58 protein-coding genes and 1 pseudogene (1 of these 59 running past the window's edge) are annotated in these 53825 nt (G+C 65.1%); 31 read left to right on the top strand and 28 right to left on the bottom strand.

Annotated features, from left to right (window positions below; translation table 11 throughout):
- The first annotated feature begins 20 nt into the window (after window positions 1-20).
- Complete coding sequence (locus ABWY06_RS16025; protein WP_353926552.1) at window positions 21-1220, top strand: peptidylprolyl isomerase; 1200 nt, start codon at window positions 21-23, stop codon at window positions 1218-1220.
- Window positions 1217-1807 (top strand): flagellar biosynthesis protein FlhF, encoded by a 591-nt coding sequence (locus ABWY06_RS16020; RefSeq protein WP_353926551.1) that lies wholly within the window; start codon window positions 1217-1219, stop codon window positions 1805-1807. The genes ABWY06_RS16025 and ABWY06_RS16020 overlap by 4 nt, the downstream gene beginning before the upstream one ends.
- 122 nt (window positions 1808-1929) lie before the next feature.
- Here ABWY06_RS16020 and gloA2 read toward each other — a convergent pair whose 3' ends face one another.
- The 3 genes from gloA2 to ABWY06_RS16005 form a co-directional block, all read right to left on the bottom strand.
- Entirely contained in the window at window positions 1930-2316 is a 387-nt protein-coding gene (gloA2, locus tag ABWY06_RS16015; RefSeq protein ID WP_353926550.1) for an SMU1112c/YaeR family gloxylase I-like metalloprotein, read from the bottom strand.
- A gap of 80 nt (window positions 2317-2396) precedes the next feature.
- Window positions 2397-3836 (bottom strand): flavin monoamine oxidase family protein, encoded by a 1440-nt coding sequence (locus ABWY06_RS16010; protein ID WP_353926549.1) that lies wholly within the window; start codon window positions 3834-3836, stop codon window positions 2397-2399.
- A 72-nt stretch (window positions 3837-3908) separates the two neighbouring features.
- On the bottom strand, window positions 3909-4637 hold the full coding sequence (locus tag ABWY06_RS16005) for a FadR/GntR family transcriptional regulator (protein WP_353926548.1): 729 nt from the start codon (window positions 4635-4637) through the stop codon (window positions 3909-3911).
- Window positions 4638-4841: 204 nt separating this feature from the next.
- Here ABWY06_RS16005 and pbpG point away from each other — a divergent pair, with 204 nt between their 5' ends.
- Entirely contained in the window at window positions 4842-5750 is a 909-nt protein-coding gene (gene pbpG, locus ABWY06_RS16000; RefSeq protein ID WP_353926547.1) for a D-alanyl-D-alanine endopeptidase, read from the top strand.
- 73 nt (window positions 5751-5823) lie between these two features.
- Here pbpG and trpA read toward each other — a convergent pair whose 3' ends face one another.
- Both trpA and trpB read right to left on the bottom strand, forming a co-directional pair.
- On the bottom strand, window positions 5824-6633 hold the full coding sequence (gene trpA / locus ABWY06_RS15995) for a tryptophan synthase subunit alpha (protein ID WP_353926546.1): 810 nt from the start codon (window positions 6631-6633) through the stop codon (window positions 5824-5826).
- On the bottom strand, window positions 6633-7859 hold the full coding sequence (gene trpB / locus ABWY06_RS15990; RefSeq protein WP_353926545.1) for a tryptophan synthase subunit beta: 1227 nt from the start codon (window positions 7857-7859) through the stop codon (window positions 6633-6635). Before trpB ends, trpA begins: the two co-directional genes overlap by 1 nt.
- 120 nt (window positions 7860-7979) lie before the next feature.
- Between trpB and ABWY06_RS15985 the strand changes: the two genes are divergently transcribed.
- The 3 genes from ABWY06_RS15985 to ABWY06_RS15975 all read left to right on the top strand — a co-directional run bounded on the left by ABWY06_RS15985 (window position 7980) and on the right by ABWY06_RS15975 (window position 9641).
- Window positions 7980-8867, top strand: coding sequence for a LysR family transcriptional regulator (locus ABWY06_RS15985; protein WP_353926544.1), 888 nt, complete (start codon window positions 7980-7982; stop codon window positions 8865-8867).
- Window positions 8868-8953: 86 nt separating this feature from the next.
- On the top strand, window positions 8954-9169 hold the full coding sequence (locus ABWY06_RS15980; protein WP_353926543.1) for a dodecin: 216 nt from the start codon (window positions 8954-8956) through the stop codon (window positions 9167-9169).
- Between the two features lie 247 nt (window positions 9170-9416).
- On the top strand, window positions 9417-9641 hold the full coding sequence (locus ABWY06_RS15975; protein WP_502948211.1) for a DUF1161 domain-containing protein: 225 nt from the start codon (window positions 9417-9419) through the stop codon (window positions 9639-9641).
- 77 nt (window positions 9642-9718) lie between these two features.
- On the opposite strand, the gene ABWY06_RS15970 is transcribed toward ABWY06_RS15975, so the two are convergent.
- Entirely contained in the window at window positions 9719-10639 is a 921-nt protein-coding gene (locus ABWY06_RS15970; protein ID WP_353926541.1) for a LysR family transcriptional regulator, read from the bottom strand.
- 105 nt (window positions 10640-10744) lie between these two features.
- Between ABWY06_RS15970 and ABWY06_RS15965 the strand changes: the two genes are divergently transcribed.
- From ABWY06_RS15965 to ABWY06_RS15955, 3 genes are all read left to right on the top strand, one after another.
- Window positions 10745-11635, top strand: coding sequence for an MBL fold metallo-hydrolase (locus ABWY06_RS15965; protein WP_353926540.1), 891 nt, complete (start codon window positions 10745-10747; stop codon window positions 11633-11635).
- Between the two features lie 203 nt (window positions 11636-11838).
- Window positions 11839-12837: an LLM class flavin-dependent oxidoreductase gene (locus ABWY06_RS15960; RefSeq protein WP_353926539.1), complete on the top strand. Its 999-nt coding sequence runs from the start codon at window positions 11839-11841 to the stop codon at window positions 12835-12837.
- Window positions 12838-13098: 261 nt separating this feature from the next.
- Window positions 13099-14973 carry an ATP-binding protein gene (locus ABWY06_RS15955; protein ID WP_353926538.1) on the top strand — a complete coding sequence of 625 codons (1875 nt, stop codon included), beginning with the start codon at window positions 13099-13101 and terminating at the stop codon, window positions 14971-14973.
- 15 nt (window positions 14974-14988) lie between these two features.
- On the opposite strand, the gene ABWY06_RS15950 is transcribed toward ABWY06_RS15955, so the two are convergent.
- Window positions 14989-15690, bottom strand: coding sequence for a cyclase family protein (locus tag ABWY06_RS15950; protein ID WP_353926537.1), 702 nt, complete (start codon window positions 15688-15690; stop codon window positions 14989-14991).
- Between the two features lie 361 nt (window positions 15691-16051).
- On the opposite strand from ABWY06_RS15950, the gene ABWY06_RS15945 reads away from it, so the two are divergent.
- Window positions 16052-16477 (top strand): OsmC family protein, encoded by a 426-nt coding sequence (locus ABWY06_RS15945; protein ID WP_353926536.1) that lies wholly within the window; start codon window positions 16052-16054, stop codon window positions 16475-16477.
- Here ABWY06_RS15945 and ABWY06_RS15940 read toward each other — a convergent pair whose 3' ends face one another.
- Window positions 16478-17827, bottom strand: a complete 1350-nt coding sequence (locus ABWY06_RS15940; protein ID WP_353926535.1) for a cation:proton antiporter — start codon at window positions 17825-17827, stop codon at window positions 16478-16480.
- A 148-nt stretch (window positions 17828-17975) separates the two neighbouring features.
- On the bottom strand, window positions 17976-18395 hold the full coding sequence (locus ABWY06_RS15935) for a PA0061/PA0062 family lipoprotein (RefSeq protein WP_353926534.1): 420 nt from the start codon (window positions 18393-18395) through the stop codon (window positions 17976-17978).
- 89 nt (window positions 18396-18484) lie between these two features.
- Between ABWY06_RS15935 and ABWY06_RS15930 the strand changes: the two genes are divergently transcribed.
- Window positions 18485-19573, top strand: coding sequence for an aminopeptidase (locus ABWY06_RS15930; RefSeq protein WP_353926533.1), 1089 nt, complete (start codon window positions 18485-18487; stop codon window positions 19571-19573).
- Between the two features lie 84 nt (window positions 19574-19657).
- Window positions 19658-19888 carry a DUF1161 domain-containing protein gene (locus ABWY06_RS15925; protein ID WP_353926532.1) on the top strand — a complete coding sequence of 77 codons (231 nt, stop codon included), beginning with the start codon at window positions 19658-19660 and terminating at the stop codon, window positions 19886-19888.
- A 54-nt stretch (window positions 19889-19942) separates the two neighbouring features.
- Here the strand turns inward: ABWY06_RS15925 and ABWY06_RS15920 are convergent, their stop codons facing one another.
- The 3 genes from ABWY06_RS15920 to ABWY06_RS15910 form a co-directional block, all read right to left on the bottom strand.
- Window positions 19943-20425 (bottom strand): hypothetical protein, encoded by a 483-nt coding sequence (locus ABWY06_RS15920; protein WP_353926531.1) that lies wholly within the window; start codon window positions 20423-20425, stop codon window positions 19943-19945.
- Window positions 20426-20437: 12 nt separating this feature from the next.
- Entirely contained in the window at window positions 20438-21082 is a 645-nt protein-coding gene (locus ABWY06_RS15915) for an HAD family hydrolase (RefSeq protein WP_353926530.1), read from the bottom strand.
- Between the two features lie 76 nt (window positions 21083-21158).
- On the bottom strand, window positions 21159-21701 hold the full coding sequence (locus ABWY06_RS15910; RefSeq protein WP_353926529.1) for a gamma carbonic anhydrase family protein: 543 nt from the start codon (window positions 21699-21701) through the stop codon (window positions 21159-21161).
- A 178-nt stretch (window positions 21702-21879) separates the two neighbouring features.
- Here ABWY06_RS15910 and prlC point away from each other — a divergent pair, with 178 nt between their 5' ends.
- Together prlC and ABWY06_RS15900 are read left to right on the top strand one after the other, a co-directional pair.
- Window positions 21880-23922: an oligopeptidase A gene (gene prlC, locus ABWY06_RS15905; protein WP_353926528.1), complete on the top strand. Its 2043-nt coding sequence runs from the start codon at window positions 21880-21882 to the stop codon at window positions 23920-23922.
- Window positions 23919-24200: a YheV family putative zinc ribbon protein gene (locus ABWY06_RS15900; RefSeq protein ID WP_353926527.1), complete on the top strand. Its 282-nt coding sequence runs from the start codon at window positions 23919-23921 to the stop codon at window positions 24198-24200. The genes prlC and ABWY06_RS15900 overlap by 4 nt, the downstream gene beginning before the upstream one ends.
- Window positions 24201-24236: 36 nt before the next feature.
- Here the strand turns inward: ABWY06_RS15900 and ABWY06_RS25945 are convergent, their stop codons facing one another.
- The 3 genes and pseudogenes from ABWY06_RS25945 to ABWY06_RS15890 form a co-directional block, all read right to left on the bottom strand.
- On the bottom strand, window positions 24237-25013 hold the full coding sequence (locus tag ABWY06_RS25945; RefSeq protein ID WP_502948215.1) for a methyl-accepting chemotaxis protein: 777 nt from the start codon (window positions 25011-25013) through the stop codon (window positions 24237-24239).
- 81 nt (window positions 25014-25094) lie between these two features.
- Window positions 25095-25364: pseudogene (locus ABWY06_RS25940) on the bottom strand (HAMP domain-containing protein); the annotation flags it as partial.
- A 527-nt stretch (window positions 25365-25891) separates the two neighbouring features.
- Window positions 25892-26644: a Tll0287-like domain-containing protein gene (locus tag ABWY06_RS15890; RefSeq protein ID WP_353926525.1), complete on the bottom strand. Its 753-nt coding sequence runs from the start codon at window positions 26642-26644 to the stop codon at window positions 25892-25894.
- A gap of 408 nt (window positions 26645-27052) precedes the next feature.
- Between ABWY06_RS15890 and ABWY06_RS15885 the strand changes: the two genes are divergently transcribed.
- A complete protein-coding gene (locus ABWY06_RS15885) occupies window positions 27053-27697 on the top strand; it encodes a CatB-related O-acetyltransferase (RefSeq protein WP_353926524.1) in 645 nt (214 codons plus the stop codon).
- 65 nt (window positions 27698-27762) lie between these two features.
- Window positions 27763-28824, top strand: coding sequence for a PA0069 family radical SAM protein (locus tag ABWY06_RS15880; RefSeq protein WP_353926523.1), 1062 nt, complete (start codon window positions 27763-27765; stop codon window positions 28822-28824).
- 266 nt (window positions 28825-29090) lie between these two features.
- Here the strand turns inward: ABWY06_RS15880 and ABWY06_RS15875 are convergent, their stop codons facing one another.
- On the bottom strand, window positions 29091-29882 hold the full coding sequence (locus tag ABWY06_RS15875; protein ID WP_353926522.1) for a substrate-binding periplasmic protein: 792 nt from the start codon (window positions 29880-29882) through the stop codon (window positions 29091-29093).
- 303 nt (window positions 29883-30185) lie between these two features.
- Here ABWY06_RS15875 and ABWY06_RS15870 point away from each other — a divergent pair, with 303 nt between their 5' ends.
- Together ABWY06_RS15870 and ABWY06_RS15865 are read left to right on the top strand one after the other, a co-directional pair.
- Complete coding sequence (locus tag ABWY06_RS15870; protein WP_353926521.1) at window positions 30186-30899, top strand: carbonic anhydrase; 714 nt, start codon at window positions 30186-30188, stop codon at window positions 30897-30899.
- Between the two features lie 378 nt (window positions 30900-31277).
- Window positions 31278-31490, top strand: a complete 213-nt coding sequence (locus tag ABWY06_RS15865) for a hypothetical protein (protein ID WP_502948214.1) — start codon at window positions 31278-31280, stop codon at window positions 31488-31490.
- Window positions 31491-31494: 4 nt separating this feature from the next.
- Here the strand turns inward: ABWY06_RS15865 and ABWY06_RS15860 are convergent, their stop codons facing one another.
- A complete protein-coding gene (locus ABWY06_RS15860; protein WP_353926519.1) occupies window positions 31495-32151 on the bottom strand; it encodes a hypothetical protein in 657 nt (218 codons plus the stop codon).
- A gap of 374 nt (window positions 32152-32525) precedes the next feature.
- On the opposite strand from ABWY06_RS15860, the gene coxB reads away from it, so the two are divergent.
- The 4 genes from coxB to ABWY06_RS15840 are packed head-to-tail and all read left to right on the top strand — an operon-like array spanning window position 32526 to window position 36717.
- A complete protein-coding gene (coxB, locus tag ABWY06_RS15855; protein WP_353926518.1) occupies window positions 32526-33650 on the top strand; it encodes a cytochrome c oxidase subunit II in 1125 nt (374 codons plus the stop codon).
- A gap of 4 nt (window positions 33651-33654) precedes the next feature.
- Window positions 33655-35259 (top strand): cytochrome c oxidase subunit I, encoded by a 1605-nt coding sequence (ctaD, locus tag ABWY06_RS15850; protein WP_353926517.1) that lies wholly within the window; start codon window positions 33655-33657, stop codon window positions 35257-35259.
- Window positions 35260-35266: 7 nt separating this feature from the next.
- Window positions 35267-35818 carry a cytochrome c oxidase assembly protein gene (locus tag ABWY06_RS15845; RefSeq protein ID WP_353926516.1) on the top strand — a complete coding sequence of 184 codons (552 nt, stop codon included), beginning with the start codon at window positions 35267-35269 and terminating at the stop codon, window positions 35816-35818.
- A gap of 11 nt (window positions 35819-35829) precedes the next feature.
- Complete coding sequence (locus ABWY06_RS15840; RefSeq protein WP_353926515.1) at window positions 35830-36717, top strand: cytochrome c oxidase subunit 3; 888 nt, start codon at window positions 35830-35832, stop codon at window positions 36715-36717.
- 5 nt (window positions 36718-36722) lie between these two features.
- On the opposite strand, the gene ABWY06_RS15835 is transcribed toward ABWY06_RS15840, so the two are convergent.
- Window positions 36723-36926 (bottom strand): twin transmembrane helix small protein, encoded by a 204-nt coding sequence (locus tag ABWY06_RS15835; protein ID WP_353926514.1) that lies wholly within the window; start codon window positions 36924-36926, stop codon window positions 36723-36725.
- A 71-nt stretch (window positions 36927-36997) separates the two neighbouring features.
- Here ABWY06_RS15835 and ABWY06_RS15830 point away from each other — a divergent pair, with 71 nt between their 5' ends.
- The 5 genes from ABWY06_RS15830 (at window position 36998) to ABWY06_RS15810 (ending at window position 40980) form a co-directional block, all read left to right on the top strand.
- On the top strand, window positions 36998-37732 hold the full coding sequence (locus ABWY06_RS15830) for an SURF1 family protein (RefSeq protein ID WP_353926513.1): 735 nt from the start codon (window positions 36998-37000) through the stop codon (window positions 37730-37732).
- On the top strand, window positions 37729-38310 hold the full coding sequence (locus ABWY06_RS15825; protein ID WP_353926512.1) for a PA_0111/PP_0108 family redox-active disulfide protein: 582 nt from the start codon (window positions 37729-37731) through the stop codon (window positions 38308-38310). Before ABWY06_RS15830 ends, ABWY06_RS15825 begins: the two co-directional genes overlap by 4 nt.
- Before the next feature lie 9 nt (window positions 38311-38319).
- Entirely contained in the window at window positions 38320-39363 is a 1044-nt protein-coding gene (locus tag ABWY06_RS15820; RefSeq protein ID WP_353926511.1) for a COX15/CtaA family protein, read from the top strand.
- 69 nt (window positions 39364-39432) lie between these two features.
- Window positions 39433-40332 (top strand): heme o synthase, encoded by a 900-nt coding sequence (gene cyoE, locus ABWY06_RS15815; RefSeq protein WP_353926510.1) that lies wholly within the window; start codon window positions 39433-39435, stop codon window positions 40330-40332.
- Window positions 40333-40344: 12 nt separating this feature from the next.
- Window positions 40345-40980 carry an SCO family protein gene (locus tag ABWY06_RS15810; RefSeq protein ID WP_353926509.1) on the top strand — a complete coding sequence of 212 codons (636 nt, stop codon included), beginning with the start codon at window positions 40345-40347 and terminating at the stop codon, window positions 40978-40980.
- A gap of 56 nt (window positions 40981-41036) precedes the next feature.
- Here ABWY06_RS15810 and ABWY06_RS15805 read toward each other — a convergent pair whose 3' ends face one another.
- The gene (locus ABWY06_RS15805; protein WP_353926508.1) at window positions 41037-41462 is read right to left on the bottom strand and encodes a VOC family protein; all 426 of its coding nucleotides are present in this window, start codon (window positions 41460-41462) and stop codon (window positions 41037-41039) included.
- A 108-nt stretch (window positions 41463-41570) separates the two neighbouring features.
- On the opposite strand from ABWY06_RS15805, the gene ABWY06_RS15800 reads away from it, so the two are divergent.
- Complete coding sequence (locus ABWY06_RS15800; protein WP_353926615.1) at window positions 41571-42440, top strand: LysR family transcriptional regulator; 870 nt, start codon at window positions 41571-41573, stop codon at window positions 42438-42440.
- Between the two features lie 42 nt (window positions 42441-42482).
- Here ABWY06_RS15800 and ABWY06_RS15795 read toward each other — a convergent pair whose 3' ends face one another.
- From ABWY06_RS15795 to ABWY06_RS15785, 3 genes are all read right to left on the bottom strand, one after another.
- On the bottom strand, window positions 42483-43274 hold the full coding sequence (locus ABWY06_RS15795; RefSeq protein WP_353926507.1) for a MetQ/NlpA family ABC transporter substrate-binding protein: 792 nt from the start codon (window positions 43272-43274) through the stop codon (window positions 42483-42485).
- A 62-nt stretch (window positions 43275-43336) separates the two neighbouring features.
- Window positions 43337-44011 (bottom strand): methionine ABC transporter permease, encoded by a 675-nt coding sequence (locus ABWY06_RS15790; protein ID WP_353926614.1) that lies wholly within the window; start codon window positions 44009-44011, stop codon window positions 43337-43339.
- Window positions 44011-45018: a methionine ABC transporter ATP-binding protein gene (locus tag ABWY06_RS15785; protein WP_353926506.1), complete on the bottom strand. Its 1008-nt coding sequence runs from the start codon at window positions 45016-45018 to the stop codon at window positions 44011-44013. The genes ABWY06_RS15790 and ABWY06_RS15785 overlap by 1 nt, the downstream gene beginning before the upstream one ends.
- 296 nt (window positions 45019-45314) lie before the next feature.
- Here ABWY06_RS15785 and katE point away from each other — a divergent pair, with 296 nt between their 5' ends.
- Window positions 45315-47462: a catalase HPII gene (gene katE / locus ABWY06_RS15780; protein WP_353926505.1), complete on the top strand. Its 2148-nt coding sequence runs from the start codon at window positions 45315-45317 to the stop codon at window positions 47460-47462.
- A gap of 47 nt (window positions 47463-47509) precedes the next feature.
- Here katE and ABWY06_RS15775 read toward each other — a convergent pair whose 3' ends face one another.
- From ABWY06_RS15775 to zur, 4 genes are all read right to left on the bottom strand, one after another.
- On the bottom strand, window positions 47510-48214 hold the full coding sequence (locus ABWY06_RS15775) for a hypothetical protein (protein ID WP_353926504.1): 705 nt from the start codon (window positions 48212-48214) through the stop codon (window positions 47510-47512).
- A 110-nt stretch (window positions 48215-48324) separates the two neighbouring features.
- Window positions 48325-49113: a zinc ABC transporter permease subunit ZnuB gene (gene znuB / locus ABWY06_RS15770; RefSeq protein ID WP_353926503.1), complete on the bottom strand. Its 789-nt coding sequence runs from the start codon at window positions 49111-49113 to the stop codon at window positions 48325-48327.
- Window positions 49106-49915, bottom strand: a complete 810-nt coding sequence (gene znuC, locus ABWY06_RS15765) for a zinc ABC transporter ATP-binding protein ZnuC (RefSeq protein ID WP_353926502.1) — start codon at window positions 49913-49915, stop codon at window positions 49106-49108. The genes znuB and znuC overlap by 8 nt, the downstream gene beginning before the upstream one ends.
- Window positions 49912-50397 (bottom strand): zinc uptake transcriptional repressor Zur, encoded by a 486-nt coding sequence (zur, locus tag ABWY06_RS15760; protein WP_353926613.1) that lies wholly within the window; start codon window positions 50395-50397, stop codon window positions 49912-49914. Before zur ends, znuC begins: the two co-directional genes overlap by 4 nt.
- An 81-nt stretch (window positions 50398-50478) precedes the next feature.
- On the opposite strand from zur, the gene ABWY06_RS15755 reads away from it, so the two are divergent.
- A complete protein-coding gene (locus tag ABWY06_RS15755) occupies window positions 50479-51474 on the top strand; it encodes a zinc ABC transporter substrate-binding protein (RefSeq protein WP_502948210.1) in 996 nt (331 codons plus the stop codon).
- A 22-nt stretch (window positions 51475-51496) separates the two neighbouring features.
- On the opposite strand, the gene ABWY06_RS15750 is transcribed toward ABWY06_RS15755, so the two are convergent.
- Both ABWY06_RS15750 and ABWY06_RS15745 read right to left on the bottom strand, forming a co-directional pair.
- A complete protein-coding gene (locus tag ABWY06_RS15750) occupies window positions 51497-52447 on the bottom strand; it encodes a homoserine kinase (protein ID WP_353926501.1) in 951 nt (316 codons plus the stop codon).
- A gap of 15 nt (window positions 52448-52462) precedes the next feature.
- On the bottom strand, window positions 52463-52747 hold the full coding sequence (locus tag ABWY06_RS15745; RefSeq protein WP_353926500.1) for a DUF2782 domain-containing protein: 285 nt from the start codon (window positions 52745-52747) through the stop codon (window positions 52463-52465).
- 74 nt (window positions 52748-52821) lie between these two features.
- Between ABWY06_RS15745 and polA the strand changes: the two genes are divergently transcribed.
- Window positions 52822-53825, top strand: partial view of a DNA polymerase I gene (polA, locus tag ABWY06_RS15740; protein ID WP_353926499.1) — the start only. 1816 nt of this gene lie beyond the right edge of the window; the window shows 1004 of its 2820 coding nt (coding positions 1-1004); the start codon lies at window positions 52822-52824; its stop codon lies off the right edge, out of view.

The raw sequence follows: 53825 nt of genomic DNA, 5'->3' as shown, positions 1-53825 counted from the left end.
TCCTGGGACCTTGCCTGGCCATGGCGACCACTAGCCCGGTGCGCGACATCCAGGTCGACGGCGAGCGCCTGCCGGGCAAAAGCATCGAGCTGCTGCAGCAGGCCTTGACCCGAGTGAAGTTCAACACCGACAGCCGTCAGCTGCGTCGGGGCCTGGTGGAGAATCGCCTGCTGGCACGGGCGGTCGAGGGCGAGTTGAACGACGCCAGCCGCCAGGGCCTGGATGCCTTGATCGACGAGGAGGCCGCCAGCCTGGTGGAGCGGGTCTACGGCCAGCGCTTGCAACGCGATATCGCGCCGTTCCTGCGCGAGCCGCAGCCCCTGGACAGCGCCACCTTGCGCCAGGTGCTGGCCCCCCGCAGCCAGGGCCTGGTGATCAACAGCCTCGCGCTCAGCGCGGTTCAGCAGCAGGCGGCGCAGCGCACCGCCCTGTTGGCCTGGCAGTTCCCCGGCCAGCCCAGCCGCCAGCTCAACCTGCTGGAGCTGTACCAGGGCGTCTCGGTGCAGGGCCAGGTGGAGCTGCAACAGGGCAATCTGCGGTACCTGGCGCAGCAGGTCCAGGCGTTGGTGCAGCGCGACTACGCTTGGTATCAGCTCGGTCAGCAGGGGTTCAGCCCGGATGAGCAGGCCGGCGTTCGGCAGTTGGTGCGCGACAAGCTGATCCGCCATCGTTACCTGCACCAGATCGGCCTGTACAACGATTTTCACCATGAAACCGAGGCGCTGCGCGCGCTGGCGCGGCGGGTCAGCGACGCCGATGCAGCCGCCTATTACCAGGCCCATCAGGCCGACTACCGCAATGTCGCCCAGGTGCGTGCCGCGCATATCCGCCTGGCGGATCAGGCGCACGCGGACCGGGTGTATGCCGAGCTGCAGCAGGGCCTGGCGTTCGATCAGGCGGTGTTGCGTTATTCCCTGGCCGAGGACAAAGGGCGCACGCCACCGGGCGACCTGGGCCTGATCCGCCACGACGACGGGCAACTGGACTTTCTGCGCAAGGCCGCGTTGATCCAGAAGGCCGACAGCCTGTCGCAGCCGATGCTGATCGACGGGGCGTTCGAAATCATCCAGGTGCGCGAACGGCAAGACCGACAGCTGCCGCTGAGCGACCCGAGTGTGCGCTTTGAAATCAACCAGGCGGTGGCACGCCAGCAGCTGGCCGCGCAGTTCGAGGCGCGCGTGCAGGCGCTGTTGGCCGTGGCCAAGGTGGAGGGCGCATGAAGGCCTGGCTGGCGATGGCGCTCTCGGCGGTGCTGAGCCTGGTGGCCGGGGCGGCCTGGTACGGTTCGCCGGTGCCTGCCCCCGCACCCGTGGTGGGGCCAACCGCGGCCGCGTCCAGTCGGCCGCCGCTGCCCGCCCAGGCCCCGGCGCCGCGGGTGGCGCGGCCCGCTGCCGGGACGCAGGCCGAGGCCGAACGGCCCGTGGCGCAGCAGGTCGTGCCCGAGGACGGCGCCCCCATGACTGCCGAACAGGCCCAAGGCCTGATGGCGCTGATGGCCACCGAAGGCGACCCGCGCAGCCCGGCCCTGCAGCCCAGCCGTCCGCGGGTACGGGCCTCGGCGGCCGAGCTGGCTGATCCGGCGCTCTATGCGCAGTTCGAGGACCGTCAGGCTCGCGAGGAAATCCTGGCCTATACCGCCGGGGTGCAGCAGATCCCCTTGATCCGCGAGCGCATCGAGCAGGCCGCGCAAAGCGGCGAGCGCAGTGCCCAGGAACTGGACGAGGCGCGCGCGGCGCTGCAGCAGCTCGAGCAGCTGCAGACCCAGTTGCAGCGCGAAGCGCCGCAGCTGCTACCCGGCGTGCCTTAGCCGCGCGGGCGGACGAACCGCAGGGCGGTCTCGGCGCGCCGTACAGCGACAGCCCGCCGCGAGTGAACGCCTGCCTTTGGCCAGGGCATAGCTTGCTGCACGCGGTGCCACAGGGCTTCTTACTAAGCCTCGTAAAGCTCCAGCGGCAGCCCATCAGGGTCGGCGAAAAAGGTGAACCGCTTGCCGGTCAGCTCATCGGTGCGGATCGTCTCGACAGCCACGCCCTGGCCCTGCAGGTGCTCCACCGCCGCGGCCAGGTCGCTGACCGCGAAGGCCAGGTGGCGCAACCCCTGGGCTTCCGGTCGCGAAGGGCGCGGCGGTGCGCCGGGGAAGGAAAACAGCTCCAGTTGCGTGCCGTCCCCCAAGACCAGATCGAGCTTCCAGGAGTCACGCTCGGCCCGGTAGGTCTCGGCCACCACGCGCAATCCCAGTACCTGGGTGTAGAAGTGCCGCGCGCGGGGGTAGTCCGAGCAGATCAGGGCGATATGGTGCAGGCGGTGCAAGTCCATGGGTCGGTGTTCAGCTCAAAGCCTTACCCTAAAGCGCTTGTGCGCTCGGGTAAAGCTGGTCCGCCGCGGAGTCCCGAGGTTCAGCCCAGGCTCAACGCCACCTCGTCCGCCGCCCGTTGCCCCGCGCGCACCGCGCCCTCCAGGTAGCCGCACCAGACCCCGGAGGTCTCGGTACCGGCCCAGTGCAGTGCGCCGACCGGCTCACGCAGCGCCTGGCCATAACGGCTCAGCACCCGGGGTGGCAGCGGCGAGACGCAGCCGGCGGTCCAGGCCTCCGCGGACCAGTCCTGCTCGACATAACCCAGCGGGGCGCGTGCGGCTTCGCCGAACAGCTGCGCCAGCTCCTCGAGCACCCGTGCGCGCCGGCGCTGGGGGTTGGCGCGCTCGAGCTCTGGGTCGAGAAAGGCCAGCAGGATGCCGGCACCCGATGGCGGGCTGCTGTCGAAGGTGAACTGCACCAAACCCTGGTTGATCAAACCGGCACCCGAGAGGGCCTCCTGGCGCCAAAAGGGCGTTGCGTAAACCACATGCACCTTCATGCCGCTGCTGGCACCCCAACGTTTCTGCAGGTCGCGACGGGCCCTGGGCAGGGCCGGGGAAAAGCCGATGCGCGCGGCATCGGTCGGCATCATCGCCACTATTACCCGCCGCGCGCCGATTATCCCGGCATCGGTGTACAGGCGCACCTGTGGACTGTGCAGGCCGACGATGCGGCGCACCGGCGCGCCGAGCAGCAGGCTGGGTTTGAGCTGGGCGGCCAGGCGCAGCGAGAGCGCCTGAGCCCCACCCTGCAGGCGGTACTGCTGGGCATCGCTGTCCAGCGCGGCAAAACCACCGGCCGAGTGCAGGTAGAACAACAACCACAGCAGCGAAACATCCTGTGGGCGGGCATTCAAGGTGCTGGCCAGGGTGCCGGAGACGGTATCCACCGCCGCGTTGCTGGCCCCTTGGGCATTTAACCAGCACTGCACGCTAAGGGCGTCCTGGCTGGCCGCGTCGGGGCCGGACCAGGGGGCGTCCAAGGGCACCTGGGCGGCCAGCCGCTCGAGTTCGCCGCAGATCCGCAGGCTGTCGGCGTCAGGCGTCGAATGGGGGTCGAGGACCAGGCGCTGTTGGTCGTAGACCAGTACGAACCGGCCCTCGGCATACTGCGGGAGCATGGGTACCCCCAGTTCTTCGGCCAGCGCCATGACCGCCGTCTGATTGCCGCCGACCCATTGCGCGCCGCCATCCAGGCTATGACCGGCGACCGTCTGGTTGAGGGTGCGGCCACCGACGCGCGGGCGCGCCTCCAGCACTATGACCCGCCGTCCGGCGTCCACCAATTGGCGCGCGGCCACCAGACCGGAAAGCCCGGCGCCAACTATGGCCACGTCGAAGTCGCCGAACGCCGCCTCCTGCGCCTGTTGCTGGCCGCCCGCGTGGACCGCGCGGGCCAACCCGGCCAGCAGGCCGATGCCCCCCAGGCGCAACAGCTCGCGGCGAGCCAGTTTCGAAAAATCCATTAATCGATAGCGCATACAGGTGATCTCTTGGTAACCAAGTTGGGTGAGGCCAGAAAAAGGCCCGCTAAGGGCCTGGGGTGACAGCAGTCAGTTGCCGCGAACGGTGGCCAGGTAGAACGGCAACGGATCCTTGCCGGTCGCCAGCTGTTTGGCCAGGGCGTGATAGAACCAGCGCAGCTCGGCAGGGGACGCGCCCAGTGGGGTGTCATCCGCCGGATCGCCGGCCGCCGGATCGCCAATCGCGGGATCCTCGGCCGCTTCGTGGCTGCGTTGCCAGCGGCGCCAGAGCGCCATTTCCATCTGCAGGATGCGGTTCTTGCCCATGCGGGTGATGTGGCGCCAGAAGGCGTCATCCAGCGTCCGGGCGCGCACCTCGTCGGGATCGGCCGGGCAGGCTTGCACCAGTTGCAGCAGGGCCTGGCGTTCGGCCTGGGTCGCGCGGCGCGCGGCGGCTTCGAGCAAGCCAATGGCATACAGTGCCTGGTACTCCTGCAGCTCTTGCTGCAGCTGCGCCGCGCCATCGCGCAACTGCGCGCCATAACGCAGCAGCAGCTCCAGTACCCGGGCGTCAGCCAGGGCCGGATCCAGTACGCGACTGGCCCCGCCCTGGCGCACTTCCACCAGGCCGACGTCCTTGAGCTTGTGTACCGCCTGCCGAACGATGATCCGCGAGACGCCGTAGCGTTCGGCCAGCACCCGCTCGGGTGGCAGGCTGTCGCCGGGCGCCAGGCTGCCGTTGAAGATCTCGATAAACAGGCCCTGCAGGGCCGCGTCGGCGGCATGGGGGCGGGGTGGAGTGCGGGTCGATTCGGTCATGCCCGTAGATTGGCTTGGTAACCAAGTTTGGTCAAGGCACAGATACACTTATTTGTGGCCGTTGAAGCCGCTAGCACCAGCCTGAGCTTTTGTACGCCGCCGACTCGCGGTACCCTGGCGCCCTCGCCGGCAGACTACGCTGGTCGCCGGTTTACTACCGCCCGTCATGGGTTTTTTCAGCCTGTTGGTGAAGTGAGTGGCCTTTTGAAGATTCGTTTGTCGTTGGCCGGTGTGCTGCTTGCATGCAGCAGCCTGTTTATGCCGCCGCTGTCCGCCGCGGAAAAGAGCGTGGTCAAGGCGACCCAGGAACTGGCGGCGGGCAGTGCCCTGCTGGTCGACCTGAAAACCAATGAAGTGCTGTATTCCAGCAACCCCAACCTGGTCCTGCCGATCGCCTCGGTAACCAAGCTGATGACCGCCATGGTCACCCTGGATGCCAAGCTGCCGCTGGACGAAGTCCTGCCGGTACATATCAGCGAGACGCCCGAAATGAAGGGGGTGTTTTCCCGGGTTCGGGTGGGCAGCGAACTGACCCGCCGCGACATGCTGCTGCTGGCCCTGATGTCTTCGGAAAACCGCGCGGCGGCGAGTCTGGCGCACCACTACCCGGGCGGGCGGCCGGCGTTCGTGCGGGCCATGAATGCCAAGGCCAAGGCGCTGGGCATGGCGCAGACCCGTTATGTCGAGTCGACCGGGCTGTCGGAGCGGAACGTGTCCACCGCCCACGATTTGTTGCTGCTGCTCAAGGCCAGCCAGCAGTACCCACTGCTCGGTCAGTTCAGCACCACTCGTGAGCAGACCGTGGCCTTTGCCAAACCCAATTACAGCCTGGGTTTTCGCAATACCAACCATCTGGTGCACAAGACCGACTGGAGCATCCAGCTGACCAAGACCGGCTACACCGACGAAGCGGGTCATTGCCTGGTGATGCGCACCGTAATGGCCAACCGGCCCGTGGCCTTTGTGGTGCTGGACGCCTTTGGCAAATTCACCCATATGGCCGATGCCAGCCGCCTGCGCCGCTGGCTGGAAACCGGCAAGATCACCCCGGTGCCACCCGCCGCGGTGCATTACCGCCAACTGAAAACCGCCCAGCGCCAGGCCGCGGGATAACCACCGCTTCGGCGCTGACGAGCAGGCAACAAAAAGCCGCTGCGGGGCAGCGGCTTGGGTGTGGCGGCGGGGCTTAGCGACGGGCGCCGCGCACGCCTTCGGCCAGGGCCGCGCACAGGCTGAGCACGCCGTCCACCGCGTGCGCCGGTGAGCTGGCCTTCTCGATCTGGTCGATCAGCGCCGAACCCACCACCACCCCATCGGCCAGGCGGGCGATGGTCGCCGCGTGTTCCGGCGTGCGGATCCCGAAACCGATGCACAGCGGCAGGTCGGTGTGTCGGCGCAGGCGGGCCACCGCCTGTTCGACGTGCTCCAGGGTGGCCGAACCGGCGCCGGTGACCCCGGCCACCGACACGTAGTAGACGAAGCCGGAGCTGCCGTTGAGCACCTTGGGCAGACGCTGGTCGTCGGTGGTGGGCGTGGTCAGGCGGATAAAGTCCAGGCCAGCAGCCTGGGCCGGGTCGCACAGGTCGACATTATGTTCCGGCGGCAGGTCGACCACGATCAGGCCATCGACGCCAGCCTCCTTGGCTTCGGCGATAAAGCGCGGCACGCCGTATTTGTGGATCGGGTTGAAATAGCCCATCAGCACCAGCGGCGTGTGCTGATTCTCGGCGCGAAACTCGCGGACCATCTGCAGCGTCTTGCGCAGGTCCTGCTTGGCGTTCAAGGCGCGGATATTGGCCAACTGGATGGCGGGGCCGTCGGCCATCGGGTCGGTAAAGGGCATGCCCAGTTCGATCACGTCGGCGCCGGCCTTGGGCAGGCCCTTGAGAATGGCCAGGGCGCTGGCGTAGTCCGGGTCCCCGGCGGTGACGAAGGTCACCAGGGCGGCGCGGTTTTCTTGCTTGAGGGCAGCGAAACAGCGTTGCAGGCGGCTCATCAGTGTGTCTCCTGCGCGTCGAGGTCCATATGGTGCATCACGGTTTGCATGTCCTTGTCGCCACGGCCGGACAGGTTGATCACCATCAGGTGATCCTTGGGCAGGCCGGGGGCGCGTTTGAACACTTCGGCCAGGGCATGGGCGCTTTCCAGGGCCGGGATGATGCCTTCCAGACGGCAGCAGCGGTGGAAGGCATCGAGGGCTTCGTCGTCGGTGACCGAGGTGTATTCGACGCGGCCGATCTCGTGCAACCAGGCGTGTTCCGGGCCTATGCCGGGGTAGTCCAGGCCGGCTGAAATGGAGTGGGCGTCGATGATCTGGCCATCCTCGTCCTGCAGCAGGAAAGTGCGGTTGCCGTGCAGCACGCCCGGTACACCGCCGTTGAGGCTGGCGGCGTGCTTGCCGGTCTCGATGCCATGGCCGGCCGCTTCGACGCCGATGATCTTGACGCTGGCGTCATCCAGGAACGGGTGAAACAGGCCCATGGCGTTAGAGCCACCACCGATGCAGGCGATCAGGCTGTCGGGCAGCCGACCTTCCTTCTCGAACAGCTGCTCGCGGGTTTCCTTGCCGATCACCGACTGGAAGTCACGGACCATGGCCGGGTACGGGTGCGGACCGGCCACGGTACCGATCATGTAGAAGGTGTTGTCGACGTTGGTGACCCAGTCGCGCAGGGCTTCGTTCATCGCATCCTTCAGGGTGCCGGTGCCGGCCACCACCGGGATCACGGTGGCGCCCAGCAGTTTCATGCGAAACACGTTGGCCTGCTGGCGGTCGATGTCGGTGGTGCCCATAAAGATCACGCAGTCCATGCCAAAACGCGCGGCCACGGTGGCGGTGGCCACGCCGTGCATGCCGGCGCCGGTCTCGGCGATGATGCGTTTTTTACCCATGCGCCGCGCCAGCAGGACCTGGCCGATGCAGTTATTGATCTTGTGCGCGCCGGTATGGTTGAGCTCTTCGCGCTTGAAGTAGATCTTCGCTCCGCCGCAGTACTCGGTCAGGCGTTCGGCGAAATACAGCGGGTTGGGCCGGCCGACGTAGTCGCGCTGAAAATAGGCCAGTTCCTCGAGGAAAGCCGGATCGCACTTGGCCGCTTCGTACTCGCGGGCCAGGTCATGGATCAATGGCATCAGGGTCTCGGCCACGTACTGACCGCCGAACGCGCCGAACAGGCCGTTGCTGTCCGGTCCCGCACGGTAATGGGTTTGAGTCTGGGTCATACGGGGCTCCCGCTGGAAAGGTCGATGGCGCCTACTCTAGGCGCGACAGGCTGCCGAATAAAGCGATAAGATCGCCACGATCTGTTAGGAAAACTCACATGTTTCCCGAGGCCCTCCCCCATGAGCCGTGACCTGCCGCCCCTCAACGCGCTTCGCGCTTTCGACCTGGTGGCTCGGCTGCAAAGCGTCAGCCTGGCGGCGGCGCAGTTGCACGTGACCCATGGGGCGGTCAGCCGGCAGCTGCGGGTGCTCGAAGAGGCGCTGGGTTGCGCCCTGTTCAGCAAGGAGGGGCGCGGCCTAAAACTCACGGCTGCCGGTGTGCGCCTGGCCGCGGTGGCCGCCGACAGCCTGGAGCGCCTGCGCCTGGTCTGCGCCGAGCTGCGCCAGGGCGGCGAGGACGCACCGTTTCTGCTGGGTTGCTCGGGCAGCCTGCTGGCGCGCTGGTTTATTCCGCGTCTGGACCGGCTTAACCGCGAGTTGCCGGAACTGCGTCTGCACCTGTCCGCCAGCGAGGCGGAACCCGATCCACGGCGGCCCGGGGTGCAGGCCACCTTGCTCTTCGCCGAGCCGCCCTGGCCGGCGGATCTGCGGGTCTTCGAGCTGGCCGAGGAGCGTATCGGCCCGGTCCTCAGCCCGCGTTATGCCGGCCATGCGGCGCTGCTCGGCGCAGCGCCTGCGGCCTTGCTCGGCGAGTCGTTGCTGCACACCACCTCGCGGCCCCAGGCCTGGCCCAACTGGGCCCGGCATAACCGCCTGGACCCTCAGGCGTTGCGCCTGGGCCAAGGCTTCGAGCACCTCTACTACTTGCTCGAAGCGGCCGCGGCCGGGCTTGGGGTGGCGATCGCACCGCAGCAGCTGGTGGCCGACGACCTGGCCAGTGGCCGTTTGGTCGCGCCCTGGGGGTTCGTCGAAACCGCCGCGCGCCTGGTGCTGTGGATGCCCGAGCGCCAGGCGGATCGCCGTGGCGAAGCGCTGGCGGCCTGGCTGCGGCGGGAACTGGCCGGGTGATCTAGGCTGCGCTGAGGCGCGTTTAATCTGAACTCTGGGGCGCCGTTGCGCTTCTGATGGGAAAGCGCCCAGCACAGGAGAAACACATGTCCGATCATCACACCTACAAGAAAATCGAAGTCGTCGGTACCTCCAAAGTTAGTATCGAGGATGCGATCAACAATGCCTTGAGCGAGTGCGCGAAGTCGGTGCGCAATATGGACTGGTTCGAAGTCACCGAGACCCGCGGCCATATTCTCGAGGGCAAGGTGGCTCACTATCAGGTCACGCTCAAGGTGGGCTTTCGCATTGGCGATAGTTAAGCGGTCGTTGAACAACCCAGGCGAGGCGGCCGCGACGCCGTAGCGGCAACGCCGGTGATTTTTCCATGGCCTGTTAGCCGTCGAGCCGACCTTTCGCTACGCTGGGTCAGGCAGGACACACGTGCAGTGGCAGTGGGCCAAACCAGACCTCGCGCGTCGTGCATGGCTTGTAGTCATGCATTGAGGGCGCCTGCCCTCCGCAGTCCGCTCGCTGGAGCGTCAATATTCATCCTGAGGGAGCGTCGTGATGTTGAAGAGAGCAATGGTTGCAGTGGGCCTGATGGCCCTGGCCGGTTCGGCGTTCGCCGCCAAACCCTGTGAAGAACTGAAAGCGGAAATCGACGCCAAACTGCAGGCCAAGGGCGTCAGCGCCTACAGCCTGGAAATCGTCGACAAGGGCAGCGTCACCGACAAGACGGTGGTGGGCAGCTGTGAAGCGGGAAGCAAGGAAATCGTCTACAAGCGCGGTTGACCCTGAGTCAGCGCCACCGTCATCCCGTCAGGGGTGACGGTTTTTTTTGCCTTTTGGCCGGCAGGTGCAGACGGTCTTCAGCCCGAGCCCGAGGCGTTTTCGCTCTCCCAGTCAGGCTCGGCGGCCAGGCGCTCGACCAAAAAATCCAGCAGGGCGCGCAAGGCTGGCGATTGCTGGCGGCGTGAGCCATAGAGCGCGTAAATCCCCAGGACCTGGGGTTGCCAGTCCCGCAGCAGTGCTTTCAATTGGCCACTGCGCAGCAAGGGCGCCACCGAATACAGGGGCTGCAGACTGATACCGGCCCCGGCCAGGGTAGCTTCTACCAGGACGGTCGATTCATTGGCGCTCAGCGTGCCGCCCACCGGCACTGCCAGCGGCTCACCCGCCCGTTCGAACTGCCAGAGGCTGCGGCCAAAATAGGAGTAGGTCAGGCAGTTGTGCCGGCTCAGCTCCTGCGGCCGCAGGGGCTCGCCCCGCTCGGCCAGATAGGCCGGGGCCGCGCAGACCACCGACCGGCAGCTGGCCAGCGGGCGGGCGATCAGGTTGGGGTCCAGCTGGTTGGTGATGCGCACCGCCAGGTCGATCCGCTCTTGCACCAGATTGACCGCCTGACCACCGATCTGCAGGTCGATGGCCGTGCCGGGGTAACGCCGCAGGTAGGCGCTTACCGTGCGCGCCAGCCAGGCCTGGGCAAACGACTGGCTGCAGGCGATGCGCAGGGTACCGCGTGGGGTGGTATCGCCCCGGCTACCGGTGGCTTGCAGGCTGTCGGCCAGGCTCAACAGCTCGCGGCACTGTGGCAACAGTTCTTCGCCGGCATGGGTCAGGCTTAATTTGCGGGTACTGCGGTGCAGCAGGCGGGCCCCGACCCACTCCTCCAATTGCGCCAGGTAACGCGACACCATGGCCCGTGACAGGCCCATGGCGTCCGCCGCGGCCGTCTGGCTGCCGCGTTCGAGCACTTCTACAAACACCCGGGTGGCGGTGAGACGGTCCATGATTAGCCCCTTTTGTGCAACAAATCTGCCCAAATTATGGGGCTTTTTGTACGGTTTGATGCAACTACCATGGCGCCTTTCCTCGTTGCCTCTATGGAGGCCGCAATGTTCGGTCAACGTTTGTTTCGCTCGCTGGTGGTGATGACCGCCGTGCTCGGTCTGTTCAGTGGGCGCCTGTGGGCGGCCGCCCCGCCCTTGCAACTGGAGGTGTACAACCCCGCTGAAAAGGCAATTTTCCCGGTGTCCTCTGTCCTGGTCAGCGGTGAGAAGGACCTGCTGCTGATCGACGCGCAGTTCGCCCGGGGCGATGCCGAGCGACTGGTGCAGCGCATCAGGGCCAGCGGCAAGCGCTTGGTGACCATCTATATCAGCCATGGCGATCCCGACTTCTATTTCGGCCTGGATGTGCTGCAGGACGCCTTTCCCGGGGTGAAGATTCTGGCCAGTGCTCCGACCATCGCCCATATCGAGGCCACCCGCCAGGCCAAGCTGGCCTACTGGGGACCGATCCTCAAGGACGACGCGCCCAGCCGGGTGGTGGTTCCGCAGCCGCTGCAAGGCGACCGCCTGCAACTCGAAGGCCAGACGCTGCAGGTGCTGGGTCTCGAGGGTGCCGCGCCGGACCGTAGCCTGGTTTGGATTCCGGGCCTCAAGGCCCTGGTGGGTGGCGTGTTGTTCGAGACCAACCTGCATGTCTGGATGGCCGATACCCAGAGCGAGGAAAGCCGTCGTGCCTGGCGTGAAGCCTTGGAGCAGCTGGCCGCCTTGCAGCCGCAGCGAGTGATCCCCGGGCATTTCCTCGGCGAACAGCCGTCGGCCCAGCAGGCCCTGCAGTTCACCCGCGATTACCTGCTGGCGCTGGAGGCCGAGCTGCCAAAGGCCAAGGATTCCGCCGCCTTGATCAAGGCCATGCAGGACCGTTACCCGACCCTGGAGGGCGTCGACTCCCTGGTGCTGAGTGCCAAGGTGCTCAAGGGGGAAATGCAATGGCCCTGAGCGGCTAGCCCTGGCTGCCAAGGGCGGCCGTTGTGCCCTCGGCCTCGCGCTGGCCTTGGCCGGCGCGCACCGCCTGGAGTAACCTAGCGTTTTACTCGGATAAGCACGGCTCGCCCTTGGATCCGCTCCAAGGGCTTCCAGGCCGTTGCTGGCGCGGCGCAGGGGTGCCCGTCGGCAATCCACCCATCGCACAGGGAGCGCCCATGACCCGCTTGGCAGCGATCAAGATTTCCACCCTCGACCTGGCCCCGATTCGCGACGATGACCGCGGTCCCGGTCAAGCCTTGCACAACTCGCTGGCGCTGGCCCGGCACGTGGAGAAACTCGGTTACACCCGTTTCTGGGTGGCCGAGCACCATAACATGGACGGTATCGCCAGCTCCGCCACTGCGGTGCTGATCGGTCACCTGGCGGCCGGCACCTCGACCCTGCGGGTCGGGGCGGGCGGCGTGATGTTGCCCAACCATGCGCCCTTGGTGATCGCCGAGCAGTTCGGCACGCTGGCCACGCTCTATCCGGGGCGTATCGACCTGGGCCTGGGGCGGGCGCCCGGGGCCGATGGCTACACGGCACAGGCGCTGCGCCGGGAGCGCTCCGGCAGCGCCGACGATTTCCCTCAGGATCTGGAGGAGCTGCAGGCCTACCTGGGGCCGCGCACCCCCGGCCAGCGGGTGATCGCCATGCCCGGCAGCGGCACCGAAGTGCCTATCTGGCTCCTTGGCTCCAGCCTGTTCAGCGCGCAGTTGGCCGGCCTCAAGGGCTTGCCCTATGCCTTCGCCTCGCACTTCGCGCCGCGTCTGATGCACGAGGCGATCCGCGTCTACCGCAACCATTTCAAGCCCTCGGCGGTGCTCGACAGGCCCTATGTGATGTTGGGGGTGCCACTGGTGGCCGCCGACAGCGATGAGCGCGCAGCCTATCTGGCGACGTCGGCCTATCAACGTATCCTGGCCCTGATCCGTGGCCATAGCCTGGTGCAACGGCCGCCGGTGGAAAGCATGGAGGGCCTGTGGTTGCCTCACGAAAGAGAGGCGGTGGGCAGCTTCTTCGGCATGGCGGTGGTTGGGGGCGCGGAAAAAGTCAGGGCCCGCCTGGAGGTGTTGCTGGAGCAGACCGAGGCCGACGAGTTGATTTTCACCGGTGACCTGTATGACTTCGCCGACCGCTTGCGCTCGTTCGAAATCCTCGCCCAGCTGCGCTGACCGGCCCTGGCTGCCGGCCGCCAGCCGTGGTGGGCAGCGGCAAGCCAGCGCCTCGACGTCCGAAAAGGGGCATGCCGCGCGCCTACCGGTCGTCCTTAAAGTCAATCAGCGGGCGTGACAAAGTGCACAATATCGTAATGATATCGCGTGGGTTTCCGGGTACTCAAGCAAGATAGCGGGTGAACGCCAATGGCCGGCGGTCCCTGCATATCCCGTTCGGTCTGGTGCAGGAAAGGTCAGTTTTTTCAGGGAGCGGCAGACATGTTCCAACTTGGACGGAAACCCTGGGTCTTGTTGTTTCTGTATGTGGTCGGTGTCAGCGGCTACATTTACTACCTGTACGGCGAGACCCAAAGCCTGATCAACGAGAGCATAAACAGCCGGCTGCTGCAGGCGGCGCTGGCGACCTCGGCGATTCTGGGCGACCGCTACCACGACAATCTGCTCGATAAGAGTTCCAAGTCCGAGGCCGAGGACCTGGATGCCATCCTGCGCCTGAGCAAATACAACCAGTCCATCGGCCTGGCTTTTGTCTATACCGTGGTCAAACGCCAGGGCGCCCTGTACCTGTCCAGTTCCAGTGCCTCCAGTGAAGAGATCCAGGGTGGGGATTTTGTCCGCTTCTTCGATCCCTACCCCGATGCCAGCCCCGAACTGGCGAAGAGTTTCGAGCGCAGCGATCCGACCTGGGTCGACTACTCGGATCATTGGGGCGACTTCCGCGCGGTCTTCGTACCGCTGCGTTCCCAGGACGGCAGCCTGTATGTCGCGGGGGCCGAAATGCCGCTCGCCGATTACCACCAACTGCTGCGCCAGGACTCGCTGCACCATATCGGCCTGGCCCTGCTGGTCTTTCTCGCCTTCGGCCTGTGGTTCGCCATCGACCTGTGGCGGGTGCGCCTGCACCTGCAGCAGCTGCAGCTCAACGAACAACGCCTGAAGCAGGCCAAGGATGCCGCCGAGGCCGCCGACCGCAGCAAAACCAAGTTCCTGGCGACCATGAGCCATGAAATCCGGACCCCGCTGTACGGGGTGATCGGCTCCAGTGAGTTGCTGATAGGCACCCCGCTGAATGCCGAGCAGAACGACTGGCTCAATACCATCCACTGCAGCGGTCAGGCCTTGCTCGCGTTGATCGACGATGTGCTCGATCTGGCCAAGATCGAAGCCGGCAAACTGGAATTGCGGCCGCGGGTGTTCGCTGTGCGCGAGTTGCTCGATGACAGCGCGCAGATGGTCCGCCAGCACTTGCTGGATAAGCCGGTGACGCTGCAGGTTCAGGTGGCGGGTGACGTCCCGGTGCTGATCAAGGCCGACGCCGAACGCCTGCGCCAGGTGCTGCTCAACCTGTTGGGCAATGCGGCGAAGTTCACCGAGGCGGGGGAGATCGTGCTGGCGCTGACGGTCCAGCAGGCAGGCCCGCGCACCCGCCTGACCTTTGCCGTGCGTGACACCGGCATCGGCATCGGTGCCGATCAACAGGACGGCCTGTTCAGTGCCTTTACCCAGCTTGAAGAAGGCAGCGGCCCGCGCCATCGGGGTTCGGGCCTGGGGCTGTCGATCTGCAAGAGCCTGGTGGAAGCCCTGGGCGGGGCACTGGCGTTCAGCAGCCAGAAGGGCGTCGGTTCGGTATTCTCTTTCTGCATCGCCGTGGAGCCTTTCCACCCGGTGGAAATACCGGTCGAGGACCGCCAGGATCAGGTCGAATTCACCCCGTCGTTCGCCCAGCGTTTTCCGCTGCGGATATTGCTGGCCGAGGACAACCCGGTCAACCAGCGTATCGCCGTGGCCATGCTGCAGAAACTGGGTTATCAGCCGGCGGTGGTGGCCGATGGCATGCAGGCCTTGGAGCGCTGCCAACGCGAATGCGCGGACGTCATTCTGATGGACATCAACATGCCCACCTTGGACGGGTTGCAAGCCACGCGTGGCATTCGCCTGCTGGACCGAGGCGAGGCCTGCTACATCGTGGCGTTTACCGCGAGCGCCTTTGCCAACGAGATCGAGCGTTGCCTGAGCGCCGGGGCCAGTGATTACCTGACCAAGCCGGTGACCCTGCAGAGCCTGGCGCGAGTGCTGCAACGGGCGGCGCGACACCGGCAGCGGTTACCGTCCGCCGCCGCTACCGGCACCTGAGTCAGCCTGTCGTGGTCAAGGCGCGAAGGCCATGACCGAGACCGGCGAGCCGGAACCGTCCTTGAGGCGCAGTACGCCGATCACCAGCGTGGTGCCCTTGGCCGGCAGCTGGTCGAGGTTGGTCAGGTTCTCCAGGATGATGCCGTTCTTGGCCAGCACCTGCATATTGGTACCAAAGGCTTCGTCCATGCCCGGGTCAGCCCCGTGGGTATCGATGCCAATACCGACGGCCTGGCGTTTTTCCAGCAGATACGCCGTGGTGTCGGCACCCACGCCGGGGAAATGCAGGCCCTTGTCGTCCTTGTTGAAGAAGCGTTCGGGATCCTTCCAGAAGGCTTGCCAGCCGGTGTAGAACACCACGATGCTGTCCGCGGCGATGCGCCCATTGGCACGTTCCCAAGCCTCGATATCGGCGATGGCCACCACATAGTCCGGGTTCTTTTTCGCCTGTTCGCGGACGTCGATCACCACCGCCGGACGGACCAGGGATTCGGGGCTGTAGGCGTCGATGCCGATGCCGTCGGGATGAAAACTGTTCGGTGCGTTCATATGGGTACCGCTGTGCTCGCCCATGCTGAAACGGCGCAGGAAATAGCCCTCCTTCGCCTGGGTGGCCACGGTCTCGAACTCGACCGGCGGGTCTCCTGGCCATAGCGGTATCGTCGGGCTGATCGGCTGGCTCAGGTCGATCACCTTGCGAAACTGGATGTTCTGCATTCCCTTGTCTCCTGCACTAACGGTTGCCGTGCCCGCTACCAGCAGGATGCTCAGCATCAGGCGGGAGGCACGTTGGATGACCCTGTTGTACTGCGGCGAGACAGCCGTGACCATTGGCGGATCCTTTCGATGGTGGAGGGACGAAGGCTCGCCCCTGGGCTCCCCGGTGACCCCGACCAGGTCATCCGGACTCAAGCGTGACGCGAGCGAACTGTACCGGTGGGCACCGTTGGTTGGAACCCGTGTGCAGCGATGCGAGGCCAGGTCTGGGGCGACAGTCCGGTAAATGGGTTCGAACTTGTGGCGCCGGGCTGCCTCTGAACTGAGGCAAGCCTTCCGATCCCCACTTTTGGAGTTTCCCATGAAAAAGACCGCATCGGCGCATTGGCAAGGTGGCATCAAGGACGGCAAGGGCCGCATCTCCACCCAGAGCGGCGCCCTGTCGAACAGCCCCTATGGATTCAATACCCGCTTCGAAGACCAACCCGGCACCAACCCGGAGGAACTGATCGGCGCAGCCCACGCGGGCTGTTTTTCCATGGCCCTGTCCAAGGAATTGGGTGACGCGGGGATGACCGCCGAAAGCATCGAGACCCAGGCCGAGGTGACCCTCGACAAGGTCGGCGGGGGATTCGCCATCACCGCGATCCACCTGTCGCTGCGGGCCAGGATTCCCGGTGCGGACCGCGCGGCCTTCGAAAAGGCGGTTGAAACCGCCAAGACCGGCTGCCCGGTGTCCAAGGTGCTGAACGCCGCAATCACCCTGGAAGCGGTGCTCGACGCCTGATCAGTTGGAGCACCTGGCCTGCTGGCGTTCATAGCGATCGAGCAGCGGCTGGGTACTCAAGCCGTGCAACAGGATACTCAGCGCCACCACCGACAGCGTCAGGCTGATGGTCGGATCGGCGTCCTCGGCCGACAGCCCGTGGTTCAACGCGTAGCCCAGGTAGTAGAGGCTGCCGATGCCACGGATGCCGAACCAGCCGAGCAGGCGTCGTTGGCGCGCCGTGACGTGAGGCCCACGCACCAACAGCCAGACCCCCAGCGGGCGAATCACGCAGAACAGCGCCAACCCCAGGGGAACCGCGCGCCAGTCCCAATGCAAGGCCAGCACGGCGCCGAGCAGGGTCACCAGCAGCACCTCCATGATGCGTTCGAGGATATGGCCGAACGACAGGATATCGCCGATCAATACGCCAGCGGCGACCTGGGGGTGCGCCTCCTGCTCCTCGAGCAGCTCGTGGGCCTTGTCCTCGACGCCCTCGCCGACCTTGGGCAGGGCCGGCACCACTTCCTCGGCCGGGATGGCCGATTGCCCCGAGGAGGCGATCTCCGCATGGCGCAGTCCCACGCCCGCGGCGAAGGTCGCCAGAAAGCCCCAGGCCCCGAGACTTTCGGCGAAAAAATAGGCCAGGGCGATCAGTGCCAGGGCCAGGAAATCATTGGGTGAATGGGCCGCGTCGGCATGCCGGGCGCGCAGGTAGATGGCCAGGCGCCCCACGGTCCGGCCGAGAAAAAAGCCGATCAACAGGCCCGCCGGCACCGCCCATAACAGCCGGTGGACCGCCCACTCGCCGACCCAGCCCTGCCAGCTGCCGCCGTGCTCGATCAGCAGCAGGGCAAAGATCACAAAGGGAAACGCCACGCCGTCATTGAAGCCGGCCTCGCCGGAGAGGCCATAACGCACCCGGTCGAAGTCGCGCGCGTGATTGACTTGCACCAGGCTGGCCAGCACCGGATCGGTAGGCGCCAGCAGTGCGCCGATCAACAAGGCCACGCCGAGGTTCAGGCCCAGGCCGTAGTGGCCGACCAGGGCGACCCCGACAATGCTCACCAGCATCACCGGACCGGCCAGCAGGTAGGCGCTGCGCCAGGCCGGGTGACGAAAGGGCAAGCGCAGTTTCATCCCGCCGATAAACAGCGAGACCAGCACCGCTACCTCCGTCAGGTGCTCCATCCAGCCGGCGATCTGGTGAAAATCCAGCTGCCACAGGTTCAGCCCCAGGGGGCCGATGCCCAGACCAAAGGCCAGGTAGAAGATTGAAGTGGTCACCGGCAGCCAGCGCAGGTAAGCCGAGGCCAGCGTCAGGATCAACAGCAAGGTGCCGAGTACGGCCGTCCAGTGCAGAAAACTCATCAATTCCACCCGGCCTGGAGACATGCGGAGCCGCCACGAACGGCGGGGTATGGTTTCGAGGCGGAGGTCGCCCTTAGGTTCAGTCGGCGTGGCCGCCGGCATTCGGGTCGTTAGGGGTAACGGGGGGTGGCATGACCCGGCGTAATACTTACCAGGGGCCGCAGCGCAGCACCTGCGCGCGGGCCAGCACCTGTCGCTGTTCATCCAGCAGCCAGGCCCGCGCCTTGAACAGCAGGGGACGTGCCTCCAGCCGATAACGGCGGCCGGCGGCGAACTCGGCGTAACGCAGCTGGAGCTCGCAGGTGATTTGCATGGGCTCTGACAGGCCGTCCTGACCGCCACCGCCATTGACCTCGAATTGAAAGCGGGCCTGCAGCTCGTGGTCCCCGGGGGGGACCTGGAAAAACCGCCCATCGCTCAGGCGTTTTCCATCCAGGCGCTGGGCCATCAGCAGGTGGCCGGGGCTGGCGCTGGGCTCGACCCAGGCCAGCGCCGGATCGGCCGGTGGCAGTGGCGAGGCGCAGGCACCGAGCAGGGCCAGGCCGCCGAGGGCAAGAAGACGCTGCATGGGAGCTGCTCCGTGGGTGGATGGCGGAAAAATCAGCCTACGCCGATCTGCCGCTGGAGGCATCCCTGGCAATGGGTTAGCGTGCAGGGATGAATTCCCATGCCCTGAAATCCACTTCGTCTGCCGCGCGCCGCGTCATGCTGGCCGTGTTGGCGCTGGTAGCACTCGGGGGTTGCACGACATTGGACTATTACGGCCAGCTGGCCCGCGGACAACTGCAGCTGCTGCAGGCCCGTGAGCCGGTCGGCCGCCTGCTGGCCGACCCCGGTCGCGACCCAGGGTTGCGTCGACGCCTGGGGCTGGCGCAGCAGGCCCGCGACTTTGCCAGTGCCCGGCTGCGGCTGCCGGATAACCGCAGTTACCGTCTGTATGCCGACCTGAAGCGTCCCTATGTGATCTGGAACCTGTTCGCCACCGCGGAGTTCTCCTTGGCCCCGCAGACCCAGTGTTTTCCAATTGCGGGGTGCGTGGCCTACCGCGGTTTTTATCAGCCGGGGCGGGCTCGCGGCGCGGCGGCCTTGCTTGCCGCCCAGGGCCTGGACACCTATATCGGCGGTGTCGAGGCCTATTCGACCCTGGGCTGGTTCGCCGACCCTATCCTCGACACCATGTTGCGCTGGGACGACGAACGCCTGGCGGCGGTAATCTTTCACGAGCTGGCGCACCAGCAGCTGTACATCGCCGACGACACGGCGTTCAACGAGTCGTTCGCCACCTTCGTCGAACGCGAAGGGTTGGGCCAGTGGCTGGAAAGCCGTGGCTTGCCGCCCAGCGATCCCACTGCGTTGCGCCAGCGCGAGCAGTTCGTGGCGCTGGTGCTGGCCAGTCGCGCACGTCTCGACCGCCTGTACCGCAGTGGTCGGCCCGAACCCGAGCTGCGCCGCGGCAAGGCGGCGGAATTCGAACGCCTGCGGGGTGAATACCGGCGGCTGCGCCAGGAGCAATGGCAAGGGACCGGCCGCTACGATGGCTGGATCGAGGGCCCGCTGAACAACGCCAAACTGCTGCCGTTCGGCCTCTACGACCAGTGGGAACCCGCCTTTGCCGCCCTGTTTGCGCAGCAGCAACGAGACTGGCCGCGCTTTTATGCGCGGGTGCGTGAGCTTGGCGAACTGCCCAGGGCCGAGCGCGACCGGCACTTGCAGACCCTGCTCGGTGCGCAAGGTGCCTTGCCCTAGGTGAGCGGCGTCTGATCACTGTGGTTGGCGGTGCCGGAATCGCTCCGGCACAGAGGGCCAAACCCGGTCATTCAGGATGTCATCATGAAGAAGTTGGGATGGGTGGTTGTACTCGGTCTGTGCGCTTCGTCGGCCTGGGCCGCGCCCAAGCCGTGCGAAGAGCTCAAGCAGGAAATCGAAGTGAAGATCCAGGCCGCCGGCGTGACGTCCTACACCCTGGAAATCGTGCCCGCCGCCGAAGCGACCGACCCGAGCATGGTGGTCGGCAGCTGTGAGTTCGGCAGCAAGAAGATCGTTTATCAAAAGAACGGCTGACGCGCCCGGGCTGATCGGGCAGCGCATCGGAGGCTGGCCGTGCCGAAGGCAGGGTCAGGCATCGATCAAACCGTTTTTCTTCAGATCGCTCAGGCAGCTCTCGGCGAACTCCCGGCACGCCGGTGTCGCCTGGGTGCCGGCGATGACTTGCTCAAGCGCCTGGGCGAACTGCGCCGGGCTTACCGGGTTGGTGCCCAGGCCATTCTGAAAATTCTCGACCCCCATGGTCCGGTCCAGCCAGCCCAGGGTCTGGATGCTCGGCTGTCGGTGAATGGAGGCCAGCAGGGCGGGCGTGTACTCGCTCAGCCGATGCTCTTCGATGTACGTGCCAAAAGGGCCCGGACCACCGTAGTCCAGCTCGGGAAACCGCTCGATCAACGCAAGAATGCAGCCGAGCACCTCCGGCAGCGGAAACAGCGCCAGTTCGTCCAGTTGCTGGTAGACCCTGTCGATCAGACGGTATTTGTCGCCCGTCTCCCGGGCCTCGGCGGCCGCGTGGGCGAAGGTCTCGAAGAGGCTGTGCAGATACTGATGCATTGGAACGCCGCCTTATAAAAACGCCTGGTGCAGCTCGGCCTGGGTGCTGAAGTGGTAGGTCGGCGCTTCGGCCAGCAGCTCCTCGCGGCTGCCAAAGCCATAACCCACCGCGACGCAGGCCAGGTTGTTGGCCCGGGCGCCGAGCAGATCGTGTTTGCGATCGCCGATCATCAGGCAGTCGGCCGGATCAAGGTCTTCCTCGGCCAGCAGGTGGGCGATCAACTGGTCCTTGTGGCTGCGCGTGCCGTCCAGCTCGCTGCCGTAGATGCGCTTGAAGCAGCTGGCAAAGCCGAAGTGCCGGGCGATTTCCAGGGCGAACACCGTCGGTTTGCTGGTGGCGATGTACAGCGTCCGTCCCTGCCGCCCCAGGTACTCCAGCAGCGGCAGGGTGCCTTCGAACAGGCGGTTTTCGTAGAGCCCGATGGACTTGAAACGCTCCCGGTAGAACGCCACCGCGCGCCAGGCGGTGGCTTCATCGAAGCCGTAGAACTGCATAAAACCCTGCAGCAGCGGCGGGCCGATAAACGGCTCCAGTAGTTGCAGGTCCGGTTCGTCGATGCCCAGTTGGGCCAGGGCATGTTGCACCGAGCGGGTAATGCCCTCGCGCGGGTCCGTGAGAGTACCGTCGAGGTCGAACAGCAGGTGTTGCTGGTGCATGGGCAGGGTTTCCGCTGGGATGCCATCGGGGCGTGGGGAGGCACTGATTCAAGTACGGCGCAGCACCGGTCGCCGGCTAGCGCTCGTAACCCTCGGCCGCATGCAGGTCCTTGAGCTTCACGTAATTGCCGGCGCTGTAGCTGAAAAACGCCTTCTCCTGTTCGTTCAAGGGGCGCACCTGCTGGGCCGGGCTGCCGACATAGAGGTAGCCGCTGGCCAGGGTGCGGCCCGGGGGTACCAGGCTACCGGCACCGAGTATGATTTCGTCCTCGAGCACCGCGCCGTCCATGACGATGCTGCCCATGCCAATCAGTACCCGGTTGCCGAGGGTGCAACCGTGCAGGGTGACGTTGTGCGCGATGGTCACCTCGTCGCCGATCAACAGCGGGTAACCCGCCGGGTTGAAGGGCCCGGCGTGGGTGATATGCAGCACGCAGCCGTCCTGCACGCTGGTGCGCGCGCCGATGCGGATCCGCTGCATGTCGCCGCGGACCACCGCCATGGGCCAGACCGAGCTGTCGTCGCCGAGTGCGACATCGCCCAGCACCACCGCGCTGGGGTCGACGAACACCCGCGCGCCCAATTGCGGGGTCAGGCCCTGGTAACTGCGAATGGCCACGATAGGCTCCTTCTTGCGGGTCGATGGTCAAAACTAACTGCCGCGGGCGCGGCGGATGGCGGCGATTGTAATAAGATGGCGGTCATCCGGTGCGCCGAGGGCGCGTCAATTGTACCTGCCGTGGCCATGAGCGCGGCGCTGTCGAAGCGACAGTCCATTTTTAAACAGGTGAACCGCCGTGACCAACCCCCTGCTGCAGCCTTTCGACCTGCCCCCCTACTCCACCATTCGCGCGGAACACGTCGAGCCGGCGGTCGATGCCCTGCTGGCCGAAGGCCGTGCCGCCATCGCCGCGTTGCTCACCCGGCAGTCGGCGACGCCGACTTGGGACGGCCTGGTGCTGGCCCTGGACGAGCTGGGCGAACGCCTGAGCCGCGCCTGGAGCCCGGTCAGCCACCTCAACGCAGTGTGCAACAGCGCCGACCTGCGCAGCGCCTACGAGGCGTGCCTGCCCAAGCTGTCGGAATACTGGACCGAGATCGGCCAGAACCGCGCGCTGTTCCAGGCCTACCAAACCCTGGCCGACAGCCCCGAGGCGGCCGGCTTCGACGTCGCCCAGCGGACCATCCTGGAGCATGCGCTGCGCGATTTCCGCCTGTCCGGCATCGACCTGCCGCTGGCCGAGCAGCAGCGCTATGGCGCCATCCAGATGAAACTGTCGGAGCTGGGCAGCCGCTTTTCCAACCAGTTGCTGGATGCCACCCAGGCCTGGAGCAAGCAGGTCACCGAGGAAAGCCAACTGGCCGGTCTGACCGATTCGGCCAAAGCCCAGATGGCCCAGGCCGCCGAAGCCAAAGGCCTCGACGGCTGGCTGATCAGCCTGGAGTTCCCCAGCTACTACGCGGTGATGACCTACGCCGACGACCGGGCGCTGCGCGAGGAGGTGTACGCCGCCTATTGCACCCGGGCTTCTGACCAGGGCCCGAATGCCGGCCAGCACGACAACGGCCCGGTGATGGCCGAGATCCTCGACCTGCGCCACGAGCTGGCCCAGCTGTTGGGTTTCGCCAGTTTCGCCGAGCTGAGCCTGGCGACCAAGATGGCCGACAGCAGCGAGCAGGTCCTGAGTTTCCTGCGCGACCTGGCGGTGCGCAGCAAACCCTTTGCCGGCCAGGACCTGCAGGAGCTCAAGGCCTTCGCCGCCGAGCAGGGCCTGGCCGACCTGCAGAGCTGGGATGTGGGGTACTACAGCGAAAAACTGCGCGAGCAGCGCTACAGCATTTCCCAGGAAACCCTGCGCGCCTATTTCCCCATCGACAAGGTGCTGGGCGGCCTGTTCGCCATCGTGCAGCGCCTGTACGGCATCGAGATCGCCGAACTCAAGGGCTTCGACAGCTGGCACCCGGACGTGCGGCTGTTCGAGATCCGCGAAAACGGCCAGCACGTCGGCCGCTTTTTCTTCGACCTCTATGCCCGTGCCAACAAACGTGGCGGTGCCTGGATGGATGGTGCCCGTGACCGCCGTCGCGCGGCGTCCGGCGAGCTGATCAGCCCGGTGGCCAACCTGGTGTGCAACTTCACCCCGGCGGTCAGCGGCCAGCCCGCCCTGCTGACCCACGATGAAGTCACCACCCTGTTCCACGAGTTCGGCCATGGCCTGCACCACCTGCTGACCCGGGTCGAGCACGCCGGCGCTTCGGGCATCAACGGAGTGGCCTGGGATGCGGTCGAACTGCCGAGCCAGTTTATGGAAAACTGGTGCTGGGAGCCCGAAGGCCTGGCCTTGATTTCGGGGCACTTCGAAAGTGACATGGCCCTGCCCCAGGACCTGCTGGACAAGATGCTGGCGGCGAAGAATTTCCATTCCGGCTTGATGATGGCGCGTCAGGTCGAGTTCTCCCTGTTCGACTTCGAGCTGCACGCCCGCCACGGCGATGGCCGCAGCGTGCTGCAGGTGCTCGAAGGCATCCGCGCCGAGGTTTCGGTGATGCGCCCGCCAGCCTACAACCGTTTTCCCAACAGCTTCGCGCATATTTTCGCTGGCGGTTATGCCGCCGGGTATTACAGCTACAAGTGGGCCGAAGTGCTGTCCGCCGATGCCTTCTCGCGCTTCGAGGAAGAGGGGGTGTTCAACCCCGAGACCGGCCGCGCCTTCCGCGAAGCCATTCTGGCCCGTGGCGGTTCCCAGGCGCCCATGGTGCTGTTCGTCGATTTCCGCGGCCGTGAGCCGAGCATCGATGCCTTGCTGCGCCACCTGGGTCTGAGCGCGGAGGCGGCATGACGGACGGGCCCACGATCAGCAAGCGCCGCTTTATCGCCGGGGCGGTTTGCCCGGCGTGCAGCGAACTGGACCGCATTCAGATGTGGGACGAGGACGGGGTGCCGCACCGTGAATGCGTGGCCTGTGGTTATGCCGATACGCTCAATGCCCAGGGTCAGTCGGTGCCCAAGGAGCTTGGCACGCGCGTGAACAAGGCCGTGCCCAAGGCGGTGGATCCCAAGGTGCAGGCGGTGCAGTTCTTCCCCAATCCCAAGCTGAAAAAGCCCAGCGGCGACTGAGTCGATTCAGGGTTGGTGGTGCAGCGCCGACCCACCCTAAAGCCGGAATTGCCCGACCTGTTCCTGCAGGCGCCGAGTAAGGCTTTCCAGCTCGTTGCAGGCGGTCATCGCGAGAGTGGCGCTATCGGCGTTGGTACTGGTGACGTCGCGGATATGGACCACGCTCTGGGCGATGCCGCTGGTCACCACGCTTTGTTGTTCGGCGGCGCTGGCGATTTGCACGTTGAGGTCTTCGATGCTGTGCACCGAGTGACCGATCTCGGCCAGTTCCTTGCCCGCCGACTGGACTTGATCGACCGCGCTCTGAGCCTTGCTCACGCCCGCGGCCATCACCTGCTCCGCCTGGCTGACGCCCGTCTGCAGGCGTTCGATCATATCGTTGATTTCCTGGGTCGACTCGCGGGTGCGCTGGGCGAGGGTGCGCACTTCATCGGCGACCACGGCAAATCCCCTGCCCGCCTCGCCGGCACGTGCGGCTTCGATGGCGGCATTCAGCGCGAGCAGGTTGGTTTGGTCGGAAATGCCCTGGATCACTTCCACCACCCGGCCGATCTGCGAACTGTCCAGGGCCACCCGACGCACCACGTCGGCGGCTGCGTTGACCTCCTGGGCCAATGCATTCATGGCGCTGACATTGGCCGCCACCACCTGATTGCCTTTTTCCGTGTTGCGGTTGGCTTGATGCGCGGCTTCCGAGGCGCGCTCGGCGTTCTTCGCCACGTTCTGAATGGTGTGGCTCATCTGTGTGACAGCGCAGGAGACCTGCTCGGTTTCCTGTTGCTGCGCCTGGATGCCATGGTGGGTGCTGAGCATGTTGGCACGTGTGCTGTCGACCTTGGCCGCGACCAGCCCGGCGATCAGGTCGACCTCCCGGATAATGCGGCGGAACTTGTCCAGCATGCGGTTGATGGCGCTGGCGGTCAGGCCGATCTCGTCGCCGCTCAACACTTGCAACTGATGGGACAAGTCCGAGTTGCGTTCGATCTCGGCGATGCCCTGTTGCAGCTGGTGCATCGGCCGCGAGATGGAGCGCGTGAGCAACAGATAAAAGGCCGTGAGGATCGCCAGCACTGTTGCCAGTACCACCCAGGACAGGGTGAGCAATCGTGCACTGCTGGCCTGTACCGTTTTAGCGGCTGTCGCTATTTCCTCGGCCTTGCTCATGGCGCTGCGGGTTTGCTGTTCCTGCAAGCCCTGCAGGGTCGCTGCGATACCCGTGGCGATCTTGCGGGCATCGGCCACCGTGGCGTTGCCCAGAATCCGGTTGTTGTCGATATAGGCGTCCACCGCCGCGATCATTTTTTGGCGAAAGCCGTCGATCTGGGCGGGCAGCGGACCAACAGCAATACCGTTGTCCTGCAGTTCGTTCAGCAAGGCGCTAAGCCGTTGATGGGCTTCATCCGCAGCGCTCTCCGAGGCGTTCAGCCAACTGACTTGAAGGTCGTACAGCCAGAAACGCATGGTGGCGAACTCGCCCATGGCGCGCTCGGTCAGTTGCCAGCGTTGCAACTCGCTCAACTGTTGCTGCACCGCCTGCTGCTGTGCCGCCAGTTGCTGATTGTTGGCGCTGATCACGCTGGCCATGTAGAGCAGCATGGCGCTCAGCAGGAGCGCCACCACTGCCGACAGCAGCAACAATCGCAGGTTGATGCTCAGTTCGGTCAGACGGCGCATACCGGCTACTCCGGGCGTTACTGGTAGATGATCAGGGAAACGGCGCCGCCCAGCTCGTTGAGCTTGGCGCCTTCTTTTTTGCCGCCGGTGACGTCCACCTCCCCCTTGGGTTCGCCATGGCAGCCCAGGCACGACGGGCCGTAGTATTCCGGCAGGATATAGCGGTAGGCCGCCCTCCCTTTGACCGGTACCGCCTCGGCGTAGGCCTTGCCTTTTTCGTAGTCGGCGCGTTTGAACATGGTTTCGATCACCTGGCTTTCCCACTCGTCGGGCCGGTTGGCGCGGCTGCGCACGTAAGCCTTGGGCGCCGTCAACTTGATCGAAAATGTGCCGGCCATGCTGGTGCTGAAGCTGGAGGCCACCCGTCCGCCGAACACCGCCGGGAGAAACCCCTTGAAGCCCTTTCCCGGTTCGTTGATCAGCGGCTGCGCTTGATCGATGGTCGTGCGCACTGCGCTGAGCATCGCCGCGCGGGCCTTGGCGGCCGGGCTGCCATCATCGTTGAGGTCCAGCTCCTTCCCCGCAGCGGCCAGGTAGTTGGCTTTCGTCCGTTCGATCACGGTCGTCGCATCCAGGCCTTTGTCGCCCTTGCTGGCGTCATTGATCAGGTCCTGGCTGTCGGAGATCACCTTGCGCGCCGAGCGGAATATCAGCGTCAGGTCCTTGCCCGTGGCTTCGACATCCTCGGCAGCGATTGCCGGTGCAGTCCAGATTTGGATGACAAGCGCCGTCAGCAATGCGGCAGCGGTCGTACGCAGAGCAGCGTTCATGGATCTTCCTTGCGCGGGTGAAACGGGGTGAACCGTCCATGGAGAAAGGAGTGCGGCGCAAACAGCGGGACTTCCATTACGTTAGTGGTAGCAGATTTATGTCGTTGGCGAGCAGTATCGGCCGTTCGGTTGACTGTGGAATCCGCGCTGGACAGACTGCCTGCAGTTTCTCCCGGGACTAAGCGCTACGACCGCTGGACGGGCGCAGGCAGAGGGCCATGGCCTGTTTGCGCCGGAGCGGTCTATCCCGGCGTGCAGCGCGTAAGCGCATCCAGAGCAGGGGCCTGGACGACTTACAGGGGTAGCCTGAGGTGGCCCACTGAGCTTGACGTCCCGGTTCCCCCCGTTGAAGAAAACCAGGATAAAAAGGGCCGCGCCTGCCTGCCGGGCGCCGCCCAGGAGGCAGGCATGGTCGGTCCGGATCCGCGCAACCCCTTCCCCATGGAAGGTTTCCCCCAGGTGTGTTTTATCCAGAACCGGGTCAACAACCCGCAGATCGAGATTGGCGATTTCACTTACTACGATGATCCGGACGGTGCGGACAACTTCGAGCGCAATGTGCTGTACCTCTTCCCGTTTATCGGCGACCGCCTGGTGATCGGCAAGTTTTGCGCCATCGCCCGCGGCGTCAAGTTCATCATGAACGGCGCCAACCACAAGCTTTCCGGGTTCTCCACCTATCCCTTCCAGATCTTCGGCAACGGTTGGGAAAGCGCCATGCCGGCACCGGACGAATTTCCCTACAAGGGCGACACCCGCATCGGCCACAATGTCAGGATCGGTTATGACAGCCTGATCATGCCGGGTGTGACCATTGGTCATGGGGCGATCATTTCGGCGCGCTCGGTGGTGACCCGCGATGTCGCGCCCTACAGCGTCGTCGGCGGCAACCCGGCGCAACCGCTCAAACAGCGTTTCGACGACAGGGTGATCGGGCAGCTGCTGGCGATCGCCTGGTGGGACTGGCCGGTGGAGCGAATCAGCCGCCACCTCAAGGCGATCATGGCCGCCGATCTCGAGGCCTTGCAGCGTTGCGCCGACGCAGTCGGATAAAAGGCCGTTGAGCTTTGTCAGGCTTGCCTTTACTGTATGTATGAACAGTATTTCGAGCCTTGCCCATGTCGTCTGTCCCCCTGCCGCCGCGTGGTCGCGGCACCGCCAGCAACCCGCATAACCGCTTCGCCCCGACCCGTTCGGTGGCCGAGGACGACGGTTGGGAGCAGGAAGTGCCGCCCAGCCGCGCCACCGAGGTGCGCCTGGAGACGGCCAAGAGCGTGATCAGCCGCAATCAGTCGCCGGACGTCGGCTTCGACCGTTCGGTCAACCCCTACCGCGGCTGCGAGCACGGGTGCATCTACTGTTTCGCCCGCCCCAGCCATGCCTATTGGGACCTGTCGCCGGGCATCGACTTCGAAACCCGGTTGATCGCCAAGAGCAACCTCGGGCCAGTGCTGGAGGAGCAGCTGAGCAAGCCCGGTTATGTCTGCCAGCCCATTGCCCTGGGGGTCAACACCGACGCCTACCAGCCACTCGAGCGCGAACAACGGCTGACCCGCCAGGCACTGGAGATCCTGCTGCGCTACCGCCACCCGGTGCATATCATCACCAAGGGCGCGTTGATCCTGCGCGACCTCGACCTGCTGACGGAGCTGGCGCAGCAGCGCCTGGTCTCGGTATCGATCAGCCTGACCACCCTGGACAATGAGCTCAAGCGCATCATGGAGCCCCGCGCAGCCTCTCCTACGGCTCGCTTGCGCGCCATGCGCCTGTTGAGTGAGCAGGGCATTCCGGTGAGCGTGATGTGCGCGCCGATGATTCCGATGGTCAACGACCATGAGTTGGAGCGGCTGCTCGAAGCCGCTCGCGACGCCGGCGCGGACTCGGCCAATTATGTGTTGCTGCGCCTGCCCCTGGAGATCGCCGAATTGTTCGAACAGTGGTTACAGGCGCATTTTCCGGATCGCGCCGAGCATGTGCTGAGCCTGATCCGCCAGTCCCGTGGCGGCAAAAACTACGACAGCCGCTTTGGCAGCCGCATGCGCGGCGAAGGGCCGTTTGCCGACCTGCTGGCCCAGCGTTTCCGCCTGGCCAGCCGCAAGCTGGGCTTGGACCGGCGCATCCTGCAAGGCCTGGATTGTTCGCGGTTCTGCGTACCGGGTCGGCAGATGTCGCTGCTCTGATGGGCGGTGCCGGAAATGGACCCGTCAAGCGGGCCATTGGCGTGTGCGGCCAAAGACGCGACTCGCGCGCCGGCCAGGAGTACTCGCCGCCGGGAGCGCGGAGGCACGGTGGAGATCGTCGAGAGGTGGCCATAATCAGGCACGCTGACGGCGGCACGGCAGGATCAGGCCCAGGCGCCGATCCTGCCTGAACGATGGGCGACAGGGGTCAGGTGCTGCAAACGCGAGTGTCCTGAACCCAGGAGCGCGCTAAACCGACCTGATGCTCAAGGGGGCACGTAGGCCTCCAGCAGGCGCGTCAACTCACCGGAGTCCTGCATCGCCTGCAGTTCGGTATTGACCAAGCGCTGCAGGGCCTGTCCACGGGGATTCTTGCGGGTGAAGATCATATGAAACTGATTGTCGGCGACGCCCGCTAGCGGGACCATGCCAAGCCGGGGGTCGCCGAGGAAGTCGTAGGCGCCGATCGCCGTCATCCCCACGACCACTTCATAATCCTCGGCGAACAGATCCACCCGTCCGGCGTGCAGCATCTTCACCAGTTCCAGGTAACCGGCCGTACGGATCATGCGGGTTTTATCCACCTCGCCCAGGGCGGTATAGGCGTAGCCGTGGATACCGCCCAGTCGGTAGTGATTGAGGTCCGCCTGGCTGCTGACATTCATGCCTGTCGGATTGCGTGCCTTGGAGTAAAAAAGGTAGTAGTGGGTTTTGTAGTACGGGGTCGAAAACAGGTACAGCGTTTCGCGCTCCGGGTTCTTGCTGGCACTGAGCGCCATCAGGTATTTGTCACCCTGCTCCAGGTAGGCCAGGCAACGCTTCCAGGGCAGCAGCACGATCTGAAACGGAATCGAGTGTTTGTTTAGAATCCGGGTAATGACGTCCACCGAATAGCCACTGAGCCTGTCGGTCTTCTGCCCCTGCTCACGCAGGTAGTAACTGTAGGGCGGCCATTCCGCCGCGTCATCGCAAATCCTGACCAGGGGTTCAGCGTCGGCGTGCGCATGACCGATGCCTGTCATCAGCAGCACGCCCGCCAACAAACCGTGTTTGCGCATCACTTCACCTGCGAGGAGGAACGAGCCCTTAGCTGTCCCTTGCAGCTTAGGCGGTGATCGCCCGGTTGGCCGCCATCACCTGTCCGGGCGCTGCGGCTGCCTGTAATGGGCGATCGGGCCTCAGGCCGCTTCGGTCTGCAAGCTGGCCGGGCGCTGACGGCAGGCAAGCGGTGAACAGGTGTTCCTGGCGAGGCGCTGCGCGGCCGACTTGCACTTGATCGTGACCCGGGGCCGTTCCGGATTGTCCAGTAATGGTCCGCATGCAGGTGCGGCATTTCCTGCCGCGTTACCGAGGGTCAGTCCATGGATCAGCAACCGCCAGCCGTTTCCCGAACCGCGGAGAGCGCCGAGGAGGCGCTTCGGCATATTGTCGAAGGTTTCCAGCGCTTTCGGGACGAAGTCTTCCCCCAGCAAGAGGCGCTGTTCCAAACCCTGGCGCATGCGCAGACGCCGCGGGCCATGTTTATCACCTGTGCCGATTCGCGCATCGTGCCCGAGCTGATCACCCAGAGCGCTCCCGGCGACCTGTTCGTCATCCGCAACGTCGGCAACGTGGTGCCGCCTTACGGGCAAATGATGGGCGGGGTGTCCACCGCCATCGAATATGCGGTAATGGCGCTGGATGTGCAGCACATCATCATCTGCGGGCATTCCGACTGTGGCGCGATGAAGGCCGTGCTCAATCCGGCGGAGTTGGAGCGCATGCCCACGGTCAAGGCGTGGCTGCGGCACGCCGAGGTGGCGCGGATAGTGGTGGCGGAGAACTGCGGTTGCGCGGACCACAGCACGCTGGGCATTCTCACCGAGGAGAACGTGGTGGCGCAGCTCGACCACTTGCGCACGCACCCGTCGGTGGCTTCGCGCCTGGCCAGCGGCCAGCTGTTTATCCATGGCTGGGTGTATGACATCGCCACCGGCACGATCAAAGCCTATGACGCCGAGCAGGGCGGATTCCGCCTGATCGGTGACGGCCCGCTACCGATGGCCACGCCGCGGCCGCGCTACCTGCCGCGCTAGGGCCTGTGGACACTACCCGCACGGCCGCGCCGACCCTGGTTTTGAAACCCTACCGCGCATGAAACGGGCCGTCGGGGGCATCTGCCCGGACAACGGGTAATCCCTTATCGCATCAAAACAGGCCCGGCCTGGCGTGGCCCCGCGGATTGCGCGAACAAGTGCCCCATGCCGCGTTGCGAAACTGGGCAAGGGAATGACCATGGCCTGCGTTTCGCGCCTTGCCTGGAACGCTTCTTCGCAGCAACGCGCCTCGCGAGGGTTAATGTCCACCGGCCCCGTTGAACTATTGGCTAGCCCTGGCGCCGAAGTTGTCGCGACCCGCGGTAGCGGTCGGATGGAGGTGTCGTGGATTTTATCGATCTGTTGCAGTGGCCGGCGATGTTCGCCACTGTCCTGGCGGCTTGGTTGATCGCCTCGCAAAACCTGCGGCGTCGCACCCTGGGCTTCTGGTGTTTTATCCTGAGCAATCTGCTGTGGGCGATCTGGGGCTGGCACGTCAGCGCCTGGGCCCTGATCGTGCTGCAGATCTGCCTGGCGGTCCTGAACATGCGCGGGGTGCGAAAAAACCAACCCGCACAGGCCCAAGGCTGACCCTTCAACTGGCGGCGCGCGATTCGTCCAGCCGCAGGTCCACCCCCAATTGGCGGGACAGGCAGGGCCAGCGTTTCCACGCCGCTTCGGTCTGCGGGCTGGCCAGTCGCTCACGGTAGGCCAGCACCGAGTCCTGGGCGAATGCGTCGTCGCCCAGCATGCCGTCCACAGCATGGTGCACCGCTTCGTCCAGCTGGTTGGCGAAGGGTTCGCCGATCAACTGGTGGGCGATCAGGTTGGCCACCGTGGTGTCCAGTGGAATCAGCGGTTGGCCCAGGTGGGTGATGTAGCGGTCGTTGACCTCTTCGACCAGGCGGTGCGCCAGGTAGGCCTCGTCCAGCAGGCCGTCGAGGCCTTCGTGACCGGCCATCAGGGCGGGGGGCTGCAAAAAGAACTGCTCTGCCACCTTCAGGACCGGTTTGACCTGCGCCTCGATGCCCGCTTCGCGGGCCACCGCATAGGCGGCCTCCAGCACGTCGGGCACCTGGGCCACATAGGCGGTGACGAAGCGCACCAGTACACCGAGGCCGTCCTGGGCCGGGAGCTGAATGGACGGATGCAGGCGTGACAGCGGGCGTTCAAGGTGACGGGCGAGAAGCCCGGTGGAAGCTTCATGCTGATGAGCACGCTCGATCAGCTCGCGCAAGGCGGGGGTGTTCATGACTGCTCCTAAGGTAAGGACATGATGGAACCGGGGATGAACGTTAGCTGGCTATTCGCCTGCTATCAGACACGATTGTCATAATTTTTTTGCAGTTATGCGAGTCCGCTATATCGCTCACAGCGCCATTCTGCCTGCTTTGCAGCCACCGTGGGCTTTAGCACGAGCCTTCCCGGCGCACTGATTTGTCCTTATCGCGTTGCCAGGTTGAGGTCCCTGTCTATACTCGATTTTTGAAAGGTTTTATCTGATGAACCGGACTGCGCTTCTGTGAGGCAAGGTTTCGGCAGTTAAAGTCTGGCTTTCTTAGCTGTCGCTCCCTCAGCCGCAGGCACAGCCGGCGGGATAACAAGAACTATTAGGGGAACCCGCAAATGATGCGACATCCACGAGTCTGGATGGGCTTGTTGCTGTGGCTGGTGATGGGGCCAGCTCACGCCGACTGGACAGTGAACATGCGGCGTGGGGCGACAGATGTCAGCCATGCGGTGTTCGATCTGCATATGACCATTTTCTGGATCTGTGTGGTGATTGGGGTGGTGGTCTTCGCCGCGATGTTCTGGTCGATGCTGGTGCATCGGCGTTCGAACGGCCATGAACCTGCGCACTTCCATGAAAGCACCACGGTCGAGATCCTTTGGACCGTAGCCCCGCTGCTGATTCTGGTGGTGATGGCCATTCCGGCGACCAAGACCCTGATCGACATCTATGACACCAGCGAGCCGGGGCTGGATATCCAGGTCACCGGCTACCAATGGAAATGGCATTACAAATACCTGGGCCAGGATGTCGAATTTTTCAGCAACCTGACCACCCCCGCCGAACAGATTCATAACCAGGCCACCAAAGGCGAACACTACCTGCTCGAAGTCGACGAGCCGCTGGTGATTCCGGTGGGCACCAAGGTGCGTTTCCTGATCACCTCCGCCGACGTGATCCACTCCTGGTGGGTACCGGACCTGGCGGTGAAAAAGGACGCCATTCCCGGCTACGTCAATGAATCCTGGACCCGCATCGACCGCCCCGGTCTCTACCGCGGGCAGTGCACCGAGCTGTGCGGCAAGGACCACGGGTTTATGCCGGTGGTGGTCGATGTGAAGTCCCAGGAGGACTATGCCAGCTGGCTGGCGGCCAAGAAGGAAGAGGCGCTCAAGGTCAAGGAGCTGACCAGCAAGGAGTGGACCCGCGAGGAGCTGGTCGCGCGGGGTGACAAGGTCTACCACACCACTTGCGTGGCTTGTCACCAGGCCGAGGGGCAAGGCTTGCCGCCAATGTTCCCGGCGCTCAAGGGCTCGAAGATCGCCCTCGGGCCCAAGGAAGACCACCTGAACATCGTTTTCAACGGCAAACCGGGCACGGCCATGGCGGCGTTTGGCAAGCAGCTGTCCGAAGTCGATATCGCCGCGGTGATCACCTACGAACGCAATGCATGGGGCAACAACGTCGGAGACATGGTCACGCCCAAAGACGTGCTCGCCCTCAAACAGGCTCAGGAGTGATGACATGAGTGCAGTGATCGATCTTGATCATAAGGGCCATGGTCATGCCGACCATGAGCATGCCCATGGGCCGGCCAAGGGGCCGATGCGCTGGGTGCTGACCACCAACCACAAGGACATCGGCACGATGTACCTGTGGTTCAGCTTCGCGATGTTCCTGCTGGGCGGCAGCATGGCGATGGTCATTCGCGCTGAACTGTTCCAGCCCGGCCTGCAGATCGTGCAGCCGGAGTTCTTCAACCAGATGACCACCATGCACGGCCTGATCATGGTCTTCGGTGCGGTCATGCCGGCCTTCGTCGGCTTGGCCAACTGGATGATCCCGCTGATGATCGGGGCGCCGGACATGGCCCTGCCACGGATGAACAACTTCAGCTTCTGGCTGCTGCCGGCGGCCTTCGGGCTGCTGGTCAGCACGTTGTTCACCGAGGGCGGCGGGCCGAACTTCGGCTGGACTTTCTACGCGCCGTTGTCGACCACCTACGCGCCGGAGAGCGTCACCTTTTTTATCTTCGCCATCCACCTGATGGGCATCAGTTCGATCATGGGGGCGATCAACGTGGTCGCCACCATCCTCAACCTGCGTGCCCCGGGCATGACCCTGATGAAGATGCCGCTGTTCGTCTGGACCTGGCTGATCACCGCGTTCCTGTTGATCGCGGTGATGCCGGTGCTGGCCGGGTGCGTGACCATGATGCTGATGGACGTGCATTTCGGCACCAGCTTCTTCAGCGCCTCCGGTGGCGGCGACCCGGTGTTGTTCCAGCACGTGTTCTGGTTCTTCGGTCACCCTGAGGTGTACATCATGATCCTGCCGGCCTTCGGTGCGGTCAGCGCGATCATCCCGGCCTTTGCCCGCAAGCCGCTGTTCGGCTACACCTCGATGGTCTACGCGACGGCGTCCATCGCCTTCTTGTCGTTTATCGTCTGGGCCCACCACATGTTCACCGTCGGCATTCCGCTGACCGGCGAGCTGTTTTTCATGTACGCCACCATGCTGATCGCGGTGCCCACCGGGGTGAAGGTGTTCAACTGGGTCAGCACCATGTGGCGCGGCTCGATGACTTTCGAGACACCGATGCTGTTCGCCGTGGCCTTTGTCATCCTGTTCACCATCGGCGGTTTCTCCGGGCTGATGCTGGCCATCGCGCCGGCGGACTTCCAGTACCACGACACCTACTTTGTGGTGGCGCATTTCCACTACGTGCTGGTGCCGGGCGCGATCTTCGGGATCTTCGCCTCCGCTTACTACTGGCTGCCGAAATGGACCGGCCATATGTACGACGAGACGCTTGGCAAGCTGCATTTCTGGCTGTCCTTCGTCGGCATGAACATGGCGTTTTTCCCGATGCACTTCGTGGGCCTGGCGGGCATGCCCCGGCGAATCCCGGACTACAACCTGCAGTTCGCCGACTTCAACATGGTCTCCTCGATCGGCGCGTTTATGTTCGGCGCCACTCAGCTGTTTTTCCTGTTTATCGTGATCAAGTGCATCCGCGGCGGAAAACCGGCCGGTGACAAGCCCTGGGACGGTGCCGAAGGCCTGGAGTGGAGCATTCCCTCGCCAGCGCCCTACCACACCTTCACCACCCCACCCGAAGTGAAGTGACCCAGCCATGAGCGAAGGCCTGAGCACCGCCCGTCTTGTTCCCCGCCTGCTGTTGCTGGTGGCGCTGATGTTCGGCTTTGGCTTCGCCCTGGTGCCCATCTACGACCTGATGTGCCAGGCGTTCGGGATCAATGGCAAGCCCTCGGGCGAGGTGTACCAGGGTGATCAGGTGGTCGATGAACAGCGCCAGGTGCGGGTGCAGTTCCTGGCCACCAACTCGGTGGAAATGGTCTGGGAATTCCGTCCCAAGGCCGACGAGGTCACGGTGCATCCGGGCGCCACCACCGAGATGCTGTTCGTGGCCTACAACCCCACCGACAAGCCGATGACGGCCCAGGCGATTCCCAGCGTGGCACCGTCCAAGGCCGCCGCGTACTTCCACAAAACCGAATGTTTCTGCTTTACCCAGCAGGTCCTGCAACCCGGTGAGCGCATCGAAATGCCGGTGCGTTTCATCGTCGACCGCGACCTGCCGGCGGATGTGCGCCACCTGACCCTGGCTTACACGCTGTTCGATATCACGGCGCGTAAACCCCCTGTTCCAGTCGCGGGCCGATAAGGAGAACACGTATGGCAAGCCACGAACATTATTACGTTCCGGCGCAGAGCAAGTGGCCGATCGTCGCCACCCTGGGCATGTTGACCACCGTCTATGGCCTGGGTACCTGGTTCAATGACCTGAAGGCCGAGCGCGCGGAGTCCAACGGACCGCTGATCTTTTTCATCGGTGGGCTGCTGGTGGCCTACATGCTGTTTGGCTGGTTCGCTACGGTGATCAAGGAAAGCCGCTCGGGGCTGTACAGTGCGCAGATGGACCGGTCTTTCCGTTGGGGCATGAGCTGGTTCATCTTTTCCGAGGTGATGTTCTTCGTGGCCTTTTTCGGCGTGCTCTTCTATGTGCGCTACTGGGCGGGCCCCTGGTTGGGTGGCGAAGGGGCCAAGGGCGTCAGCAATATGCTGTGGCCCAATTTCGAATACAGCTGGCCGCTGTTGAACAACCCCGATCCGAAGATGTATCCGGCCCCCAGTGGGGTGATCGACCCGTGGAAGTTACCGCTGATCAACACCATTCTGCTGGTTACCTCCAGTTTTACCCTGACCTTTGCTCACCATGCGCTGCGCAAGGGGCATCGCAAGCCGCTGAAGCTCTGGCTGGCCTTGACCGTGCTGTTGGGCCTGGCGTTTCTGGTGCTGCAGGCCGAGGAATATGTCCACGCCTACAACGAGCTGGGTCTGACCCTGGGCTCGGGTATCTATGGCGCCACCTTCTTTATGCTCACCGGCTTTCACGGCGCCCACGTGACGTTCGGCGCGATCATGTTGACGGTGATGCTGGTGCGCGTGCTGCGCGGGCATTTCAAACCCGAGCAGCATTTTGGCTTCGAGGCGGCGAGCTGGTATTGGCACTTCGTCGACGTGGTCTGGATCGGTCTGTTTACCTTCGTCTATGTGCTTTGACCGCTTTACCAGCTGACCTGGGAGACCAGCTGGCCGCTGTAGAAACCGTAGGCCAGCAGCGCGACGGTGGCGGCGGTCAGGCTGACCCGGATGGTCAATGCATTGAGCACGCGTGAAGTCTGGCCCTCGTCCTTGACCAGGAAGAACAGGCCGCTGAACAAGCTGGCCACTGTGGCCAGCAGTAGGATAACAATCGCTGCCTTGAGCATGCGTGACTCCGGGGAAATGGGGGTATGCGATGCAGTATAGACAGCAGGCCTGCCATGACCGGGGGCTCTCGATGAGGGATTTTCTGCCGGGCTGGTGGCCGACCCTGGTGGTGGCGTTGCTGTTGCCGCTGCTGATCGGTCTTGGGCTCTGGCAGTTGCAGCGTGCCGATGAAAAAACCGCACTGCTGGCCAGTTTCGACGCGCGCCGCAGCGCGGCGCCGCTGGCGGTCGCCGAGCTGGAGCAGCAAGCGGACCCGGCCTATCGGCGGGTGCGTCTGCAAGGTCATTTCGATGCCAACCACAGCCTACTGTTGGATAACCGAACCCGCGCCGGGCGGGTCGGGGTGGAACTGCTGCAGCCGTTTTACGACCAGGCCAGTGGTCTCTGGGTACTGGTCAACCGCGGTTGGTTACCCTGGCCGGACCGGCGCACGCCGGTCAGCTTCGTCACGCCGGAGGCGTCTCTCACGCTGACCGCTTGGGCCTATGTGCCGCCGGGCACGGTTTTCCAATTGCAGCTGGATCCGGTCGCCAGCGAGTGGCCGCGGCTGGTCACCCGTATCGAGGCGCCGCTGCTCTGGCAACAGCTGGGTCGCGGCGGCCTGCCCTATGAGCTGCGCCTGGACGCCGGTCCGGCATCCTTCCTGGTCGACTGGCCGGTGGTGGCCATGGGCCCGGAAAAACACCTGGGTTATGCCGTGCAGTGGTTTGCCCTGGCGCTGGCGCTGGCGGGCCTGTTTGTCTACCTGAGCTGGCATACCTACAAGGAAAAACGCGTGCAACAGTCCGCAGGAGAGCTGTCATGAATACAACGCTGAGCCTGGAACAGGCGCCCCCGTCACGCGGTCGCGGCCGCTGGCAGCTGATCCTGATCTTGCTGGTGGTGATAGGGCCGATGCTGCTGGCCACCGCCATGTACCAGTGGCGTTTCTGGGTCCCGGACAGCCGCAACTACCATGGCGAGTTGATCGGTACCGGGCAGAGCCGCGACGACCTGGGCGTGCAGGGCGCCGACGAGACTCGTTGGCAAGTGCTGGTCACCGCGCCGCAAGCCTGTGCCGAAGATTGCCAGCAGTTGATCTACCTGGCGCGGCAGATCCAGATCGGCTTGAACCGTGACGCGTCGCGGGCCACCCATGGCCTGGCCGTGGCGCAGCCATTGGCGCAAGAGCATGACCAGCGCCTGCAGCGCGAATACCCACAGCTGGGTCGTTACACCCTGAACCCGGAGGCTTACGGCAAGGTCGCGGGGCCAGCCGCCGGTGCACAACTGTGGATAGTCGACCCGCACGGCAACCTGGTGCTGCGCTACGACGCCACCGTCATGGGCAAGGCGGTGCTCAACGACCTCCGTCATCTCCTCAAACTGTCGCAGATCGGCTAAGGAGCAACGATGCGCAAACCTGGTTATCGCCTGGCCCAGTTCGCCACCCTGCTGGCGGTGGTGGTGGTGCTGCTTGGCGCCTACACCCGTCTGACCCATGCGGGCCTGGGCTGCCCCGATTGGCCGGGTTGCTACGGCTTTATCGGCGTGCCCAAGAGCGAGTCGCAACTGGCCCATGCCGAGGCGAATTTTCCCGAGGCGCCGGTGGAAGCGCAAAAGGGCTGGAACGAGATGGTTCACCGCTATTTCGCCGGTACCCTGGGGCTTGTGATCGTCGGGCTGGCGGCGTTGGCCTTGAAACACCGACGCCAGGCCGGGCAACCGCTGAAGTTGCCGTTGCTGCTGGTGGGCGTGGTCATTGCCCAGGCGGCGTTCGGCATGTGGACGGTGACCCTGAAACTGTGGCCGCAGGTGGTGACCGCGCACTTGCTGGGTGGCTTCACCACCCTGGCGCTGTTGTTTCTGCTGAGCCTGCGGCTGTCCGGCGCCGTGGCCCGACTGCCGACGGCCGCTCCGCGCTTGCGGGCGCTGGGCGCTGCGGCGCTGCTGCTGGTGGTGCTGCAGGTCACCTTGGGCGGCTGGGTCAGCTCCAATTACGCGGCGGTGGCCTGTATCGACGTGCCGACCTGTCATGGCCAGTGGTGGCCGGCCATGGACTTCGCCAACGGCTTCCACCTGACCCAGCATATCGGCCCCAATTACCTCGGCGGTCAGCTCGACAGCGATGCCCGCACCGCCATCCATATGACCCATCGCCTCGGCGCGGTGGCCGTGACCCTGGTGCTGTTGCTGCTGGCCTGGCGATTGCGCGCCGCGGGTGCCGCGCGGCTGGCCCTGCTGCTGGTCGCTGCCCTGGGCGTGCAGGTCAGCCTGGGGATCAGCAACGTGGTACTGCACCTGCCGTTGGCAGTGGCGGTGGCGCATAACGCGGGCGGCGCCCTGCTACTACTGGTGCTGGTGCTGGTCAACTACCGCCTGCGGGCGTCACCGCGCCCGGTGTTGGCGGATGAGGCCGGTGCCTGGAAGGGATCGGCTCAGGTACAGGATTATTGATCGACCGAGGGCCTGCGGTTGCGACCGCTGCCCTCGTGAATGCCCTGACAACAATGAAGGAGAGACGCCATGGCCACTCTACTCAGTGCCGCGCAACCGCAAGCCCTCTGGCGTGACTACCTGGAGCTGACCAAGCCCAAGGTGGTGGTGCTGATGCTGATCACCTCGCTGGTCGGCATGTTTCTCGCCACCCGCGCCGGGGTGGCCTGGCAGGTGTTGCTGTTCGGTAACCTCGGGATCGCCTTCTGCGCCGGCGCAGCGGCGGCGGTCAATCATGTGGTGGATCGGCGGATCGACGCGGTGATGGCGCGCACCCATAAACGCCCGCTGGCCGAGGGCCGAGTCTCGCCCGTCGCGGCGCTGGGCTTCGCCGCTGTGCTGGCCTGTGCCGGTCTGCTGATGCTGCTGGCCTTTACCAACCCGCTGACCGCCTGGCTGACCCTGGCCTCGTTGTTGGGCTATGCGGTGCTCTACACCGGCTTTCTCAAGCGCGCCACGCCACAGAACATCGTGATCGGTGGCTTGGCTGGCGCTGCCCCGCCCCTGCTCGGCTGGGTCGCCGTGACCGGGCATATAAGCGCCGAACCGCTGCTCTTGGTGCTGATCATCTTCGCCTGGACCCCGCCGCATTTCTGGGCCCTGGCGATCCACCGCAAGGCGGAGTACGCCAAGGCGGATATTCCTATGTTGCCGGTGACCCATGGCGAGCACTACACCAAGGTGCATATCCTGCTGTACACCTTCGTGCTGCTGGCCGTGAGCCTGATGCCCTATGTGATCCATATGAGTGGCCTGCTCTACCTCGGCTGCGCCCTGGTGCTGGGGGGGCGCTTTCTGCAATGGGCCTGGGTGTTGTACCGTGACAGCCGGCCGCACGCGGCGATCAACACCTTCAAGTACAGTATCTGGTACCTGTTCCTGTTGTTTATCGCCTTGCTGGCGGACCACTACCTGCTCTTGAACCTCTAAGTTAGCGAGCTTATGACCCGTACCCATAAAACCGTTTTCATCCTGCTGGGCATAGTCGCCCTGGTCTTGGGCCTGACCGTCAACAAGGTCCTGAACGGCAAGGGCCAGGGTGATCCGACCGCGCTGTTGGACGCCGGTATCGTGCTGTTGCCGCAGAGCCGCAAGCTGCCCGAACTGAGCCTGACCAATCAGGACGGCCAGACGGTGGCGGTCGATCAGTTGAAGGGTAAATGGAGCCTGCTGTTCTTCGGCTACACCTTCTGCCCGGACATCTGCCCGACCACCCTCGCCCAACTGCGCCAGCTCAAGGGCCAGCTGCCTGAGGACGCCCGCGGCCAGTTGCAGATGGTGCTGGTCAGCGTCGATCCACACCGGGACACGCCGCAGCAGCTCAAGCAGTACCTGGGCTACTTCGATGCGGAGTTTCAAGGCCTGACCGGGCCCGAGGAGCGCCTGCAGAAGCTGGCTAATGGGGTGAGCATTCCGTATATACCGGCCGACACCAGCAAGGAAAACTACACGGTGGACCACAGCGGCAACCTGGTGCTGATCGGCCCGGATGGCACCCAGCGTGGTTTTATCCGTGCGCCCTTCAATAACGAAAAACTCGCCGCGCAGTTGCCCGGCGTGTTCAAACGGGAAGGCTAAACCAGGACGCGCCGGTGGGGCCTCCAGTAGGGGCCGCCCTGGCGCCCCCAGCCCAGCTACTTGGCGAACAGCTGGCCGATATCGCGGAACGCCTTGAACTCCAGGGCGTTGCCGCAGGGGTCGAGCAGGAACAGGGTGGCCTGTTCACCCACCTGGCCCTTGAAGCGGATATGCGGCTCGATCACAAAGGCGGTCTGGCGAGCCTGCAGCCGCGCGGCCAGGGTTTCCCACTCCGACCAGGGCAGCACCACGCCAAAATGCGGCACCGGCACATCGTGCCCGTCGACCGGGTTGCTGTGCAGCGGAACGCTTTCGGCGGCCCTGGCCTGGTAGTGAATCACCAACTGGTGGCCGAAAAAGTCGAAGTCGACCCACAGCGCGCTGCTGCGCCCTTCGGCGCACCCGAAGACCTCCCCATAAAAATGCCGGGCGGCGGCGAGGTCATGGACGGGGATGGCCAGGTGAAACGGCGAGACGGACATGGACGGCTCCAGCGAGATCGGTGAATGGGTAGTGTAGAGACGGAATTTTTGCTTTAAAGCGAATAAAATAAGCGCCGAGCTCCCGATTTTTGAATGAGTGAGGTGATCGTGCTGCGTGAACTCAAGACCCTGGTCGCCGTCGCCCGCCATGGCACCTTTGCCGCCGCGGGTCAGCAGGTGGGCCTCAGCCAATCGGCGGTCAGCGCCCAGATCCGCGGCCTGGAGCAGGACCTCGGGGTCCGGCTGTTCGACCGCAGCGGACGCGCCGCGGTGTTGAACGCGGCGGGACGTCACGCGCTGCCGCTGGCCCAGCAGATCCTCGCCTTGTATGGGCAGATGGCGCTGCCCAGCGCCGTGGCCGAGTGGCGCGGCCAATTGCGCATCGGCGCCATCGCCACCCTGCAGACCGGCTTGCTGCCGGACGCCCTGCCGGCGTTTCGCGCGCTGGCGCCCCTTATCGAGATCAAGCTGGTGCCCGGTGTGTCGCTGGACCTGCTTAGCCAGCTGGATGCCGGTGAGCTGGACCTGGCCCTGCTGATCAAGCCACCGTTCGAACTGCCCAAGGACCTGTTGCAGGTGTCGTTGGCCAGCGAACCCTTCGTGCTGATCGCGCCCCTGGATATTCCCGGCGAGGACCCCTTGGCGTTGCTCGCCGAGCAGCCCTTTGTGCGCTACGACCGGCGCTCCTTTGGCGGGCGGCGGGTCAGCCAGTTCCTGCGCCAGCAGGGCATCGAGGTCCGGGATGCCCTGGAACTCGACGAGCTGGAGGCGCTGGTGCGCATGGTCGAATGCGGCCTGGGCGTGTCCCTGGTACCGCTGGCGGGATTGTGGCGGCAGCGCCCGACCCAGCTGCGCATCCTGCCATTGGGTGAGCTGACCTTTCACCGCGAGCTGGTGGCGGTGCTGCGTCGCTCGCAACGTCAACCGGCGCTGGATGCGTTGCTCGATTGCCTGCGCGGTTCCACCGCAGCGGCATAAAAAACCCGCGCCAGGCGCGGGTTTTTCAGCGGAGCGTGGCGCTTAGAACGCCGGCACAACCGCGCCCTGGTATTTTTCCAGGATAAAGGCTTTCACTTCCGGGCTGTTCAGGGCCTTGGCCAGTTTTTGCATGGCCGGTGCGTCCTTGTTGTCCGGGCGCGCCACCAGAATATTGACGTAGGGCGAGTCGCTGCCTTCGATCAGCAGGGCGTCCTGGGTCGGGTTGAGCTTGGCTTCCAGGGCGTAGTTGGTGTTGATCAGCGCCAGGTCGACCTGGCCCAGTACCCGCGGCAGGGTCGCCGCTTCCAGCTCACGAACCTTGATCGATTTCGGGTTGCTGGCGATGTCCTTGGGGGTGGAGAGGATATTGCCGGCGTCCTTGAGGGTGATCAGGCCGGCCTTTTGCAGCAGCAGCAGGGCTCGACCGCCGTTGGTGGCGTCGTTGGGGATGACCACGCTGGCGCCTTCGGGCAGTTCGGTCAGGGACTTGACCTTGCTCGAGTAGGCGCCGAAGGGTTCGACGTGCACGCCGGCCACGGCGACCAGGGCGGTACCGCGGCCCTTGTTGAACTCATCGAGGTACGGCTGGTGCTGGAAGAAGTTGGCGTCCAGGCGCTTTTCCGCCACCTGCACGTTGGGCTGCACATAGTCGGTAAAGACCTTGATGTTCAGCTCGACGCCATCCTTGGCCAGTGCCGGCTTGATGAACTCGAGAATCTCCGCGTGGGGCACGGCGGTGGCGGCGACGCTCAGCGACTCGGCGGCCTGGCTGGAGAAGCTGACCAGTGCGGCGCAGGCGAGCAGCAGTTGCCGGGTGTTTTTCAGGTAGTTCATAAAATGCTCCTAGCAAGGTCGGCAACGCCGCGGCGGCCGGGTCAGGGGACGGAAACGTGCGGTCATTTGCGGGAAAAGTGCACCACCAGGCGGTCACCGATGCTTTGCAGTATCTGCACCAGGATCAGCAGCAGGACTACGGTCACCAGCATCACGTCGGTCTGGAAGCGCTGATAGCCGAAGCGGATTGCCAGGTCGCCGAGGCCGCCGGCGCCGACCACACCGGCCATGGCCGTGTAGGACACCAGGGTGATGGCGGTGACGGTGATCGCGGCCAGGATGCCCGGGCGGGCCTCGGGCAGCAGCGCATTGAGGATGATCTGCCGGGTGCTGGCGCCCATGGCCTGGGTCGCCTCGATGATCCCGCGGTCCACTTCACGCAGCGCGGTTTCCACCAGGCGGGCAAAGAAGGGGGTGGCCCCGACCACCAGCGGCGGAATGGCACCGGCAACGCCCAGCGAGGTGCCCGTCAGCAGCACCGTGAAGGGAATCATCACGATCAGCAGGATGATAAAGGGCAGCGAGCGCAGCACGTTGACCAGCAGCGAGAGCAGGGCGTACAGGCCGCGTTGCTCGAGCAGCTGGCGCGGGCTGGTGAGAAACAGCAGCACGCCCAGCGGCAGGCCCAGCAGCACGGTGAACAGCAGCGAACCGCCGAGCATCAGCAGGGTGTCGAGGGTCGCCAGCCAGATCTCCTGGCCGTCGATATTGGCGAAAAAGGCCAGCAGACTGTCGATCACCGCAGCACCTCCACGTGCACGTCGGCGGCGTCGAAGCGCGCCAGGGCCGCGGCGAAATCGCCACCGGTCAGGGCCAGGGTCAACTGGCCGTAGGGAATGTCCTTGATCCGGTCGATACGCCCGGCCAGGATGCTGTAATCGACGCCGGTGTCACGGGCCACGGTGCCCAGCAACGGGGCGTAGGTGGCCTGGCCCTGGAAGGTCAGGCGCAGGATGCGCCCCGGCACATGGGCGAAATCGTCGCGCTGTTCCGCTTCGTCGATCTGCTCGGCTTCCTGAACGAAACGTTTGGTGGTCGGGTGTTGCGGGTGCAGGAAAACATCCGCCACCGGCCCCTCTTCGACTATGACGCCAGCGTCCATCACCGCCACGCGGTCGCAGACTCGGCGGATCACGTCCATCTCATGGGTGATCAGCACTATGGTCAGCTTCAACTCACGGTTGATCTCGGCCAGCAGTTGCAGCACCGAGGCGGTGGTCTGCGGATCCAGGGCACTGGTGGCCTCGTCGCACAGCAGGATCTTCGGCTGGGTCGCCAGCGCCCGGGCGATGCCGACACGCTGCTTCTGGCCGCCGGACAGCTGCGCCGGGTACTTGCGCGCGTGGTCGCTCAGCCCGACCCGCGCCAGCAGCTCGGCCACCCGCAGGTCGATGTCGCGGCGCGACAGCTCACCGGCCAGTTTCAGCGGCAAGGCGACGTTGTCGGCCACGGTCTTGGACGCCAGCAGGTTGAAGTGCTGAAAAATCATCCCGACCTGCTGACGGAAACGCCGCAATCCGCTGGCGTCCAGGGCCGTCACCTCCTCGCCATCGACCCGGATCTGTCCGCCACTGGCCGGCTCCAGTCGATTGATCAGGCGCAGCAGCGTGCTCTTGCCGGCCCCCGAGTGGCCGATCAGGCCAAAGACCTGGCCTGCCTCGATCTGCAGGGTGGTGGGGTGCAAGGCAGGAATGTCCCGTCCGGCAACGCGGTAGGTCTTATGGACGTTCAGGAACTCGATCACGAAGCGAACCTTTGTGAGGCGCGGTTTTAAAGAGGTGGCGATGGGCCGGCGCGCATTTTAGCCTGTCTTTTTAGACAGACTTAGTACTTATTTATGTTTACTAAGATCGATCGGTAATAAGCATAAGCGCTTTTGCTACGGCTCCCGGGGCTCAGGACGTTCAAATAAACGGAACGGCTTTCGGCGCGCCCAGTCATTAACCAGGTAACCGCAGGGGCTGCCGGTGCCGTGCCGGAGCCCGTAACCAGCCGCCAGCTGTTTCAGCCGAGCGCTGAAGAATGAGGAGTTGTGCACCGATGGCCACGAAGAAAAATGCCCCGCAGGACAGTCAGCTGGCAGGTACCGATACCCTGGACCGGCGCAACCAGAATGCCAAGCTCGACAGCCTGGACGCCTTTCGCTCGGATGCCACTGAACAGGCGTTGACCACCAACCAAGGGGTCAAGATCGCCGACAACCAGAACAGTCTTAAAGCCGGCGTGCGCGGCCCGTCGTTGCTCGAAGATTTTATCATGCGCGAGAAGATCACTCACTTCGACCATGAGCGCATTCCCGAACGTATCGTGCACGCCCGCGGCACGGCGGCCCATGGTGTGTTCCAGAGTTACGAGTGCCATGGCCAGCTGACCAAGGCCGGCTTTCTCCAGGACCCGTCCAAGGAGACGCCGGTGTTTGTGCGGTTTTCCACCGTGCAGGGCCCGCGCGGTTCGGCCGATACCGTGCGCGACGTGCGTGGCTTCGCCGTGAAGTTCTATACCGATGAAGGCAACTTCGACCTGGTGGGCAATAACATGCCGGTGTTTTTCATCCAGGATGCCATGAAGTTTCCGGACTTCGTGCATGCGGTCAAACCCGAACCGCACAATGAAGTGCCCACCGGCGGCTCGGCCCACGATACCTTCTGGGATTTCGTCTCGCTGGTGCCTGAAAGCGCCCATATGGTGCTGTGGACCATGTCCGACCGCGCCTTGCCCCGCAGCTTGCGGGCCATGGAGGGGTTTGGCGTGCACACCTTCCGCTTCGTCAATGCGGAGGGCCAGGGGCGTTTCGTCAAGTTCCACTGGAAACCGGTGGGCGGTGCGTATTCCCTGGTCTGGGACGAGGCGCAGAAGCTCGCTGGCAAGGACCCGGACTTCCATCGCCGCGACCTGTGGGACGCCATCGAGCGCGGTGACTACCCGGAGTTCGAACTGGGCGTGCAGGTTATAGAGGAAGCCGACGAGCACAGTTTCGACTTCGATTTGCTCGACCCGACCAAGCTGGTGCCCGAGGAGCTGGTGCCGGTGCAGTTGCTGGGCAAGTTGACCCTGAACCGCAACCCGGACAACTTCTTTGCCGAAACCGAGCAGGTGGCCTTCCACCCCGGGCATATCGTGCCCGGCATCGATTTCTCCAACGATCCCTTGCTGCAGGGCCGCCTGTTTTCCTACACCGACACGCAGATCAGCCGCCTGGGCGGGCCGAATTTCCACGAAATCCCGATCAACCGCCCGGTGTGCCCCTTCCACAATAACCAGCGCGACGCCATGCACCGGCAAACCCTGCACAAGGGCCGGACGTCCTACGAGCCCAATTCCATCGATGGCGGCTGGCCCCAGGAAACGCCGCCCGCGGCGGCCAATGGCGGCTTCGAGAGTTATCCGGAGCGGGTCGACGGCACCAAGATTCGCCAGCGCAGCCCGTCCTTCGCCGATCATTTCTCCCAGGCCAGGCTGTTCTATACCAGCCTGAGCGCGGCGGAACAGGCCCATGTCGTCGCGGCCTACAGTTTCGAGCTGGGCAAGGTCGAGCGGGTGGCGATTCGCGAACGCCAGGTCAACGAAATCCTCGCGCACATCGACCCGGACCTGGCGCGTCAGGTAGCAGCCAACCTCGGCCTGCCCGCACCGACGGCCGCCCCGCAGGCGTCGCCCAAGGCGCGCCTGGAGCAGGCGCCGTCGCTGAGCCTGGCGAGCAAACTCAAGGGCCATATCAAGTCGCGTAAGGTGGCCATCCTGGTCGCCAACGGCGTGGACGGCGACGCGGTCAGTTTTCTCCAGGCGCAGCTGCAGCTGCAGGGCGCACAGGCCAAGGTGCTGGGTCCGACCTCGGCGCCGGTCACCACCGCCCAGGGCCAGTCGCTGGCCGTGGACGCCAGCCAGGAGGGCCTGCCGTCAATTGCCTTCGACGCGGTGTTCGTACCGGGTGGGGCGGCTAGCGTACGGGCCCTGAGCGGCTCCGGCGTGGCGCTGCATTACCTGCTGGAGGCCTACAAACACCTCAAGCCAATTGCCGTGGTGGGCGAAGGCAAGCAATTGATCGACCTGCTCAAGCTCAGCTGCGACGCCGGGCTGCTGGTGGCCAGCGCGCCGGCGTTAAAGACCCTGGTCGGCGATTTCTTCGCCGCCATGGCCCAGCACCGCATCTGGGCCCGTCAGCCGCTGGCGGACGCCGTACCGGCCTGATGCACAAGGGGTGGGCCTGTTTCGGGCCCGTCCCCTCGGCCTGCCGGTTAAAGCGCGGGGCTAAGCAGCAGACGCGGCGCCCGGTTCGGGTCGATCTTCGAGCTCAGCGCCAGGATAAAGCCCGGTTGCAGTTTTTTCACCCGAGCCGAGAGCAGCGCGGCGACCCAGGGGTAATCCTTGGACTCGCGCACTTCGATATGCACCGCGCAGCGATAGCGCACCACGTCGGCGGCGACCGCATCGAGCAGGGTGCGCAGGCTCTTGTTGTCGCGGCTGTCGAGCATCGGCAGGGCGACCGCGCTGCTGGCGGCGGCCGGATTGATCACCCGGGCCTTGGCCGGGCTGGCCGTCACCGGCTGCTCTTTTTTCGCGATGACTACAGGGGGTTTTGCCGGGCTCGTCGGCGCGCTGCTGGCGACCACCGGCAGCCAACGTCGGGCCTGGGCGAAGGCGCCGGCTGCAGCCTTGCGCTGGCCCTGGCGCAGGAAGGCTTCGCCCTGCAACAGATAGGCCTCGGCCAGTTGCCGGCGAGAGCCCTCCAGGCGCGGCTCATTCGGGCGCTGTTGCTGCAGGCTCTCCAACTGGACCTGAGCCTCCGTCAGCTGTCCGGCCTGCAGCAGCTGTTCGAAAGCTTGCAAGTCCTGCACGATCGGGTCGACGGGCGCCGGGGTCGCGGCCGGAGGCGCATGCTGGCAGGCCACGAGCAGCAACGGCAGCACCAGGTAGGCGAGGCGGCGAAAGGGCAGCGGCATGGCGGCGGGTCTCGGTCCTGGGGGAGTCCGAGTCTATAACGCGTCCCCGGGCACCACCAGCGACGCGGCCACGCCAGTGTGACGCGGCGCACGTGTCGGGAGGGCTGGCATCAGCGGCTGCGCCGCGGCAGGGTGAAACTCAACAGGAACAAGGCGGCGGCGCTGACCACGATCGACGGCCCCGCCGGGGTGTCCTTGAACCAGGACAGGCTCAGTCCGCCACAGACCGCCAGCAGCCCCAGCAGGCTGGCGCCCACGGCCATCTGTTCGGGGGTGCGGGCGTGGCGCTGCGCAGCGGCGGCGGGAATGATCAGCAGCGAGGTGATCAACAGCACGCCGACGATTTTCATCGCCACGGCGATCACCACCGCGATCAGCAGCATCAGCCCCAGGCGCAGCGCGGCCACGGGCAAGCCCTCGACCCGGGCCAGTTCCTCGTGCACGGTGATCGCCAGCAAGGGGCGCCACAGCAGCACCAGGCTGGTCAGTACCAGCAGGCTGCCACCGAGGATCCAGGCCAGGTCGGTCGGTCCCACGGCCAGCAGGTCGCCGAACAGGTAGGCCATCAGGTCGACGCGCACCTCCTGCATAAAACTCAGCACCACCAGGCCGAGCGACAGGGTGCTGTGCGCGAGGATGCCCAGCAGGGTGTCCGATGCCAGCGGCTGGCGGGTTTGCAGGGTTACCAGCAACACGGCCAGCAGCACGCAGCCGACGGTCACCGCCAGGGTCGGGTTGACGTCGAGCAACAGGCCCAGGGCCACGCCCAGCAGCGCGGCATGGGACAGGGTGTCGCCGAAATAGGCCATGCGCCGCCAGACCACGAAGGAACCCAGGGGGCCGCCAACCAGGGCCAGCGCCAGGCCGGCGAGCAAGGCATTGAGCAGAAAGTCAGGCATGCTTGCAGTCGTCCCCGTGCACATGCGGCTGTACCGCGCCGTGGATGCGCAGACCTGCCGCGGGGGCGTCCGGCAGGACCTGCCCATGCAGGTCGTGTTCGTGGTCATGACGGTGGTGATAGACCGCCAGGGCCTTGGCATCCTGACCGAACAGCTCGACGAAGGCCGGGTCGCCGCTGACCTGTTCGGGGTGCCCGGAGCAGCAGACGTGGCGGTTCAGGCAGACCACCTGATCGGTGGTGCTCATCACCAGGTGCAGGTCGTGGGAGACCATCAGCACCCCGCAGCCGTGGCGATCACGCAGCCGGGTGATCAAGCGATAGAGCTCGGCCTGGCCACTGACGTCGACCCCCTGCACCGGCTCGTCCAGCACCAGCAGTTCCGGTTCGCGCAGCAGCGCGCGGGCCAGCAGCACCCGCTGCAGTTCGCCACCAGAGATGCCCTGCAGCGGGCTGTCGATCACCTGCGCGGCACCGACCTCGGCCAGGGCGCTCAAGGCCCGGGTGCGGTCCACCGAGGGTACCAGGCGCAGAAAGCGCAGCACCGAGAGCGGCAGGGTCGGGTCGACATGGAGCTTTTGCGGCATATAGCCGACGCGCAGCTTGGGCTTGCGCCAGACGCTGCCGGTGTCCACCTTGAGCAGACCGAGCACCGCCCTTACCAGGGTGGTCTTGCCGGCGCCATTGGGGCCGATCAGGGTGACGATCTGCCCGGGTTGCACGCTCAATTGCACGTCCTGCAGCACCGCCTGGCCGGCGATCCGCACCCCCACTCCCTGCAGTTGGATCAGGGTCTGGCTCATCCGGCCTCCCGGCAGCCGGCGCACAGCCCCACCACTTCGACGGTCTGGCCCTCGACGCTGAACCCCACGCCCCGGGCACTCTCGACTATCGCCTGGCTGATCGACAGCTGCTCCAGCTCGATGGCCGCATGGCAGCTGCGGCAGATCAGGAACTGCCCCTGATGCGCGTGCTGCGGGTGGCTGCAGCCGACAAAGGCGTTGAGCGAGGCGATCCGATGGACCAGGCCGTTGTCCAGCAGGAAATCCAACGCCCGGTAGACGGTCGGCGGCGCCGCGCGGCGCCCGTCGGCTTCGCTCAGGACCGCGAGGATGTCGTAGGCCCCCAGTGGCTTGTGGCTGAGCCAGACCAGTTCCAGCACCCGCCGGCGCAGTGCGGTCAGGCGCAGGCCTTGGCGGCCGCAGAGCAGGTCGGCTTCGGCCAGGGCGCTGCTGACGCAATGCGAATGGTCGTGGGGGCGAGAGGCCAGGGGCGTATCGGACATCGGCAGGCTGGGCATGGGCGGCGACGAGTTGGGTAAGAGACGTTATTATATTACTCTTTCCCGCCACCCCGAGTGCCGACCGTGTCCCCTCTTTTTTCGCGCCCCGGCCTGTCTCTTCGTTTCACGCTGCTGGCGCTGCTGCTGGGCGCGACGGCGCCTGTGTCGGCGGCCGAGGTGCGCCTGCTGACCAGCATCAAGCCGCTGCAATTGATCGCGGCGGCGGTGCAGGAGGGTATAGGCCAGCCCGAAGTGTTGCTGCCGCCGGGCGCCTCGCCGCACCACTATGCGCTGCGCCCGTCGGATGTGCGGCGGACCCGCGAGGCGGACCTGGTGTATTGGATCGGCCCGGACCTGGAAGGCTTCCTGCCGCGGGTGTTGCAAGGTCGCAGCGGGCCGACCCTGGCCGTGCAGGCGCTGCCGGGTTTGCACCTGCGGCATTTCGGCGAGGGCCACGCCGGGGCGGCTCATGCCGAGCCGGCCCAGGCCGCTGATGCCTCCGGCGCCACGGCGGCCGACGAGCACGATCACGACCACCGCCCCGGCACCCTGGACGCGCACCTGTGGTTGGCGCCGGCCAATGCACGGGTCATCGCTGCGCGCATGGCCAGCGACCTGGCGACGCTCGATCCGGCCAATGCCGCCCGCTACCAGGCCAACCGGCAGGCCTTCGACGCGCGCCTGACCGGCCTGGACGCGCGCTTGCAAGAGCGTCTGGGCGGGGTCGCCGCCCGTCCCTATTTCGTCTTTCACCAGGCCTATGATTATTTCGAGGCGGCTTACGGGCTCGAGCACCGCGGGGTCTTCAGCGTCGCCGCCGAGGTGCAGCCCGGTGCCCGCCACGTTGCCGAAATGCGCGCCCGGCTGCAGCAGACCGGGGCCTCCTGCGTGTTCAGCGAGCCGCCCCTGCGCCCACGGTTGGCCGACACCCTGACCGCGGGCCTACCCGTGCGCCTGGCCGAGCTGGATGCCATGGGCGGCCCGATCGAGGTGTCGGCCAGCGGCTACGAGCAGCTGCTGGAGCGCCTGGGCAATGACTTGGCGGGTTGTCTGGATGCCTTGCCAGTGCCGGCCCAATAGCCGGCTCGGTGCTCGGGCGACCCTAAAAGGCAAACGGCAGCTGCAGGCCGACCTGCTGGCGCTGCGCCAGGCGTCGCTCGAACTCACCCGGATCATGGATCAGCACGTCTTGGCCGGCGAAGGCCGCGGCGGCGATCAGGCGCGACAGCCAGAACCGCACGCAGGCGATGCGCAGCATCGCCGGCCACAGCTCGGCTTCCGCCGCGGTAAAGGGCCGCAGGCTGGCGTAGGCCCCCAGCAGGGCGCGCGCCCGTGCCGGGTCCAGGGCGCCGCTGGGGTCCGAGCACCAATCGTTGAGGGCGATGGCCAGGTCGTAGAGCATCGGCCCGGAACAGGCGTTGTAGAAGTCGATCAGGCCGGCCAGGTGCGGGCCGTCGAACAACACATTGTCGCGAAACAGGTCGGCGTGCAGGTTGGCCCGCGGCAGGTTCAGCAGCCGCGGTTTCAGCTCGGCGATTTCGCTCAAGGCCTCGCGCAGCATCGACAAGGCCCGCTCCGGCAGGTGCAACGCCTGGGTCGGACCTTCGCTGAGCATCCAGTCCAGGCCACGGTCGCTTTTGCGCTCCAGCACCTGACCACGGGTCGCCACGTGCAGGCGCGCCAGCAGCGTACCGACTTCGGCGCAGTGGTGAGCGTTGGGCTGGCTGATGTGTTTGCCTGCCAGGCGCGGTTGCAGCAGCGCCGGTTTGCCGGCCAGTTCACGCAGGGCTTCACCCCCCGCGGTGCGCAGTGCGTAAGGCACGGGCAGCCCGGCTTGATGCAGCACGTCCAGCAGCTCGATGAAAAACGGCAGGTCGGCACTGGGGCCGCGCTCGATCAGGGTCAGGACGAACTCGCCCTGGGCCATGCTGATGAAAAAATTGCTGTTCTCGCTGCCGGCGGCAATGCCCTGAAAATCCAGCAGACGACCGAGGCCATAAGGCGCGAGAAAGACGTCCAGCTCGGAACGCTCGAGGGGGGTGAATACCGACATGTCAGGACTGCTCGTTTACCAGCTGAAGATTTCCCAGGCCGGGATCAGCATGTCCGGGTTGTCCGAGCGGACGAAGTTGCCGTCGCTGCCATCGGCACGCACCAGGAAATACGGCTTGCCGCCCTTGGGGGTGATTTTGATCGCATAGAGGAAGCCGTTGACCCGGTATTCCTGAATGGTTTTGTCGCCGTCCGTGCGAATGGTCACGTCCGGCTCGCCCGTCACCGGCTCTTCGGCCAGGACCGCGCTGGCACCGAACATCAGCATGCCGCTTAGCAACAGGCAGTTGAATGTGCGCATGATAACCTTGTCCCTTTGTCGTCATTGGTCGGACCATTCTAACGCCGACCCCGTGGAAAAGGTTGATCCAACACATGAGCCAAGCGCCCCTCGTCCTGGTGGACGGTTCTTCTTACCTGTACCGCGCCTTCCACGCCCTGCCGCCCCTGACCACCTCCAAGGGGTTGCCCACTGGCGCGGTCAAGGGCGTGCTGAACATGCTCAAAAGCCTGCGCAAGCAGTACCCGCACAGCCCCCTGGCGGTGGTGTTCGACGCCAAGGGCGGGACCTTTCGCGACAGCCTGTACGCCGACTACAAGGCCAACCGGCCGAGCATGCCGGACGACCTGCGGGTCCAGGTCGAGCCGCTGCATGCCAGCGTGCGCGCCCTGGGATTCCCGCTGCTGTGCGTCGAGGGGGTGGAAGCCGACGACGTGATCGGCACATTGGCCCGGCAGAGTGCCGCCCAGGGCCATCCGGTGGTGATCTCCACCGGCGACAAGGACATGGCCCAGCTGGTCTGCCCGCACGTTACCCTGGTCAATACCATGACCGGTAGCGTCTACGACGTGGATGGCGTGAAAGCGAAATTCGGCGTCGGTCCCGAGCTGATCATCGACTACCTGGCGCTGATGGGCGACAAGGTTGACAACATTCCCGGCGTTCCCGGGGTCGGCGAAAAGACCGCCCAGGGCCTGCTGCTGGGTGTCGGCGGCGGGCTGGAGGTGCTTTACGCCAACCTCGACAAGGTGGCCGATCTGCCGATCCGCGGGGCCAAGGGCCTGGCGGCCAAGCTCGAAGAGCACCGCGAGATGGCGTTTCTGTCCTATCAGCTGGCCACCATCAAGCTCGATGTGGCCCTGGAGCTGCGCTTCGACCAGTTGCAGATCGGTGCGGTCGACCATGCGGCCCTGCTCGAGCTGTACGCCGAGCTTGAGTTCAAAAGCTGGCGCGACGAAGTGCTGCGCGAGAGCAAGGTGGCCGGTGCCGAGGCGATCCGTGGGGGCCTGTTCGACGCCCCGGCCGAGGCGCCGGCCAGCACCGAGGTGGCGCAGGAGGCCGTCGCGGCGGTCGTCGTCGAAACCCGCTATGAGACCAT

It is taken from the genome of Pseudomonas sp. (genome assembly GCF_040514055.1).
Lineage (GTDB): Bacteria > Pseudomonadota > Gammaproteobacteria > Pseudomonadales > Pseudomonadaceae > Aquipseudomonas.
Note: the sequence above shows the minus strand (reverse complement) of the source record. Positions and strands in the feature narration are given on the sequence as shown.

Excerpts from the sequence above, each read along its gene's own strand:
- ABWY06_RS16025 (WP_353926552.1), top strand. The coding sequence starts at position 21 with ATGGCGACCACTAGCCCGGTGCGCGACATCCAGGTCGACGGCGAGCGC.
- ABWY06_RS16020 (WP_353926551.1), top strand. The coding sequence starts at position 1,217 with ATGAAGGCCTGGCTGGCGATGGCGCTCTCGGCGGTGCTGAGCCTGGTG.
- gloA2 (WP_353926550.1), bottom strand. The coding sequence starts at position 2,316 with ATGGACTTGCACCGCCTGCACCATATCGCCCTGATCTGCTCGGACTAC.
- ABWY06_RS16010 (WP_353926549.1), bottom strand. The coding sequence starts at position 3,836 with ATGCGCTATCGATTAATGGATTTTTCGAAACTGGCTCGCCGCGAGCTG.
- ABWY06_RS16005 (WP_353926548.1), bottom strand. The coding sequence starts at position 4,637 with ATGACCGAATCGACCCGCACTCCACCCCGCCCCCATGCCGCCGACGCG.
- trpA (WP_353926546.1), bottom strand. The coding sequence starts at position 6,633 with ATGAGCCGCCTGCAACGCTGTTTCGCTGCCCTCAAGCAAGAAAACCGC.
- trpB (WP_353926545.1), bottom strand. The coding sequence starts at position 7,859 with ATGACCCAGACTCAAACCCATTACCGTGCGGGACCGGACAGCAACGGC.
- ABWY06_RS15985 (WP_353926544.1), top strand. The coding sequence starts at position 7,980 with ATGAGCCGTGACCTGCCGCCCCTCAACGCGCTTCGCGCTTTCGACCTG.
- ABWY06_RS15980 (WP_353926543.1), top strand. The coding sequence starts at position 8,954 with ATGTCCGATCATCACACCTACAAGAAAATCGAAGTCGTCGGTACCTCC.
- ABWY06_RS15975 (WP_502948211.1), top strand. The coding sequence starts at position 9,417 with ATGTTGAAGAGAGCAATGGTTGCAGTGGGCCTGATGGCCCTGGCCGGT.
- ABWY06_RS15970 (WP_353926541.1), bottom strand. The coding sequence starts at position 10,639 with ATGGACCGTCTCACCGCCACCCGGGTGTTTGTAGAAGTGCTCGAACGC.
- ABWY06_RS15965 (WP_353926540.1), top strand. The coding sequence starts at position 10,745 with ATGTTCGGTCAACGTTTGTTTCGCTCGCTGGTGGTGATGACCGCCGTG.
- ABWY06_RS15960 (WP_353926539.1), top strand. The coding sequence starts at position 11,839 with ATGACCCGCTTGGCAGCGATCAAGATTTCCACCCTCGACCTGGCCCCG.
- ABWY06_RS15955 (WP_353926538.1), top strand. The coding sequence starts at position 13,099 with ATGTTCCAACTTGGACGGAAACCCTGGGTCTTGTTGTTTCTGTATGTG.
- ABWY06_RS15950 (WP_353926537.1), bottom strand. The coding sequence starts at position 15,690 with ATGCAGAACATCCAGTTTCGCAAGGTGATCGACCTGAGCCAGCCGATC.
- ABWY06_RS15945 (WP_353926536.1), top strand. The coding sequence starts at position 16,052 with ATGAAAAAGACCGCATCGGCGCATTGGCAAGGTGGCATCAAGGACGGC.
- ABWY06_RS15940 (WP_353926535.1), bottom strand. The coding sequence starts at position 17,827 with ATGAGTTTTCTGCACTGGACGGCCGTACTCGGCACCTTGCTGTTGATC.
- ABWY06_RS15935 (WP_353926534.1), bottom strand. The coding sequence starts at position 18,395 with ATGCAGCGTCTTCTTGCCCTCGGCGGCCTGGCCCTGCTCGGTGCCTGC.
- ABWY06_RS15930 (WP_353926533.1), top strand. The coding sequence starts at position 18,485 with ATGAATTCCCATGCCCTGAAATCCACTTCGTCTGCCGCGCGCCGCGTC.
- ABWY06_RS15925 (WP_353926532.1), top strand. The coding sequence starts at position 19,658 with ATGAAGAAGTTGGGATGGGTGGTTGTACTCGGTCTGTGCGCTTCGTCG.
- ABWY06_RS15920 (WP_353926531.1), bottom strand. The coding sequence starts at position 20,425 with ATGCATCAGTATCTGCACAGCCTCTTCGAGACCTTCGCCCACGCGGCC.
- ABWY06_RS15915 (WP_353926530.1), bottom strand. The coding sequence starts at position 21,082 with ATGCACCAGCAACACCTGCTGTTCGACCTCGACGGTACTCTCACGGAC.
- ABWY06_RS15900 (WP_353926527.1), top strand. The coding sequence starts at position 23,919 with ATGACGGACGGGCCCACGATCAGCAAGCGCCGCTTTATCGCCGGGGCG.
- ABWY06_RS25945 (WP_502948215.1), bottom strand. The coding sequence starts at position 25,013 with ATGCTCAGCACCCACCATGGCATCCAGGCGCAGCAACAGGAAACCGAG.
- ABWY06_RS15890 (WP_353926525.1), bottom strand. The coding sequence starts at position 26,644 with ATGAACGCTGCTCTGCGTACGACCGCTGCCGCATTGCTGACGGCGCTT.
- ABWY06_RS15885 (WP_353926524.1), top strand. The coding sequence starts at position 27,053 with ATGGTCGGTCCGGATCCGCGCAACCCCTTCCCCATGGAAGGTTTCCCC.
- ABWY06_RS15880 (WP_353926523.1), top strand. The coding sequence starts at position 27,763 with ATGTCGTCTGTCCCCCTGCCGCCGCGTGGTCGCGGCACCGCCAGCAAC.
- ABWY06_RS15875 (WP_353926522.1), bottom strand. The coding sequence starts at position 29,882 with ATGCGCAAACACGGTTTGTTGGCGGGCGTGCTGCTGATGACAGGCATC.
- ABWY06_RS15870 (WP_353926521.1), top strand. The coding sequence starts at position 30,186 with ATGGATCAGCAACCGCCAGCCGTTTCCCGAACCGCGGAGAGCGCCGAG.
- ABWY06_RS15865 (WP_502948214.1), top strand. The coding sequence starts at position 31,278 with ATGTTCGCCACTGTCCTGGCGGCTTGGTTGATCGCCTCGCAAAACCTG.
- ABWY06_RS15860 (WP_353926519.1), bottom strand. The coding sequence starts at position 32,151 with ATGAACACCCCCGCCTTGCGCGAGCTGATCGAGCGTGCTCATCAGCAT.
- coxB (WP_353926518.1), top strand. The coding sequence starts at position 32,526 with ATGATGCGACATCCACGAGTCTGGATGGGCTTGTTGCTGTGGCTGGTG.
- ctaD (WP_353926517.1), top strand. The coding sequence starts at position 33,655 with ATGAGTGCAGTGATCGATCTTGATCATAAGGGCCATGGTCATGCCGAC.
- ABWY06_RS15845 (WP_353926516.1), top strand. The coding sequence starts at position 35,267 with ATGAGCGAAGGCCTGAGCACCGCCCGTCTTGTTCCCCGCCTGCTGTTG.
- ABWY06_RS15840 (WP_353926515.1), top strand. The coding sequence starts at position 35,830 with ATGGCAAGCCACGAACATTATTACGTTCCGGCGCAGAGCAAGTGGCCG.
- ABWY06_RS15835 (WP_353926514.1), bottom strand. The coding sequence starts at position 36,926 with ATGCTCAAGGCAGCGATTGTTATCCTACTGCTGGCCACAGTGGCCAGC.
- ABWY06_RS15830 (WP_353926513.1), top strand. The coding sequence starts at position 36,998 with ATGAGGGATTTTCTGCCGGGCTGGTGGCCGACCCTGGTGGTGGCGTTG.
- ABWY06_RS15825 (WP_353926512.1), top strand. The coding sequence starts at position 37,729 with ATGAATACAACGCTGAGCCTGGAACAGGCGCCCCCGTCACGCGGTCGC.
- ABWY06_RS15820 (WP_353926511.1), top strand. The coding sequence starts at position 38,320 with ATGCGCAAACCTGGTTATCGCCTGGCCCAGTTCGCCACCCTGCTGGCG.
- cyoE (WP_353926510.1), top strand. The coding sequence starts at position 39,433 with ATGGCCACTCTACTCAGTGCCGCGCAACCGCAAGCCCTCTGGCGTGAC.
- ABWY06_RS15810 (WP_353926509.1), top strand. The coding sequence starts at position 40,345 with ATGACCCGTACCCATAAAACCGTTTTCATCCTGCTGGGCATAGTCGCC.
- ABWY06_RS15805 (WP_353926508.1), bottom strand. The coding sequence starts at position 41,462 with ATGTCCGTCTCGCCGTTTCACCTGGCCATCCCCGTCCATGACCTCGCC.
- ABWY06_RS15795 (WP_353926507.1), bottom strand. The coding sequence starts at position 43,274 with ATGAACTACCTGAAAAACACCCGGCAACTGCTGCTCGCCTGCGCCGCA.
- katE (WP_353926505.1), top strand. The coding sequence starts at position 45,315 with ATGGCCACGAAGAAAAATGCCCCGCAGGACAGTCAGCTGGCAGGTACC.
- ABWY06_RS15775 (WP_353926504.1), bottom strand. The coding sequence starts at position 48,214 with ATGCCGCTGCCCTTTCGCCGCCTCGCCTACCTGGTGCTGCCGTTGCTG.
- znuB (WP_353926503.1), bottom strand. The coding sequence starts at position 49,113 with ATGCCTGACTTTCTGCTCAATGCCTTGCTCGCCGGCCTGGCGCTGGCC.
- znuC (WP_353926502.1), bottom strand. The coding sequence starts at position 49,915 with ATGAGCCAGACCCTGATCCAACTGCAGGGAGTGGGGGTGCGGATCGCC.
- zur (WP_353926613.1), bottom strand. The coding sequence starts at position 50,397 with ATGTCCGATACGCCCCTGGCCTCTCGCCCCCACGACCATTCGCATTGC.
- ABWY06_RS15750 (WP_353926501.1), bottom strand. The coding sequence starts at position 52,447 with ATGTCGGTATTCACCCCCCTCGAGCGTTCCGAGCTGGACGTCTTTCTC.
- ABWY06_RS15745 (WP_353926500.1), bottom strand. The coding sequence starts at position 52,747 with ATGCGCACATTCAACTGCCTGTTGCTAAGCGGCATGCTGATGTTCGGT.